2 protein-coding genes (1 of these 2 running past the window's edge) are annotated in these 57,671 nt (G+C 71.2%); both read right to left on the bottom strand.

Annotated features, from left to right (window positions below):
- A protein-coding gene (locus tag OV207_RS36330; RefSeq protein WP_267559678.1) for a non-ribosomal peptide synthase/polyketide synthase crosses the window boundary here: on the bottom strand, positions 1-28,757 show its 5' portion. Its footprint begins 3,535 nt before the window's first position; only the first 28,757 of its 32,292 coding nucleotides appear in the window; its start codon is at positions 28,755-28,757; its stop codon lies off the left edge, out of view.
- Between the two features lie 370 nt (positions 28,758-29,127).
- Positions 29,128-57,671: non-ribosomal peptide synthetase (locus OV207_RS36325; protein WP_267559677.1), on the bottom strand; the 28,544-nt coding region annotated here is incomplete at its 5' end.

The raw sequence follows: 57,671 nt of genomic DNA, 5'->3' as shown, positions 1-57,671 counted from the left end.
TCACGGAGCAGCACGCCCAGGGACCAACCATCGGACACGATGTGGTGCAGGTGCAGCACCACCTGGTGCTCCTCCGCGCCGAGCTTCAGCAGCAGGGCACGCATCAGCGGCCCTTCGCCCAGGTTGAATGGCCGGCGGGCTTCTTCCAGCCGCAGCCGCAAGGCCTCCGCTTCTCGCGCCCCGTCGTCCTGGAGGTGCGTCAGGTCCACCATCTTGAACGGCACGCGGAGGTCCGGGTGGATGACCTGGACGGGCCGGCCTTCTTCCGTGCGGAAGGTGGTGCGCAGCGCTTCGTGCCGCGCCATCAGCGCATCAAGGCTTCTGTGCAGGGCATGCACGTCCAGCGAGCCCACGAACTTCAAGGCCAGGGGGACGTTGTAGAGGCTGCTGTCCGGTTCCAACTGATCAATGAACCACAGGCGCTGCTGCGCGAATGACAGCGGCGGGGGAATCGTGCGGTCCGCTCGGATGAGGGGGGCGGCGAGCGCCTTCGAGGCCCCGTGGCCCAGCCGTGCGGCGAGGGCTGCCACCGTGGGGGCGGTGAACAGGTCGCCCAGCGGAAGCTCCACGCCCAGGGTGGTCCGGACGCGCGCTACCACCTGCGTGGCGAGCAGTGAGTGGCCGCCCAGCTCGAAGAAGTTGTCGTCGATGCCGACGCCTTCCACATGCAGCACCTCCGCCCAGATGGCGGCGAGGCTGGCCTCCAACTCGTTGCGCGGCGCTTGTGCTCGGCGCTCCGAAGAACTCGGGACCTCGGGAGTGGGTAGGGCCCCGCGGTCCACCTTGCCGTTGGCGTTGAGCGGCAGTGAGGGCAGCCGCACCCAGGCGGAGGGCACCATGTAGTCGGGGAGCTGCTTCGCGGCGAAGGTCTTCACCGCGTCCAGCTCCAGCCCGTCCCCGGTAGGCACGACGTAGCCCACGAGCCGCTTGTCACCGGGCACGTCCTCCCGTGCCAGCACCACTGCTTCTTGAATGCCCGGGGCCCGCCGCAGCACGGCTTCGACTTCACCCAGCTCGATGCGGAAGCCTCGCAGCTTCACCTGGAAGTCCACTCGGCCCAGGTACTCCACTGTGCCGTCAGGCAGCCACCGCGCCAGGTCGCCCGTGCGGTACAGGCGCGCGCCGGGCGTGGTGCTGAACGGATCCGGGATGAAGCGCTCGGCGGTCAGGTCCGGCCGGCGCCAGTAGCCCCGGCCCACCTGGACGCCCGCGAGGAACAGCTCTCCGGGCACGCCCACCGGCACGGGCTGGCCATGCCGGTCGAGCACGTGCAGCCGCGTGTTCGCCACCGGGCGACCGATGGGCACGCGGCGCAGCTCCTCCGTGCGCGGGCAGTGCCAGGACGTCACGTCCACGGCGGCCTCCGTGGGGCCGTAGAGGTTGTGCACCTCCGCGAGGGGCAGCCGCGCGTGGGCCCGGCGCACCAGGTCCGCGGGCAGGGCTTCACCGCTGCACACCACCCGGCGCAGGTGCGTCAGGCCCTCCAGGCCCGGCTCCTCCACGAAGACGCGCAGCATGGACGGCACGAAGTGCGCGGTGGTGATGCGCTGCTCCGCCATGAGCCGCGCCAGGTAGTGCGGTTCCTGATGGCCTCCGGGACGCGCCACCACCAGCCGCGCTCCCGTCATCAGTGGCCAGAAGAACTCCCAGACGGACACGTCGAAGCTGAACGGCGTCTTCTGCAACACCGCGTCTTCCGACGTCAGGCCGTACTCCTGCTGCATCCAGCGCAGGCGATTGACGACGCCCGCGTGCGCATTCATCGCGCCCTTGGGACGCCCGGTGCTGCCCGACGTGAAGATGACGTAGGCCAGCGCCTCCGCTGTCGCGAGCGGCGCGGAACGCGTCGTGGGATGGCGGGCGATTCGTTCCCAGTCGGTGTCCAGGCTCACGACGTGGGGCCGTGCATGGGCTTCGCCGTCCAGGGGCAGCTTCGCGATGAGGTGCTTCTGCACCAGCAGCACGGGGGCCGCGGTGTCCTCCAACATCCACTGGAGCCGCTCGCGCGGGTAGGCCGGATCCAAGGGCACGTAGGCCGCGCCTGCCTTGAGCACGCCCAGCAGCGCGACGACCATCTCCAGGGAGCGCTCCAGGCACACGCCCACCAGTGACTCGGGGCCTACGGCCAGCGTGCCCAGGTGGTGCGCGAGCTGGTTGGCCTTCGCATCAAGCTGCGCGTAGGTGATCTGCTGGCCCTCGAACGAGACGGCGATGGCGTCCGGGCTCCTGGCCACTTGCTGCTCGAAGAGGTCATGGATGCGCTCGCCGTGCGGGTACTCCACGCGCGTGTCGTTCCACGCCACCAGCACCTGCTGACGCTCGTCCTCCGTGAGGAGTGAGTGTTGAGCCAGCGGCGCTCCGGGTTCGGAGACCAACGCTCCGACCAACAGCTCCAGGTGGCTGACCATCCGGGCCACCGTGGCGGGCTCGAAGAGGGCCGTGCGGTAGCGCAGCGAGCCCTCGAAGCCCTCCGGGTTGCGGAACAGCGACAGCTCCACGTCGAAGCGGGCGTTGCCTGAGTCCGCGTCCAACGGCCGCAGAGAGAGCCCGGGCAGGGCCAGCTCTGGCAGCGGCGCGTTCTGCAGCGCGAAGAGGGCCTGGAAGAACGGCGTGCGTCCCAAATCTCGCGCCGGCTTCAGCTCCTCCACCAGCTTCTCGAACGGGACGTCCTGGTGCTCCTGGGCCCCCAGCGTCGTGGCGCGCACCTGGGCCAGCAGCTCCCGGAAGGTGCGTGCCTCGTCGAAGCGTGCACGAAGAACCAGCGTGTTGACGAAGAAGCCGATGAGGCCCTCCGTCTCCGCATGACGCCGGTTCGCGATGGGCGAGCCCACCAGCACGTCGTCCTGCCCCGAGTACTTGTGCAGCAGCGTCTGGAAGGCCGCCAGCCACACCATGAACGGCGTGGCTCCCTCCCGCTTCGCCAGGGCCTCCACCTGCTCACTCAGGGCCCGAGGGAAGCGCACCGGCACCGTCGCGCCCTCGGGCGTGAGGACCGGGGGACGGGGCTTGTCCGTGGGCAGTTCCAGGACGCCCGAAGCTCCAGCCAGCGAGTCCTTCCACCACGAGAGCTGCGCTTCCAGCGTCTCGCCCTGGAGCCAGTCGCGCTGCCACACCGCGTAGTCCGCGTACTGCACCGGCAGCTCAGGCAGGGTAGGGGCCTGGCCCTGGAGCAACGCCCCATAGAGGGCAGTGACCTCACGGACCAGCACACCCAGGGACCAACCGTCGGACACGATGTGGTGCAGGTGCAGCACCACCTGGTGCTCCTCTGCGCCGAGCTTCAGCAGCAGGGCGCGCATCAGCGGCCCCTCGCTCAAACTGAACGGCCGGCGCGCTTCCTCACCGCGCAACCACACGGCTTCCGCCTGCCGCGACTCCCCGTCCGGGAGGCGCGTCAGGTCCACCGTTTCAAACGGCACCTGGCGCTTCGCGTGGATGACCTGGACGGGCCGGCCTTCTTCCGTGCGGAAGGTGGTGCGCAGCGCTTCGTGTCGCGCCATCAGCGCGTCAAGGCTTCCTCTCAGCGCCCCTACGTCCAGCGCGCCCACGAACTTCAAGGCCAGGGGGACGTTGTAGAGGCTGCTGTCCGGCTCCAACTGGTCGATGAACCACAGGCGCTGCTGCGCGAACGACAGCGGCGGGGCGCTCGTGCGATCCGCTCGGGTGAGCGGCGCGGCGTGCGCCTTCGGGACGACTCCACCCAGGCGTTCGGCGAGGGCGGCCACCGTCGGGGCGGTGAACAGGTCGCCCAGCGGAAGCTCCACGCCCAGGGTGGTCCGGATGCGCGCCACCACCTGCGTGGCCAGCAGCGAGTGGCCTCCCAGGTCGAAGAAGTTGTCGTCGATGCCGACGCCTTCCACATGCAGCACCTCCGCCCAGATGGCGGCGAGGCTGGCCTCCAGCGCGTTGCGCGGCGCCTGTGCTCGGCGCTCCGAGGCACTCGGGGCCTCCGGGGTGGGCAGGGCCTTGCGATCCAGCTTGCCGTGGGTGTTGAGCGGCAGCGAGGGCAGTCGCACCCAGGCGGAGGGCACCATGTAGTCGGGGAGCTGCTTCGCGACGAAGGACTTCACCGCGTCCAGCTCCAGCCCGTCCCCGGTGGGCACGACGTAGCCCACGAGCCGCTTGTCGCCGGGCACGTCCTCCCGAGCCACGACCACCGCCTCCTGAATGCCGGGGGCCTGCCGCAGCACGGCTTCGACTTCACCCAGCTCGATGCGGAAGCCTCGCAGCTTCACTTGGAAGTCGGCCCGCCCCAGGAACTCCAGCGTGCCGGCCTCCGTCCACCGCGCCCGGTCGCCCGTGCGGTACAGGCGTGCGCCGTGCTCATGGGTGAAGGGGTGGGGGATGAAGCGCTCCGCGGTGAGGTCCGGCCGCTGGAGGTAGCCCCAGGCGAGACCGTCACCGCCCACGAACAGCTCTCCCGGCACTCCGGGCGGCAGCGGCTGGAGGGCCGCGTCCAGCACCCACGCGGTGGAGTTCCGCAGCGGACGGCCGATGGGCACCGCGCGGTCCACCCCGTCTCCCGTGCGCAGCGCGTGCGTCGCGGAGAAGGTGGTGTTCTCCGTGGGACCGTAGCCGTTGATCAGCACCGCGCCTTCCGGGATGCGCGCGAGGTGCTCACGCACCGCCGCCACGGGCAGCACGTCACCTCCCGCGAGCACGCGGCGCACGCGGGCCAGGTCCTGCCCCTGCTGGGTCACCATCTGCTCGAAGAGGGCGGCGGTGAGCCACAGCGTGTTGATGCCCTCGCGGCCCAGCACGTCTCCCAGCTCCGCCAGGGACAACGTCCCCGGAGGCGCGAGCACCAGCGTCGCGCCGTTGAGCAACGCGCCCCAGATCTCCAGGGTGGAGGCATCGAAGGCGACGGGCGCGAGCTGGAGGAACACGTCCCCGGGCCCGGCTTCGAGGAAGCCATTGTCGCGTGCGAGGCGCACGATGCCCCGGTGCGGCACGCTGACGCCCTTCGGGCGCCCGGTGCTCCCCGAGGTGAACATCACGTAGGCCAGCGCCTCCGCAGGCATCCTCACGTCCAGGGGGCTGGCGGGCTGCTTCGCGATCCGCTCCGCGTCCTCGTCCAGCAGCACGAGCAGCCCCGCCACCACCGGCAGGCTGTCCGCCAACGCGTCCTGCGTGACGAGCACGCTGACGCCGGCCTCCTGGAGGATCCAGGTGATGCGCTCGGCGGGCTCCCGGGCCTCGATGGCGACGTAGGCGGCGCCGGCCTTGAGGATGCCCAGCAATGCGGTGATGAGCTCCGGTGAACGCTCCACGCACAGCCCCACCCGATCGCCCGGCCTGACGCCGGCCCCGCGCAGATGGTGCGCGAGCCGGTTCGACGCCGCGTCCAACTCCGCGTAGGTGAGTGTCCGGGAGCCGGCCTTCAAGGCGACGGTGTCCGGCGTGCGCGCGGCCTGCTCGGTGAAGAGGGCCGGCACCGAGGCGTCGCGCAGGTACTCGCGAGCCGTGCCGCTCCAGTCGACCAGGAGGCGGCGGTGCTCCTCGGGCGTGAGCAGGGACAGGCGCGACAGGCGCGTCCCTGGTGCTCGGATGGCCTCCGCCACCAGCAGCTCCAGCCGCTGGACCATGCTGGCCACGGTGCGCGGGTTGAAGAGGGACGTGTTGTAGACCAGCGCGCCGGAATACCCCTCCGGGCCTCGGGTTAGCAGCAACTGCAGATCGAAGTGGATGACGGTGGGGGAATCCTCCAGCGGACGCAGCGACAACCCCGGCAGCCGCAGCTCCGGCATCGGGGTGTTCTGGAGGGTGAACGTCACCTGGAAGAGAGGCGTGCGGCCTGCATCCCGTTCGGGCTGCAACACCTCCACCAGCTTCTCGAACGGGACGTCCTGGTGCTCCTGGGCGCCCAGCGTCGTGGCGCGCACCTGGGCCAGCAGCTCCTGGAACGTGAGTGCCTCGTCGAAGCGCGCACGCAGCACCAGCGTGTTGACGAAGAAGCCGATGAGGCCCTCCGTCTCCGCATGACGCCGGTTCGCGATGGGCGAGCCCACCAGCACGTCATCCTGCCCCGAGTACTTGTGCAGCAACGTCTGGAAGGCCGCCAGCCACACCATGAACGGCGTGGCTCCCTCCCGCCTGGCCAGGGACTCCACCTGATCGCTCAGGCCGCGCGGCATCTGCACCGGCACTGTCGCGGCGCGCTGGGTGGGGACGGCGCTCCGGGGCTTGTCCGTGGGCAGCTCCAGGACTCCAGAGGCTCCGGCCAACGAGTTCTTCCACCAGGAGAGCTGTGCCTCCAGCGTCTCTCCCTGGAGCCAGCCGCGCTGCCACACGGCGTAGTCCGCGTACTGCACCGGCAGCTCTGGCAGGACGGGGGCATGGCCCTGGAGCGACGCTCCGTAGAGGGCGGTGACCTCGCGGACCAGGACACCCATGGACCAGCCGTCGGACACGATGTGATGCAGGTGCAGCACCAGTTGGTGCTCTTCCGCGCCGAGCTTCAGCAGCAGGGCGCGCATCAGCGGCCCTTCGCCCAGGTTGAACGGGCGGTGTGCCTCTTCCAGCCGCAGCCGCAGGGCCTCCGCCTCCGCGTCCTGCCTGCCCGTCAGATCCACCGCGTTGAACGGCACGCGGAGGTCCGCGTGGATGACCTGGACAGGCTGGCCCCCCTCCGAGTGGAAGGTGGTGCGCAGCGCTTCGTGCCGCGCCATCAGCGCATCAAGGCTTCCGCGCAGGGCTTCCACGTCCAGCGTGCCGTTGAGAAGCAGGCCGATGGGGATGTTGTAGAGGCTGCTGCCCGGCTCCAACTGGTCGATGAACCACAGCCGCTGCTGCGCGAACGACAGCGGCGGGGCGCTCGTGCGGTTCGCACGGATGAGGGGTGCGGCGCTCGCCTTCGGGACGATGGGGCCCACGCGTGCGGCGAGGGCGGCCACCGTGGGGGCGGTGAACAGCTCGCCCAACGGAAGCTCGATGCCCAGGGTGGCCCGGATGCGCGCCACCGCCTGCGTGGCCAGCAGCGAGTGGCCGCCCAGCTCGAAGAAGTTGTCGTGGCGTCCCACCTGGGGAACACGCAACAGCTCCGCCCACATCTCGGCGAGGGCCACCTCCGTGGGCGTCACGGGGGCTTCGTAGACGCTCGTCGTGGGCTGCGCGACGTCCAGCGCCAGCAGCGCCTTGCGGTCCACCTTCCCATTGGGCGTCAGCGGCAGCGCCTCACGCGGCACCAGCGCCGACGGCAGCATGTACTCCGGCAGTCGCTGTGCCAGGAAGCCGCGCAGCGCTCCCACTTCCAGCTCCGGGTTCGCGACGAACCAGGCGATGAGCCGCTTATCGCCCGGCGTCTCCTCGCGCACCAGGGCCACGGCCTCCCGCACGTCCGGGTGCGCCAGCAGCGCGGCTTCCACTTCCGCCAACTCGATGCGGTAGCCGCGCACCTTCACCTGGGCGTCCATGCGACCCAGGAACTCCATCACCCCGTCCGGCCTCCACCGCGCCACGTCTCCGGTGCGGTAGAGGCGCTCACCCGGCGTGGTGGCGAAGGGGTTCGGGACGAAGCGCTCAGCGGTGAGGTCTGGCCGTGCGAGGTAGCCGCGTGCGAGGCCGTCACCGCCGATGAACAACTCGCCGGAGACGCCCGGGGGCACCGGCTGGCCGTGCTTGTCCAGCACGTAGAGCTGCGTGGCGTTGATGGGCCGACCGATGGGGATGGAGGTGCCCACCTGCGTTCCCTCCGTCATGCGGTGCGTGGAGGCGAAGAGGGTGGTCTCCGTCGGGCCGTAGCAAGCCGTGACGGGGATGCCCAACTCCTGCACCACTCGGCGCACTTGCGGCGCTGGCACGACGTCGCCGCCCGTGAGGATCTGCCTCACGCCCTTGAGCGCTTCGGGCCTCAGGTCCACCACCTGGACGAAGAGGCCCGCGGTCAGGTGCAGCGTGGTGACGCCATGCTTCTGAAGGGTGTGCTCCAGCAGCTCCAGATCCGAGGGCGAGCTGGCCGGGAAGACGACGAGCCGACCACCAAAGAGCAGCGGGCCCCAGATCTCCAGAGTCGACGCGTCGAAGGAGACGGGCGCGATGAGCAGGAACGTCTCATCCGGGCCCAGCTTCGCGTACGGCGCATGGTGCAACAGGCGCAGCACGCCCCGGTGCTCCACGGCTACGCCCTTGGGGCGCCCGGTGCTTCCGGACGTGAAGTCCACGTAGGCCAAGTGACGCGCGTGCGTCCCCGCTTCCACGGGTGACGTGGGCTCCTCCTCCAGGCTCAGCTCCTCCATGAAGAGGCAGGGCAGGGCGTCGTCCACGGACAGCTTCGCGCGCACGTCCCGCGTGGTGAGCAGCAGCTTCGGCGGTGCGTCCTCCAGCATCGCGGCCAGTCGCTGCGCCGGGTACGTCGCGTCCAGCGGCAGGTACGCGCCACCGGCCTTCAGGATGGCCAGCAGCGAGACGATCAGCTCCACCGAGCGCTCCAGGCACACGGCCACGAGGACGTCCGGGCCCACGCCGTGCTTGCGCAGCAGGTGCGCTCCCTGGTTCGTGCGCGCGTCCAGCTCCGCGTACGTCAGCCGCGTGTCCCCGAACTCCAGTGCCACCGCGTCCGGACGGAGCGCGGCCTGTGCCATGAAGAGGTCCTGGATGCTCGCGTCGCGCGGGTACTCGCCGCCCGTCGCGTTCCACTCCACCAGCACCTGCCGGCGCTCCGTCTCCGTGAGCAGCGGGATCTGTTCCAGCGGCGCTCCGGGTTCGGAGACGAGCGCTCCGACCAACCGCTCCAGGTGGCGGGCCATCCTCGTGGCGGAGGCAGGCTCGAAGAGGGCCGTGCGGTAGTACAGCGCGCCCTCGTAGCCCTCCGGGTTGCGGAGCAGCGACAGCTCCACGTCGAAGCGGCTGGTTCCCGAGGCCACCTCCAGCGGCCGTATCGCCACGCCGGGCAGTGCCAGCTCTGGGAGCGGCGCGTTCTGGAGCGCGAAGAGGGCCTGGAAGAACGGCGTGCGTCCCAGGTCCCGTTCGGGCTGCAACGCCTCCACCAGCTTCTCGAACGGGACATCCTGGTGCTCCTGGGCGCCCAGCATCGTGGCGCGCACCTGGGCCAGCAGCTCCTGGAACGAGTGCGCCCTGTCGAAGCGTGCACGAAGGACCAGCGTGTTGACGAAGAAGCCGATGAGGCCCTCCGTCTCCGCATGACGCCGGTTCGCGATGGGCGAGCCCACCAGCACGTCATCCTGCCCCGAGTACTTGTGCAGCAACGTCTGGAAGGCCGCCAGCCACACCATGAACGGTGTGACGTTCTCCCGCTTCGCCAGGGCCTCCACCTGCTCACTCAGGGGCCGTGGGATGCGCACCGCCACCGACGCGCCCTCGGGCGTGATGACCGGGGGACGGGGCTTGTCGGTGGGCAGCTCCAGGATCCCGGAGGCTCCCGCAAGCGAGTCCTTCCACCACTTGAGCTGCGCTTCCAGCGTCTCGCCCTGGAGCCAGTCGCGCTGCCACACCGCGTAGTCCGCGTACTGCATGGGCAGCGCTGGCAGGACGGGGGCCTGGCCCTGGAGCAACGCCACGTAGAGGGCGGTGACCTCACGGACCAGGACGCCCAGGGACCAACCGTCGGACACGATGTGGTGCGTGTTCAGCACCAGCTGGTGCTCCTTCGCGCCGAGCTTCAGCAGCAGGGCGCGCATCAGCGGCCCCTCACTCAAGCTGAACGGGCGGCGTGCCTCTTCCAGCCGCAGCCGCTGGGCCTCCGCCTCCGCGTCCTGCCTGCCCGTCAGGTCCACCATCTCGAACGGCACGCGGAGGTCCGCGTGGATGACCTGGACGGGCTGGCCCTCTTCCGAGTGGAAGGTGGTGCGCAGCGCTTCGTGCCGCGCCATCAGCGCATCGAGGCTTCCGCGCAGGGCTTCCACATCCAGCGCGCCACTGAACGTCAGGCCGAGGGGGATGTTGTAGAGGCTGCTGCCCGGCTCCAACTGATCGATGAACCACAGCCGCTGCTGCGCGAACGACAGCGGCGAGGCGCTCGTGCGGTTCGCACGGATGAGGGGGGCGGCGCTCGCCTTCGGGACGATGCGGCCCAACCGGGCGGCGAGGACGGCCACCGTGGGGGCGGTGAACAGATCACCCAGCGGAAGCTCGATGCCCAGGGTGGTCCGGATGCGAGCCACCACCTGCGTGGCCAACAGCGAGTGACCGCCCAGCTCGAAGAAGTTGTCGTGGCGTCCCACCTGCGGGACGCGCAACAGCTCCGCCCAGATGCCCGCCAGCATGACCTCCGTGGGCGTCACGGGGGCTTCGTAGGTGCTCGATGCCTGCTGCGCGACCTCCATCGCCAGCAGCGCCTTGCGGTCCACCTTGCCATTGGGCGTCAGCGGCAGCGCTTCACTCGGCACCAACGCTGACGGCAGCATGTACTCCGGCAGTCGCTGCGCCAGGAAGCCGCGCAGCGCGGCCACTTCCAGCTCCGGGTTCGCGACGAACCAGGCGGTGAGCCGCTTGTCGCCGGGCGTCTCTTCTCGCACCATGACCACGGCTTCCCGCACTTCCGGGTGCGCCAGCAGCGCGGCTTCCACTTCGGCCAACTCGATGCGGTAGCCGCGCACCTTCACCTGCGCGTCTGCTCGGCCCAGGAACTCCAGCACCCCGTCCGGCTTCCACCGCGTCACGTCCCCGGTCCGATAGAGGCGTTCTCCGGGCGTGGTGGCGAAGGGGTTCGGGACGAAGCGCTCGGCCGTCAGGTTCGGGCGCGACAGATAGCCACGCGCGAGGCCGTCACCGCCGATGAACAACTCGCCGGAGACGCCCGGGGGCACCGGCTGGCCGTGCTTGTCCAGCACGTAGAGCTGCGTGGCGTTGATGGGCCGACCGATGGGGATGGAGGTGCCTACCTGGGTTCCGTCCGTCATGCGGTGCGTGGAGGCGAAGACGGTGGTCTCCGTCGGGCCGTAGCAGGCCGTGACGGGGATGCCCAACTCCTGCACCACGCGACGAACATGCGGGGCGGAGACGACGTCGCCGCCCGTGAGGACCTGCCGCACCCCCTTGAGGGCTTCGGGCCTCAGGTCCACCATCTGGGCGAAGAGGCCCGCGGTCAGGTGCAGCGTGGTGACGCCATGCTTCTGGAGCGTGTGCTCCAGCAGCTCCAGGTCCGAGGGCGAGCTGGCCGGGAAGACGACGAGACGCCCACCAAAGAGCAACGGACCCCAGATCTCCAGAGTCGACGCGTCGAAGGAGACGGGCGCGATGAGCAGGAACGTCTCGTCCGGGCCCAGCTTCGCGTACGGCGCGTGGTGCAACAGGCGCAGCACGCCCCGGTGCTCCACGGCCACGCCCTTGGGGCGGCCCGTGCTTCCGGACGTGAAGTCCACGTAGGCCAGGTGACTCGGATGCGTACCCGCTTCCACGGGTGACGTGGGCTGGTCCTCCAGTCGCAGCTCCTCCACGAAGAGGGACGGCAGGGCGTCGTCCACGGGCAGGGCCGCACGGATCGCGCGCGTGGTGAGCAGCAGCTTCGGCGGTGCGTCCTCCAGCATCGCGGCCAGCCGCTGCGCCGGGTACGCCGCGTCCAGCGGCAGGTACGCGCCACCGGCCTTCAGGATGGCCAGCAGCGAGACAACCAACTCGATGGAGCGCTCCAGGCACACGGCCACGAGGACGTCCGGGCCCACGCCGTGCTTGCGCAGCAGGTGCGCCCCCTGGTTCGTGCGCGCGTCCAGCTCCGCGTACGTCAGCCGCGTGTCCCCGAACTCCAGCGCCACGGCGCCCGGACGGAGCGCGGCCTGCGCCATGAAGAGGTCCTGGATGCTCGCGTCGCGCGGGTACTCGCCGCCCGTCGCGTTCCACTCCACCAGCAGCTGCTTCCGCTCCGCCTCACCCATCAAGGGCAGGTGCGCGAGCGGCGCTCCGGGTTTGGAGACCAGCGCCCCGAGCAGCACCTCCAGGTGGCGGATCATGCGAGCCACCGTGGCGGACTCGAAGAGGGCCGTGCGGTAGAGCAGCACGCCCTCGAAGCCTCCCGGGTTGCGGAACAGCGATAGCTCCAGATCGAAGCGGGTGCTTGCCGAGTCCGTATCCAGCACCCTCATGGTCACGCCGGACAGGGTCAGCGCCGGCAGCGGCGCGTTCTGGAGCGCGAAGAGGACCTGGAAGAACGGCGTGCGGCTCAGGTCGCGTGCCGGATGCAGCTCCTCCACCAGCTTCTCGAACGGGACGTCCTGGTGATCCTGCGCGCCCAGCGTCGTGGTGCGCACCTGGGCCAGCAGCTCCCGGAACGTGCGCACCTCGTCGAAGCGGGTGCGCAGCACCAGCGTGTTGACGAAGAAGCCGATGAGGCCCTCCGTCTCCGCGTGATGGCGGTTCGCGACGGGCGAGCCCACCAGCACGTCGTCCTGACCGGAGTACCGGTGCAGCAACGTCTGGAGGGCCGCCAGCCACACCATGAACGGCGTGACGTTCTCCCGCCTCGCGAAGGCCTCCACCTGCTCACTCAGGGCCAGGGGGATGCGCACCTGCATCGTCGCGCCCTCCGACGTGAGGACGGTGGGACGGGGCTTGTCCGTGGGCAGCTCCAGGATCCCGGAGGCTCCGGCCAGCGTGTCCTTCCACCAGGACAGCTGTGACTCCAGCCTCTGTCCCTGGAGCCAGTCGCGCTGCCACAGCGCGAAGTCCGCGTACTGCACGCGCAGCGCTGGCAGGGCAGGGGTCCGGCCGTGGTGGAAGGCCAGATAGAAGGCGTTGATTTCACGCACCAGCACGCCCAGGGACCAGCCGTCGGACACGATGTGGTGCGTGTTCAGCATCAACTGGTGCTCTTCGGCGCCAAGCTTCAGCAGGAGGGCGCGCATCAGCGGCCCTTCACTCAAGCTGAACGGGCGACGGGCTTCTTCCGTCCGCAGCCGCTGGGCCTCCGCCTGCCGCGACGTCGCATCCCGCACGTCCGTCAGGTCCACCATGTCGAACGGCACGCGGAGGTCCGCGTGGATGACCTGGATGGGCTTCCCGTCCTTCGCGTGGAACGTGGTGCGCAGCGCTTCATGCCGCGCCATCAACGCATCAAGGCTCGCGCGCAGGGCCCCTACGTCCAGCGCGCCGCTGAACGTCAGGCCGACGGGGATGTTGTAGAGGCTGCTGCCCGGCTCCAGTTGGTCGATGAACCACAGCCGCTGCTGCGCGAACGACAGCGGCAGCGCGTCGGGCCGCTTCGCTCGGACCAGTGCGTTCGGTGCCGGTGCGGCGCCATTGACGCCCCCGAGCGAGTCGATCAGCACGGCGAGCGCCGCGATCGTGGCCCTCTCGAAGAATGCGCGGAGGGGCAGCTCCACCCCGAACTGGTTCCTCAGGCGGGCCATCACCCCCATGGCCAGCAGGGACTGGCCGCCGAGGTCGAAGAAGTTGTCGTGGCGCCCCACCTGGGGGACGCGCAACAGCTCCGCCCACATCTCGGCCAGGGCCACCTCCGTGGGCGTCACGGGGGCTTCGTAGACGCTCATCGCGGGCTGCGCGACGTCCAGCGCAAGCAGCGCCTTGCGATCCACCTTGCCAATGGGGGTCAGCGGCAGCGCCTCACGCGGCACCAGCGCTGACGGCAGCATGTACTCCGGCAGTCGCTGCGCCAGGAAGCCTCGCAGCGCGCCCACTTCCAGCTCCGGGTTCGCGACGAACCAGGCGATGAGCCGCTTGTCGCCCGGAGTTTCCTCGCGGACCAGGGCCACGGCTTCCCGCACGTCCGGGTGCGCCAGCAACGCGGCTTCCACTTCCGGCAGCTCGATGCGGTAGCCGCGCACCTTCACCTGCGCGTCTGCTCGGCCTACGAACTCCAGCACTCCGTCCGGCTTCCACCGCACCACGTCTCCGGTGCGGTAGAGGCGCTCACCCTGAGTGGTGGCGAAGGGGTTCGGGACGAAGCGCTCGGCCGTCAGGTTCGGGCGCGACACGTAGCCGCGCGCGAGCCCGTCACCGCCGATGAACAGCTCGCCAGAGACGCCCGGGGGCACCGGCTGGCCGTGCCTGTCCAGCACGTAGAACTGCGTGGCGTTGATGGGCCGACCGATGGGGATGGAGGTACCCACCTGGGCCACTTCCATCATGCGGTGCGCAGAGGCGAAGACGGTGGTCTCCGTCGGGCCGTAGCAAGCCGTGACGGGGATGCCCAACTCCTGCACCACGCGACGGACATGGGAGGCGGAGACGACGTCGCCGCCCGTGAGGACCTGCCGCACGCCCTTGAGGGCTTCGAGCTTCAGGTCCACCACCTGGACGAAGAAGCCCACCGTCAGCCACAGCGTGGTGACGCCATGCCGCTGGATCGTGCTGGCCAGCAGCTCCAGGTCCGAGGGCGAGCTGGCCGGGAAGACGACCAGGCGCCCACCAAAGAGCAGCGGGCCCCAGACCTCGAACGTGGAGGCGTCGAAGGAGATGGGCGCGATGAGCAGGAACGTCTCATCCGGACCCAACTTCGCGTACGGCGCGTGGTGCAGAAGGCGCAGCACGCCCCGGTGCTCCACGGCGACGCCCTTGGGGCGCCCGGTGCTTCCGGACGTGAAGTCCACGTAGGCCAGGTGACGCGCGTGCGTCCCCGAGTGCACGGGCGTCGTGGGCTGGTCCTCCAGGCTCAGCTCCTCCACGAAGAGGCAGGGCAGGGCATCGTCCACGGCCAGCTTCGCGCGCACCTCTCGCGTGGTGAGCAGCAGCTTCGGCGGTGCGTCCTCCAGCATCGCGGCCAGCCGCTGCGCCGGATACGTCGCGTCCAATGGCAGGTACGCGCCGCCGGCCTTGAGGATGGCCAGCAGGGCGACGATCAGCTCCACCGAGCGATCCAGGCACACCGCCACGAGGACGTCCGGTCCCACGCCGTGGCTTCGCAGCAGGTGCGCTCCCTGGTTCGTGCGCGCGTCCAGCTCCGCGTACGTCAGCCGCGTGTCCCCGAACTCCAGCGCCACGGCATCAGGACGGAGCGCGGCCTGTGCCATGAAGAGGTCCTGGATGCTCGCTTCGCGCGGGTACTCGCCGCCCGTCGCGTTCCACTCCACCAACGCCTGCCTGCGCTCCGCCTCGCCCATCAGGGGCAGGCGCGCGAGCGGCGCCTCTGGATTCGCGGTGACCTGCCGCGCGAGCTCCAGGAGGTGCTCCGCCATCCGAGCCACGGTCGCCTCGTCGAAGAGGGCGGTGGCGTACTCGAAGCGGCAGGTGATGCCCGCGCGGTTCTCCCAGATCTCCAAGGCCAGGTCGAACTTGGACGTGTCCGTGGAGATGTCCACGGGGGTCAGCTCCAGCGACGGCAGCTGGGCCTTGGCCTCCGGCGTGTTGAGGACGTTGAGGACGACCTGGTACAGCGGCGTGCGGCTCAGGTCGCGCGGGAGGCTCAGCGTGTCCAGGATGCGCTCGAACGGCGCGTCCTGGCGCGCGTAGGCCTCCAGTGCCTGGGTGCGCACCCGGCCCAGCAGCTCACCGAAGGACGGCATCCCCTCCAGCCGCGTGCGGAAGGCCAGCGTGTTGACGAAGCAGCCGATCAGCCCTTCCACCTCGGGGCGCGTGCGGCCCGCGATGGGGGTGCCCACCACGAAGTCCTCCTGCCCCGCGTAGCGCGACAGCAGCGTCTGGAAGAGCGCCATCATCACCATGAACGACGTGGCGCCCTGACGGCGGCCGAGCGCCAGCAGCGGCTCCGCCACGTCGGCCGGGAGCTGGAAGCGATACAGTGCGCCCGCGAAGGACTGCATCGCCGGACGCGGCCTGTCCGTGGGCAGCTCCAGCGTGGGCGCCCCGCGCAGTTGCTGCTTCCACCACGCGACCTGCTCCTCCATGACGGCGCCTTCCAGCCACGCCCGCTGCCACACCGCGTAGTCGGCGTACTGCACCGGCAGCGGCGGCAGGGGGGACGGCAGGCCCGCGTTGAAGCTCGCGTAGAGCACCGTGAGTTCGCGCGCGAGCACCATCGTGCACCACGCGTCGGACACCGCGTGGTGGAGCACCAGCGCCAGCACATGCACCTGCGGCTCCACGCGCACGAGCCACGCGCGGAGGACGACCTTCTCCAGGTCGAAGGGGAGGGTGATGAACCCCTGGCACAGCCGCACCATCTCCGCTTCGCGGGCCTCGGGGGTGTCCCCGGTCGCCTCCACCAACGGCAGGGGCAGGCCCCGCGCCGGGTGGACGAGCTGCACCGCGCGGTCGTTGCGCAGGGCGTACGTCGTGCGCAGCACCTCGTGCCGGTCCACCAGCGTGTCCAGCGCCGCCTGGAGCGCCGCGGTGTCCAGTTCGCCCGTGAGGCGGAAGGTGGACGCGTTGTTGTACGCGCTGCTCGAAGGATCCAACTGCTGGAGATACCAGAGCCGCTGCTGCGCGAACGACAGCGGCGGCGGCGGGTTCCTGGCGGCCTTCGGGATGGGCGGCGGCCCGTTGGGAACGGCCGAGGCCACCCCGGGGCGCGCGGGCGCCTCCGTGCGCGGACGCGCCGCGGGCAGGCGCAGCGTCACCGGCTCCACCCGACCATCCGCGCGCAGCCGCGCATGGCGGCCCGTGCGGAACAGCCGCGCGGACCCTTCCAGCGGATGCGGGACCCAGCGTTGCCGCGCCTCCTCCTCGGCCCTCCACAGGCCACCGGGGAGCCCGGCCCCGGACAGGGCCAGCTCTCCCACCACGCCCACGGGGACGGGCTGGCCGGCAGCGTCCAACACCCAGGCCTGGAGGCTGGACGGGACGCGCTCGTCCGGCGAGCGGGGCAGGAGCGCTCCGTCGCCGCTGCCTCCGGACAGGAGCACCTCCACGCCCGCGGCACGGTGCAGCGCCGAGGCCAGCTCCGCCGATGCGTCCTCCAGCACCAGCGCGCCCACCGCGCCCAGCGACCCACGGGCCCCGGGCAGGTCGGCCAGCGAGCGCGCGAGCCGGGCCGAGGCGTGCATCAGCACCGCGCCGGACTGACGCGCCAGCGCGAGCAGCCCCTCCACGCCCTGTTCGCCCTCCACCAGCACCTGCTCCTGGCGGGCGGCGCCCTCCGCGTCCAGCCGTTCGCGCACCGTGGCCAGCCGGCGCAGGCCCTCCAACACCACCGGGGTCTCCAGGCCGAAGTCGAGCAGCGCCGCGACTTCGTCCACGTCCGCTTCGCGCACCTCGCGCAGACGGGCCAGCCCGCTCTCCACCGTGCCGATGAGGCCCGTCGTCTTCGCGTGGTGCTCGAACGTGTGCTCCAGCAGCGCGTTGATGTCGTCCGGGGACAGTTTGCTGATCTCTCCCTGGTAGCCCTGCGCCAGCAGCAGGGACGTGGAGATGTCCGCCGAGCTGCGGAAGTAGTCGAGCAGCGGCTGGCGCACCGTGCGCAGCACCTCCTGCTCCTCGTCACCCAGGTACGTGTGCAGCATGCAGGTGATGTGGCCCCGGCCCGGGTGGCCGTTGCGGCGCCACGCGTCGCGGTAGAGGGCCACCTTCGACTTCAGCTCCTCCAGCGAGTGCGACATCAGGCCCGTGAGCACGCCCGCGCCCAGCTCGCCCGCCAGCCGGAAGGTCTCCGGGTTCACCGTGGCGGTGAGCCACACCGGCAGCTCCTTCTGCACCGGCTTGGGCCGCAGCGACAGCTCCACCGTCGTGCCCGCGCCGGCAGGGCGGGTCACCTTCTCGCCGCGCCACAGCGCGCGCAGCGTCTTGAGGTTCTGGAGGAGGATGTCGCGCCGGTTCTCGTAGTTGGCCGGCGCGAAGGTGAAGTCGTGGACGTGCCAGCCCGTGGCCACCGACAGGCCCACGCGGCCCTGCGACACGTTGTCCACCACGGACCACTGTTCCGCGATGAGCAGCGGATCATGCAGCGGCAACACCACGCTGCCAGAGCGCAGGCGCAGGTTCTTCGTGACGGCGGCGAGCGCGGCGGAGATCACCGCCGGCTGCGGGTAGAGGCCACCGAAGGAGTGGAAGTGCCGCTCCGGCGTCCACACGGCGGAGAAGCCGTTCGCGTCCGCGAACTTCGCGCCCTCCAGCAGCAGTTCGTACTTGGGCCCGGTGATCGAGTCCTCGTCGTTGGCGAAGTAGATGAGGCTCAGGTCCATCGCCTTCGCGCGAGGACCGCCGCCGTGCAGGTTCACCAGCCGCGCCGTGACCTGCTCCGGTGGGAACACCACGCGCAGGCCTCGGGACAGCGCCCAGAGCGCCTCCAGGTCCGGCCGGTCCGGCGCGGACTCGCCCGCGGCCAGCCACGCGCTGCCCTCCGTGGGGGACAGCCGCGCATCCAGACCGACGAAGAACTCCGCCAGCTCCTGATGGGCCAGCGCCCACGCGGGCTGTCCCGCGCCCCGGGGCAGCAGCCACGCCAGCGCGCCCGCGTTCGCGGCCTCCTCGCGCGTGCTCGCGGGCTCCTCGGACGAGAGGACGTCTTCCACGTACAGCACGCGCGACGCCTCCACGCGCACGGAGGTGACGAGGTCGCGCGAGGTGACGAGCACCGGCACGCGGGCGCCTTCGGGCGCGTAGCCCGGCAGGCCGCCCAGGTCGGAGGGCCCCAGCGCCACGCCCGCGCCGCCGGCCTCCAGCACGCCCCAGAGCGCGGCCAGCTTCTCCGGTGAGGGACGCAGGCTCACGGCCACGGGCGTCCCATCCCCCACGCCGAGCGACTTCAGCCGCGAGGCCAGGGTGCCTGCCCGGGCGCCCAGTTGGGCCCAGGTCCAGTGCGCGTCGCCTCGGGAGACCGCGACGGTGTCCGCCTGACGCGCGCGCCGGTGCGCGAGGAGCGCGGGCACGGACGGGGAGCCGGACAGGGCGCGGGGGTGCGGCCACGCGCGCCGCTCCGCCTCCGTGGCCAGCGGCAGGTGGGACACCTGGGTGTCGGGGTCGGCGAGCGCGGCCGACAGCAGCACCTGGAGGTGCTCCATCAGGCGCTTCGCGGTGCCCGTGTCGAAGAGCTCCGTCGCGTACTCCAGCGCGCCGTGGAGGCGGCCGGCGGACTCGAAGAGCACCAGCGTCAGGTCCGACAGCGTGGCGCCCCACTGCACGGGCGTGTCAGGCACCTCCACCAGCGAGCCACGCAGGCCGGTGAGCTCCAGCGTCGTCGCGCCCGCGCTGGCGCCGGAGTGGAAGACGAACACGGAGTCGGCCATGCGCCCCTTGCCGATGTCCTTGCCCGGGATGAGCGCTTCGACCAGGTACTCGAAGGGGACGTCTGGCCGTTCCTGGGCGTCGTTCACCTCTTCGCGAATCTGCGCGAGCATGTCGCGGAAGGTCGGGGTGCCCACGAAGCGGGTGCGGAAGGCGGCCGAGTGCGCCACGTAGCCGATGAGCGGGAACAGCTCCGGCCGGGTGCGGTTCGCGATGGGCGTGCCGACGATGAGGTCCGACTGACCGCTGTAGCGGTGCAGCAGCGTCTGCCACGCCGCGAGCACGGTCATGTAGCCGGTGAAGCCCTCGCGTCGCGCGAAGGCGGACAGCTCCCGGGCGAGCGTCTCCGGGAAGTCCACGGCCAGCCGCGCGGAGGTGAGCGGGCTGGTCGCGGGCCGGGGGCGGTCCGTGGGCAAATCAATCTGCCGGGGCATGGCGGCCAGCCGCTGACGCCACCACTGCTCCTGTTCGGGCAGGCGCGCCTCCGCGATGCTCTGGCGCTGCCACGCGCCGAAGTCCGCGTACTGGAGGGGCAGCGGGGGCAGGGGAGACGGACGCCCCTGGAGGAAGGCGTCGTAGAGCTGGCCCAGCTCCTGGACGAAGAGCGCGATGGAGATCGTGTCGCAGACGATGTGGTGGATGCCGGCCACCAGCAGGTGGTGCCGGGCCTCCAGGCGCACGAGCGTCGCGCGCATCACGGGGCCGTGGACCAGGTCGAACGGCTTCGCCGCGTCCTCGCGGGCGAAGCGCAGGGCTTCGGCTTCGCGCGTCTCCGGTGGGCCGTGGAGCTCCACGCGCGTGAGCGGGACGCGCATCGTGGCGTGGAAGCGCTGCACGGGGCGGCCGTCCACCCCGTCGTACGTGGTGCGCAGGGCTTCGTGGCGCTGGACGATCTCCTGGATGCCGCGCTCCAGCACATCCGCGTCCACGACGCCTTCGAGCCGCAGGACGAACGGGATGGTGTACGCGGACAGCCCGGGCAGGTGCTGCTCCAGGCGCCAGACGCGCTCCTGCACGAAGGACAGGGGCAGCACCTCCGTGCGAGGCCGGCGCACCAGGGGCAGCTCGATGGAGACGGGGGCCTGGGGGGCCTGGAGCAGCAGCGGCTCCAGGCGCTGGGCGATGCCCGCGATGGTGGGGGCTTCAAAGAGCGCGGCCAGCGGCAACTGCACGCCGAACGTGTCCCGAAGCTGGTTGAGGAGCTGCGCGGCCGTCAGCGAGTTGCCGCCGATTTCGAGGAAGTTGTCGTCGCGGCCGACGAAGTCCATGCCCAGGCGCTCGCGCCACAGCGCGGCCACACGCTCTTCCAGCTCGCCGCGCGGTGCGTCCTCACGGCCCGGGGGAACGGGGGCGGGGACCACGGCGGCGGAGGCCGTGTGCGCGGTGAGGCCCGGCATCAGGGGACGCACGCCGGCCGTGGGCACCGAGGACGGTGCATCGACACCACCGGCACCCGTTGTCGCGAAGCCCGTGGGAGCAGGGGACGGTGCCTGCGATCCCCCTGCGAGGGTCGAGGCAATGCCCGTGGGCACCGAGGACGGCGCCTGCGCCGTACCCGTGCCGTTCGCGGAGACCGACCGCGCGTCCTCCACCATTCCGGCGCCCGCGGGGGTCGTCCCGGGCACCTGGGCGCTCACGCCCGGCGCCTGGACGGCACGCTGTCCCGGGGCCATGAAGTGGTTCGGCAGGGCGCGGGCGCGCGGCTCCACCCATGCGGCCTTCTCCTGGAACACGTACGTCGGCAGGCGCAAGCGCAGGCGCTGTTCGTGCGCGTAGAGCGCGGTCCAGTCCACCCGGACGCCCGCCGTCCACAGCTCGCCCATGGCCTGGAGCCAGGACTGCTGCTCCGTCGTCGTCCCGCCCCGGCGCAGCGACGCCAGCGCTCGGACGCGGTCGCCGTCCTTGGACAGGTTCGAGCGGACCAGCGGCGTCAGGTCCTGCCCGGGCCCCACCTCCAGCAGCACCGCGCAGCCCTCTTCCTGGAGCGCGCCCACCGCGTCGCTGAAGCGCACCGGCTGGCGCATCTGCTCCGCCCAGTACTCCGGCGCCGTGAGCTGTCCGGGCCGATCCACCGTGCCGGTGAGGCCGGACACGTACCGCACCGTCGGCTCCGAACGCCGCAGGGAGGCCACCACCCGCGCCAGCTCCGGCATCAGCGGCTCCACGTCCGCCGAGTGGAACGCGTGCGGCGCGGGCATGCGCACCGCCCCCGCCTTGCGCTGGCGCAGCTCCGCCTCCAGCGCCTCCACCGCGTCCACGGGACCGGACACCACGCACCGGTCCGGTGCGTTGATCGCCGCGATCGACAGCCGCTCCGACAGCAGTGGCAGCACCTGCGCCTGGGGCAGCGCCACCGCGAGCATCGCCCCCGGAGGCAGGTGGTGCATCCGCTCGCCTCGCGCGACCGCGAGGCGCAGCGCGTCCTCCACGGACAGCACGCCCGCGACACACGCCGCCGCGTACTCACCGAAGCTGTGCCCCAGCACCGCGTGCGGCGTCACCCCCAGGTCCCTCCACAGCCAGGCCAGGGACACCTGCACGCTGAACAGCGCGGGCAGCGCCACCCGCGTGTCCGCCAGGTCCGCCGCGGCCTCCGCCTCCGTGCCAGCCGGGGGCGCCAGCAGCTTCGACACCCGCTCGCGCAGCGGCGCCTCCAGCAAGGCGAGGCACGCGTCCAGGTGCGCGCGGAAGCCCGGCACCGCGCCGGCCAGCTCGCGGCCCATGGCGACCTGCTGCGCGCCCTGACCGGAGAACACGAACGCCACGCGCGGCTCGCGCGGCGGGCCCTTCACCGCCGCCACCGGCTTGCGCAGCTGCTTCGCCAGGTCCTCCACGTCCTTCGCCACCAGCGCCATGCGGAACTCGAACACCTTGCGGCCCAGCGCGTGCGTGAAGGCCAGGTCCGCCAGGGACTGGCCCTCCATCCCGGAGAGCAGGTGCGCCTCCAACCGCCGCGTCGCCGCCTCCAGCGCTTCGGGCGTGCGCGCCGACAGCAGGACCAACTGGTGGGAGCGCGACGTGGGGCCGCTCCGCCGTGGGGGTGCTTCCCCGAGGACGGCGTGGGCATTGGTGCCACCGATGCCGAACGAGCTGACCGCGGCGAAGCGGGGCTTCTCGCTCCGGGGCCACGGCCGCAGGGCGGTGTTGACGAAGAACGGGCCCGCCGCGAAGTCGATCTGCGGGTTGGGCTGCTCGAAGTGGAGGCTGGGCGGGATCTCCCCGTGGTGCAGCGACAGCGCGGCCTTCATCAGGCCCGCCAGGCCCGCGGCCGTGTCCAGGTGGCCGATGTTCGTCTTCAGCGACGCCAGCGCGATGGTGCCCTGGTGCTCCGGCCCCAGGCCATACGCGCGCGTCAGCGCCGCCACTTCAATCGGGTCCCCCAGCGGCGTCGCTGTGCCGTGGGTCTCCACGTAGCCGATGGACTCCGGTGACACGCCCGCGTTGGCCAGGGCCTGCGTCACCACGGCGGCCTGTCCCCGCACGCTGGGCGCGGTGAAGCCGGACTTGTGCAGGCCGTCGTTGTTGAGCGCCGAGCCCCGGATGACGGCGTAGATGGCGTCGCCATCCCGCACCGCGTCCTCCAGGCGCTTGAGCACCACCGCGCCCACGCCGTTGCCGGACAGCGTGCCCTTCGCCTTCGCGTCGAACGCGCGGCAGTGGCCGTCCGGGGAGAAGATGAGCCCCTCCTGGTGCACGTAGCCCGTGCGCTGCGGCACCGCGAGCCGGGTGGCGCCCGCGAGCGCCACGTCGGATTCGCCGCCCCGGAGGCTCTTGCAGGCCAGGTGCACCGCGACGAGGCCCGTGGAGCACGCGGTGTAGAGCAGCGTGCTCTCACCCGTCAGGCCCAGCTTGAAGGACGTCTTCGTCGCCAGGCTCTCGTGCGTGGCGGTGCCCTGAAGCTCCAGGAAGGACGCCGCGTCCAGCGGCATCGCCTGGCGCACGGCCTCCGCGTAGCCGGACGCGCTGGCCCCCGCGTACAGCGCGATGGCGCCGGGGAAGCGCTCCGGATCCAGGCCCGCGTCCTCCAGCGCGGTCCACGCCGTCTGGAGGAACAGGCGCTGCTGCGGATCCGTGAACTGGGCCTCCCGCAGGGACATGTTGAAGAAGGCATGGTCGAACTGCTCCACGCCCTCCAGGACGCCAGCGGCCGGGACGAACGCCGGGTGGTGCCACAGCTCCAGCCCCTCCGGCAGGCCGGGCATGTGCTCCAGCTCCTCCTGGGCGAAGTGGGTGATGGACTCCACGCCCCCACGCAGGTTCTGCCAGAAGTCCGCCACCGTCTTCGCACCGGGGAAGCGGCCCGCCATGCCGATGATGGCGATGGCCCCGGAGGAGGCATGGGCCTTCGGTGCCGTCTCACGGGGCGCGGGGACGCTGGTGGCCCCCGGGCCCTGGGACTCGCGCTCCAGCCGCTGGGCGAGCGACTCCACCGTGGGGTGCTCGAACAGCCACACCACGGGCACGTCGTGGCCCAGCTCCTCGCTCAGGCGCGCGGCGATGCGCACCACGGACAGCGACGTGCCGCCCAGGTCGTCGAAGAGGTGGTCGTGCACGCCCACCCGGTCGGTGGACAGCTCACGGGCCCACACGGGGGCGATCCGCTGCTCCAGCGGGTGGGTGGGCTCCACGAAGCGATCCTCCCGTCCGGTGGACGCGGCGTCCGGCGCGGGCAGGGCCTTCCTGTCCACCTTGCCGCTGGGGTTCAGGGGCAGGGTGGGCAGCATCACGAACACCGACGGCACCATGTACTCCGGCAGCCGCTGCCGCAGCGCCTCGCGCATCCGCGCCGGCTCCAGCGTCCGCCCCGCACGCGGCATCGCGTAGACGACGAGCCGCTTGTCGCCGGGCACGTCCTCGCGCACCACCGCCGCGGCCTCCTGCACCTCGGGCTGCTCGCGCAGCGCGGCCTCCACCTCCGCCAGCTCGATGCGGAAGCCGCGCACCTTCACCTGGTGGTCGGCGCGGCCCAGGAACTCCAGCACCCCGGTGGGCAGCCAGCGGACCAGGTCTCCCGTGCGGTACAGCCGCGCGCCGGGCAGCGCGCCATGCCCATCCGGCACGAAGCGCTCGGCGGTCAGGTCCGGCCGCGACACGTAGCCCCGGGCCACGCCCTCACCGCCGAGGAACAGCTCGCCCGGCACGCCCACCGGCACCGGCTCCCGCCGCGCGTCCAGCACGTACACCGTCGTGTTGGCGAGCGGCGCGCCGATGGGCACCGAAGCGCCGACCTGCTCCGGCCGCTCCACCGTGAAGGTGGTGGCGACCACCGAGCACTCGGTGGGGCCGTAGGCGTTGGTGAAGGGCCTGCCCAGCGACTCCACCGCCCGGCGGACGTGCGGCACGGAGACGATGTCGCCGCCCGCGTGCAGCTCCCGCAGCCGCCCCAGGAGCCGCGGCCGGTGCTCCATCAACTGCGAGAAGAGGCCGGACGGCAGGTGCGCGAAGGTGACGCCGTGGCGCTCCACCACGCGCGCGAGCGTGTCCATGTCTCCCGCCGGTGCCTGACCGGGGAAGACGACGAGCCGGCCGCCGTGAAGCAGCGGCGTCCACAGCTCCAGCACAGAGCCGTCAAAGGACACGGGCGCGAAGAGCAGGCCCGTGTCGTGCGCGCCGTAGCGCGTGTACGGCGCCGAGTGCACGAGCCGCAGCAGGCCGCGCTGCTCGATGCCCACGCCCTTGGGCCGGCCGCCGCTGCCGGAGGTGAAGATGACGTAGGCCAGGTGGCGCGGCCCCACGTCGACTTCGGGCGCGGTGTCGGGCTGGCCTTCGCACGCCAGCTCCTCCACGAAGAGGCAGGGCAGGGACGCGTCGGGCAGGTGCAGCCGTCCGCGCAGCTCGCGCGTGGTGAGCAGCAGGCGCGGCCGGGAGTCCTCCAGCATGAAGCCCAGCCGCTGCGCGGGGTAGGACGCATCCAGCGGCACGTAGGCGCCGCCCGCCTTGAGGATGGCGAGCACCGTGACGACGAAGCCCACGGAGCGCTCCAGGCACAGCGCCACCGGGACGTCCGGCCCCACGCCATGGGCGCGGAGCACGTGCGCGAGCTGGTTGGCCCGCGCGTCGAGCCCGGCGTACGTCAGCCGCTCATCCCCGTCCTCCACGGCGATGGACTCCGGGTGCCGCGCGGCCTGGAGCGCGAATTGTGCCGCGACGGTGCTGTCGGCGGGGAAGGGGCGGGTGGTGTCGTTCCACGCGACGAGCACCTGCTCGCGCTCGTCGGACGTGAGCCAGGGCAGCCGGAAGACGGGGGCGTCGGGCGCCTCGACCGCGGCGGCCAGCAGCACGCGCAGGTGCCCGGCCAGCCGGGTCGCGGTGCCCGCGTCGAACAGGTCGGTGGCGTACTCCAGCCAGCCCTCGAAGCCCCGAGCGGATTCGGCCAGCGACAGCGTCAGGTCGAACATGGCCGTGCCGGTGTGCACGTCCAGCAGTCGCGACTGGAGGCCCGGCAGCGACGGCGGGTCCACCTGCGCGCCCTGGAGGTTGAACATCACCTGGAACAGCGGCGTGTGTCCGCGATCGCGCGGAGGCTTGAGGGCCTCGACGACCTTCTCGAAGGGCACGTCCTGGTGCGCGTACGCGCCCAGCGCCGTCTCCCGCACCCGTCCCAGCAGCTCCCGGAAGGTGGGCTCGCCGGACAGCCGGGTGCGCATCACCAGCGCGTTGACGAAGAAGCCCACCAGGCCCTGGAGTTCCGCGCGGCTCCGGCCCGCGGTGGCCGTGCCCACGCTGACGTCGTCCTGCCCCGCGCGGCGCGCGAGCATCGTCTGGAAGGCCGCGAGCAGCACCATGAAGGGCGTCACGCCCTCACGCACCGCCAGCGCCCGCACCGAGTCCGCGAGTCCGGCCTCCAGCACCACGGGCACCCGCGCGCCCGCCGTTCCCCGAGCCGCGGGGCGCGGCCGATCCGTGGCCAGCTCCAACAGCCGGGGCGCACCGGCGAGCTGCTGGCGCCAGTAGTCCAGATGGGATTCCAGCCGGGCCCCGTCCATCCATTCGCGCTGCCAGTCGGAATAGTCGGCGTAGCCCAGCGGCGGCGCGGGCAGGGGCGACGGTCGGCCTTCGAGCCGCGCCGCGTAGAGCGCGGGCAGCTCGCGCACCAGCACCGCCATGGAGGTGGCGTCGGACACGGTGTGGTGCATGACCAGCACCAGGACGTGCGTGCGTGCATCCAGCGTGAGGAGCGTGGCGCGCACCAGCGGGCCCCGCGCCAGCTCGAACGGGCGGCGGGCCTCTTCGTGGGCCAGACGGGAGGCTTCGGCCTCGCGTTCTTCGGCCGGCAGGGACTCCAGCGACACGCGCGCGAGCGTCAGCGCCAGGTCCGGAGCGATGACCTGTGACGGCCTTCCATGCACCTGCCGGAAGGAGGTCCTCAGCGCTTCATGGCGGGCCGCCAGCGCCGCGAGGCTGCCCTCCAGCGCGGCCACGTCCAGCGCGCCCTCCAGCCGCACCGCCGCGGGCAGGTTGTAGGTCGCGTCTCCCGGAGCGTAACGGTCCAGGAACCACAGGCCGGCCTGGGCGAAGGACACCTCCCGCGCGCCCTCCACGCTCCGACGGCGCGGAGCGCCAGGCCCCGGGGCCGCTTCCTCCCGGAGGGCCACCAGCCGCTGCGCCAGGGACGTGATGCTGGGGCCCTGGAGGAGCCACTCCATGGGGACGCTCAGCCCCGTGCCCGTGGACACCGCGTGCGCCAGCTCCACCGCGCCCAGTGAGTCCAACCCGAAGCGCGTCACCGGCGCCGAGACGTCGACCTCCTCACGGCGCATGCGCACGTGTCGGGCCACCAGGTCGCGCAGCCACGTCACCAGGTCCTGCTCGGAGCCTGGCGCCGCAGCGTCGCTCCCGAGCGCCTTCGCTTGTGTCGCGGCGTCAGCGCCGGGCAACGGACCCGTCGCCTGCTTCACGGCAGGGACCGTCGCGTCCCGCCCTGACGCGTGAGACGCCTCGGGACTGGCCGCAACGGAGGAGGGCTCCGACGAGGCCTCCTGCCACTTCCTCACCTCCTGCAGGGTTCCGGTGAGGAAGCCCGTCCGGCACGCGTACCGCTGCACCTTGCCGCTGGACGTCTTGGGCAGGCTGCCCGGCTCGATGAGCACCACCGCGTGCGCCTGCACCTCGTGCAGCTCCGCCAGCCGCTGCCGGATGGAGCCGATGGCCGCGTCCACCGCCTCGAACTGCTGGCGCAGGCTCTCCAGGCGGCGCACGTCGATCTCCTGTACGACGACCGCGCGCTCCTCACCGCCCACGTCCACCGCGAACACCGCGCTGCCTCCCGGGCGCAGCGTCGGGTGGGCCGCCTCCACCGTCAGCTCCAGATCCTGGGGATAGTGGTTGCGGCCTCGCAGGATGATGAGGTCCTTGCGCCGTCCGGTGACGTACAGCTCACCCTCCGGCCGCAGGAAGCCCAGGTCGCCCGTGCGGAGGAACGGCCCCGAGTCCTCATGCGCGATGCGCGCCTGGAACGTCTCGCGCGTCACGTCCTCGCGCCCCCAGTAGCCCCGCGCCACGCTCGGGCCGGACACCCACACCTCGCCCACCTCACCGGGCGCGCGCCGCTCCAGCGTGTCCGGATCCACGATGGCGATCCGCTGCTCCAGCAGCGTCCGGCCGCAGCCCACCAGCGTCCGCGCCCCCGGCGTGCCCGCGCCTGCTTCCTCCGCGCGGTGCCGCTCCAGCGCGCTCCCGGAGATCGTCACCGACACCGGCGGGGCCGACTTCTCGCCTCCGGAGACGATGAGCGTCCCCTCCGCCAGCCCGTAGCAGGGATAGAACGCCTCGCGCCGGAAGCCGCTCGGCCCGAAGGCCTCCACGAAGCGATCCAGCGTCTCCGGACGGATGGGCTCCGCGCCGCAGAACGCCACCTCCCAGCGGCTCAAATCCAACGCCCGTCGCTGTTCGGGCGTGCTCTTCCTCACGCACAGGTCGAACGCGAAGTTGGGGCCGCCGCTGATGGTGCCCCCGAAGCGGCTCACCGCCTCCAGCCACGCCATGGGCCGCTTGAGGAAGGCCATGGGCGACATCAGCGTCACCGGGAAGCCTCCGTGCAGCGGCTCCAGGATGCCGCCGATGAGGCCCATGTCATGGTACGGCGGCAGCCAGATGACGCCCACGCTGTCCGCCCGCGCCTGGAACGCGTGGTGGATGAGCCCCAGGTTGTGCAGCAGGTTCGCGTGCGTGAGCATCACGCCCTTGGGCGTGCCGGTGCTCCCGGACGTGTACTGGAGGAACGCCAGCGACTCGGCGCCCACGTCCTGTGGCGTGCGCCAGTCCCGCTCGCCGCCCCCCGCCAGCGCGTCCGTCGCCATCCAGCGCAGCGCTCGGAAGTCCGGCGCCTGCTCGAAGACGAAGTCCGACAGCTCCAGGATGCCCGACGTCGTGAGCACCACCGACGCCTGCGCGTCCTGGATGATGGCCCGCAGCCGGGGCAGGGTGCGCTCCAGCCGCATCGGATCCGGCGGATAGGCCGGCACCGCCACCGCGCCCGCGTACAGGCACCCGAAGAAGCCCGCCACGTAGTCCAGCCCCGGCGGGTACAGCAGCAACACGCGTTCGCCCACCGCGCCCCGCGCCTGCAACGCCGCCGCGATGCGCCGCGCTCGCGCGTCCAGTTCGAACGCGCTGAGCACCGTCTCCTCGCCTGGCTCCTCCCCCAGGAAGGTGTACAGCGGCGCGTGGGCGGAAGGCCCCACCGCGAGGTTCAACAGGACGCCAGGAAGGGTTCGCGAGAAGTCAGGCACGGTGAGCCATCCAAAGTGTCAGAAACGGAGACACTTCTTATCAGCCCTTGCGCATGAGCCTCAGGCACTCACGGTGCCACCGCGGATTGATACGTACCTGTTGTCAGCAGGCCCCCAGGCCCAATCCCCAGACGGCGCGAAGACAGCGGACCCGGCTCCGCCGAAGGATCATTTCAGCCAGATCAGGAAGTTCCATTGCTTCGACAAACCTTGCATCCGGAACCCACACCGGTGCGGGGTGATACAGGCTGGAGCGTGTCACGCAGGGTGAAGGGGTTGCTCGACGGCCCCACGGTCCACGCGACGCCCGCTCCCCCTGCCGAGGGAGCGGGCTCGTTGCTCCTGGAGTCCTACGGCGCACCCACCTCCGTCAGCGCTCGTCCGGATCGCGGAGGGCCTTCTTCAGCAGGTCCGCCACGGTCCGCACGGTGGGCTCGCGCAACAGCGTGTAGTGGTTGCCAGGCAGGCGGTGCGACTCCAACCGCTCACCCACGAGCGCGGACCAGCCGCCGTCGCCCGGCCCCGTGTCCGCGAGCTCCTCCGCCTGGACGCGCAGCACCCGCTGCTCCATCGCGGGCGGGTGGTAGCGCCGGGCGGCTTCGAGGTTGGCCTCGAAGACGCGGAAGAGGGCGACCGGGTTCGCGCTGTCCACGCCGGGCGGGAGCGCTCCGGCTTGGACCGCGGACTCCAGCACCCGGGTGAGCGCCGCTTCGGGCTCCAGGGTCGCCAGCTCCGCCGTGTCCAGCGCCAGGTCGGCCAGGGACACGCCCATCAGGTCCTGGGCGAACAGGCCCACGGCCAGGGTGCGATCCAGGGGCGGCTCGGAGGCCGCCACCGTCTCCGGGACGTACGAGTCGATGAGCGCGAGCAGCGCCACCTCCTCGCCCGCCGCACGGAGCTGGTGCGCCATCTCGTAGGCGATGACGCCGCCCAGCGACCAGCCGCCCAGGTGGTAGGGCCCGGCGGGCTGCACCAGGCGCAGCTCCCGCACGTAGTGGGTGGCCATCTCCTCCACGGTGCCCGACGGGTCACTCGTGCCGTCCAGGCCGCGGGACTGGAGGCCGTAGAAGGGCTGATCCGGGCCCAGTTGACGCGCCAGCTCCGCGTAGGCCAGCACGTTGCCGCCCACCGGGTGGACGCAGAAGAAGGGCGGGGCGGTGCCCGCGCCTTGCTTCGCGAAGGGCACCAGCGACGAGAAGGGCCGCGTGTCCTCCGCCTCGTTCATCAGCCGCGCGAACTGCTCCACGCTGGGGGCCTGGAAGAGCGCCGACAGCGGGAGCCGGCGACCCGTCTCGCGGTTCACCGCCGCGATCAGGCGCACCGCGAGGAGCGAGTGGCCGCCCAGCTCGAAGAGGCTGGTGCGCACGTCCACGGCGGACAGCCCCAGGGTCTGCGCCCAGAGCCGCGCGAGCAGGGCCTCGGTCGCGTCGCGCGGGCCCACCAGCGGGCCCGACGCCGTGACGTCCGCGTTGGGGACGGGCAGCGCCTTGCGGTCCACCTTGCCGTTGGAGTTCAGCGGCAGGGCCGGCAGCGAGACGAACGCGGACGGCACCATGTAGTCCGGCAGGGTGCGCAGCAGGTGGCCACGCAAGGGCGCGGTGTCCACGGCGGGGGCCACGTAGGCCACGAGGCGAGGCAGGCCGGGCACGTCCTCGCGCACCAGCGCCACCGCGTCCCGGAGGCCCGGGTGCGTGCGCAGGGCGGCTTCGATCTCACCCAGCTCGATGCGGTAGCCGCGCAGCTTCACCTGGAAGTCCAGGCGGCCCATGAAGTCCAGCGTGCCGTCCTGCCGCCAGCGGACCCGGTCGCCCGTGCGGTACAGGCGCGCGCCGGGCTCCGTGCTGAACGGGTGGGGGATGAAGCGCTCCGCGGTGAGGTCCGCGCGGGCGCGGTAGCCGCGCGCGAGCCCCTCGCCGGAGATGAACAGCTCCCCGGGCACGCCCACGGACACCGGGTTCAGGTTCGCGTCGAGCACGAACACGCCCATGTTGACGAGCGGCCGACCGATGACGGGCACCGGCTGCGTCGCGTCCTGGATGCACCACCACGTGGCGTACACCGTGCCCTCGGTGGGGCCGTACAGGTTGAAGGCGCGCGTGCGCTTCGTCGCGGCCAGGGTGCGCCACGTGGCTTCATCCACCGCCTCACCGCAGATGAGGAGCGTCTCCGGCACGTGGGCGCGCTCCAGCAGGCCCGCCTCCAGCAGGGACTTGAGCTGCGAGGGCGTGCAGTCCAGCACGTCGATGCGGTGCTGCTCCATCCACGCCAGCATCCGCTCCGGCTCCTGGCGCACGTCCTCCTGGATGAGGCACAGGCCGTGGCCATCCAGCAGCAGCGACAACTGGCCCACGGAGATGTCGAAGTTGAGCGGCGCGTTGAGGCTCGCCCGCAGGACGCGCGGCACCGCGGACAGGGGCACGTCGGCCATGGCGCGGTGCAGGTGGACGATGGAGCGGTGCTGCACCATCACGCCCTTGGGCATGCCGGTGGAGCCGGACGTGTAGAGCACGTAAGCCACGTGTTCGGGCCGCACGTCCACGCGCGGGTTGCCCGGGGACAGCGCGTCGATGCGCCGTGCCTCCGTGTCGAGCCGCACCAGGTGACGCACCGCCGGCTGCCACGCTCCGGCCAGGGCCTGGGTGGTGAGGAGCACGGTGGCCCCGCTGTTCTCCAGGATGAAGTCCTTGCGCGCGGCGGGGGCCGACGGATCCAGCGGCACGTAGGCCCCGCCCGCCTTGAGGATGGCCAGCAGCGTGACGATGGCCTCCGGCGAGCGCTCCAGGCTGAACGCCACCGGCACCTCGGGGCCCACCCCCAACGTGCGCAGGTAGTGGGCCAGCTGGTTGGCGCGCACGTTGAGCTGGTGGAAGGACACCGTCGAGTCCCCCATCACCAGGGCCGGGGCCTTGGGCGTGCGCGTCACCTGCTGCTCGAAGCGCGTGTGGAAGGGCAGGTCGGCGGGGAAGTCGGCCGTCTCGCCGCTCCACTCCTCCAGCACCCACTGGCGCTCGTCCGCCGACAGCAGGGTCAGCGTCTCCACGGCGGCGTCCGGCTGCGCGACGGCGCCTTCCAGCAACTGGACCAGGTGCTCCGTCAGCCTCCGGGCGGTGGCCGCCTCGAAGAGGTCCGTGCTGTAGAAGAGGGCACCCTCGAAGCCCCGGTCCGTGCGACCCATGCTCAGGTCCAGGTCGAACTTCGTCGAGTTCGCCTCCACCCCCACCGGGCGCAGCGTGAGCTCCGGCAGGCGCGCTCCGGACTCCGGCGTGTTCTGGAGCACGAAGAGGGCCTGGATGAGCGGCGTGCGCGACAGGTCGCGCGCGGGCTGGAGCGCTTCCACCAGCCGCTCGAACGGGATGTCCTGGTGCTCGTACGCGCCCAGCGTGTTGGCGCGCACCTGCGCCAGCACCTGACGGAATGAGGGCCGGTCGTCGAAGCGGGCGCGCAGCACCAGCGTGTTGACGAAGAAGCCGATGAGGCCCTCCGTCTCCGCGTGACGCCGGCCCGCGATGGACGTGCCCACCAGCAGGTCGTCCTGACCGGAGTAGCGGTACAGCAGCGTCTGGAAGGCCGACAGCAGCACCATGAAGGGCGTGGCGCCTTCCTTCTGCGCCAGGGCCTCCACCGCCTCGCTCAAGGCCGGGGGGATGCGCACCGGGAGCATGGCGCCCCGCGAGGAGCGGCGCGGGGGACGGGGCTTGTCGGTGGGCAGGGCCAGCGCTTGCGGCGCGCCGGCGAGCTGCCGCTTCCACCACCCCAACTGCGTCTCCAGCGCGTCGCCCTGGAGCCAGTCGCGCTGCCACACCGCGTAGTCCGCGTACTGCACCGGCAGCGGAGGCAGCGGGGACGGCAGCCCCTGACGGAAGGCCTCGTAGAGGGCGATGACCTCACGTACCAGCACGCCGATGGACCAACCATCGCTGATGGCGTGGTGGAGGCACAGGAGCAGCACGTGCTCGTTCACGTCGACCTTCACCAACGTGATCCGCACCAGCGGTCCCGAGGCCAGGTCGAAGGGACGCAGGGCGTCCTCGCTCGCGAGCCGGAGCACTTCGGCCTCGCGCGCGTCGTGGGGCAGCGAGGTGAGGTCCACCACGAACAGGCTCTGCGCCGGAGCGGGGTGGATGCGCTGGAGGGGCTCGCCGTCGTGGGTCTCGAACGTGGTGCGCAGCGATTCATGCCGCTGGACCAGGGCGTCGAAGGTCTGCTGGAGGCGCGGCACGTCCACGGTGCCCGACAGGCGCAGCGCGGTGGGCATGTTGTAGAGCGGGCTGCCCGGGTCCAGTTGATCGATGAACCACAACCGCTGCTGCGCGAAGGACAGCGGATGCGGTCCAGGCGTCGCGGCCGGGACGAGCGGGGGCAGCACGGTGGCGGTCGGGGCGTCCGGCAGCCTCAGGGCCAGGGTCGCCACGGTGGGCGACTCGAACAGGGCCCGGACCGGCAGCTCCACACCGAAGCGGGCTCGCACCCGGGCCACCACCTGCGTGGCCAGCAGCGAGTGGCCGCCCAGCTCGAAGAAGTTGTCGTGACGGCCCACGGTGGGGACGCGCAACACTTCACTCCACAGCGCGGCCAGGGCCACCTCGGTGGGCGTCCCGGGCGCGTCCGTGATGCGCGGGGACTGCCGCGAGGCCTCCGGCGCGGGCAGGGCCTTGCGGTCCACCTTGCCGTTGGGCGTCAGCGGCAGTGCGGGCAGGGCCATGAAGGCGACCGGGACCATGTACTCGGGCAGGTGCTTGCGCAGGTGTTCGCGCAGGGGCGCGGTGTCCACCTCCGGCACGACCCAGGTGACGAGCCGCGCATCCCCGGGCACGTCCTCGCGGACGAGCGCCACCGCATCCCGGATGCCCGGGTACGAGCGCAGGGTGGCTTCGACTTCGCCCAGCTCGATGCGGTAGCCGCGCAGCTTCACCTGGAAGTCCAGGCGGCCCAGGAGGTCCAGCGTCCCGTCCTCGCGCCACCGGGCCTTGTCACCCGTGCGGTACAGGCGTGCACCGAGCTCCGTGCTGAACGGATCCGGAACGAAGCGCTCCGCGGTGAGGGCCGGGCGGCCCAGGTAGCCGCGCGTGACGCCCTCGCCGGAGATGCACAGCTCCCCCGGTAGACCGAAGGGCACCAGGCGCTGGTGCTCGTCGAGCACGTAGGCGCGCAGGTTGTCCAGCGGCCGGCCGATGACGGGCCGGGGCAGGGCGGTGCCCTGGATGTCGAACGTCGTGACGGAGACGGTGGTCTCGGTGGGGCCGTAGCCGTTGAAGGCGCGCGTGCGGTCCGTCGTGGCGAGCAGCTGCCACGTCACCTCGTCCAGGGCTTCGCCGCCCAGCATGAGCTGCGACGGCACCCAGGTCCGCTCCATCATCCCCGCGTCGAGCAGGATCTTGAGCTGCGCGGGAGTCCCCACCAGCACGTCGACGCGGTGCTGCTCCAGCCACGAGAGCATCCGCGCCGGCTCCAGGCGCGTCTCCTCCGGGATGACGCAGAGGCAGTGACCGTCGAGCAGCTTGGTGAACGGCTCGATGACGGCGTCGAAGTACAGCGGCACGCTCAAGCTGACGCGCAGCCGGCGCGACGCCGTGTAGACGTTGCGCGCCAGCGTGTGGTGCAGGTGGGCGACGGAGCGGTGCTGCACCATCACGCCCTTGGGCATGCCCGTGGAGCCGGACGTGTAGATGACGTACGCCAAGTTGTCCGGGCCCGCCGAGGGAGGCAGGGGCTCCTCGGAGAGCGTCGCCAGGTGCGCCGCTTCGGCGTCCAGCTTCACCACGTGGGCGGCGTCGGGCCGCCACGCTTCGGTCAGGGCCTGCGTGGTGATCAGCACGGACGCGCGGCTGTCCTCCAGGACGTAGGCCTTGCGCGCGGCGGGGGCCGCCGGGTCGAACGGCACGAACGCGCCGCCCGCCTTGAGCACCGCGAGGAACGCGACGAGGGCGTCCGCGGAGCGCTCCAGGCACAGGCCCACGGTGACCTCCGGACCCACGCCCAATGAGCGCAGGTGCCGGGCGAGCTGATTGGCCCGGGCATCGAGCTGACGGAAGGACAGCGTCGTCTCCTCGAACACCACGGCGTCCGCGTCCGGCGTGCGGGCCACCTGCGCCTCGAAGAGGCCGTGCACCGTGGACCCCAGGTCGAAGTCCACGACGTCGCCGTGTCCCAGCTTCACGAGCCGCGTCTGCGCCTCAAGGGTGTCGAGGGCCAGGTCGGCCAGCGGGGCGTCGGGCCGCGCGACCACGGACTCCAGCAGCACCCGCAGGTGCGTGGCGATCCGCTCCGCGGTGGCGGGCTCGAACAGGTCCGTCGCGTATTCGAGCCGGCCCGCGAAGCCGTCCTCGGAGCGGCGCAGGTCCAGGCTCAGCTCGAACAGGGTGGTCGTCCGGCTGCCGAACTCGGCGGGCCGCAAGGCGAGGCCGGGCAGGGTCGCCGCGGACAGCGGCGCGTTCTGGAGCGCGAACAGCGCCTGGAAGAGCGGCGTGCGCGACAGGTCGCGCGTCGTCTGGAGCTCCTCCACCAGTCGTTCGAACGGCAGGTCCTGGTGCTCATACGCGCCCAGCGTCGTGGCGCGCACCTGCGCGAGGAGCTGCCGGAAGGTGGGCCGTGCACCGAAGCTGCCGCGCAGCACCAGCGTGTTGACGAAGAAGCCAATGAGGCCCTCCGTCTCCGCATGGCCACGGTTCGCGATGGGCGAGCCCACCAGCACGTCGTCCTGACCGGAGTGGCGGTGCAGCACGGACTGGAAGGCCGCCAGCAGCACCATGAAGGGCGTGGCGCCTTCACGCTGCGCCAGCGCTTCCACCTGTTCGGAGAGGGCCTGCGGCAGTTGCACGGACACCGCGGCGCCGCGCTGCGAGACGACGGCCGGACGGGGCTTGTCGATGGGCAGCTCCAGCACGTGGGATGCACCCGCCAGCTGCTGCTTCCACCAGCCGAGCTGTGACTTCAGCACGTCGCCCTGGAGCCAGTTGCGCTGCCACACCGCGTAGTCCGCGTACTGCACCGGCAGCTCCGGCAGGGCGGGCGTCTGCCCCTGGCGGAACGCCTCATAGAAGGCGGTGACTTCGCGCACCATCACACCCAGCGACCAGCCGTCGGACACGATGTGGTGCACGTGCACCACGAGGATGTGGTCCTCCGCGTCCAGCTTCAGCAGCAGGGCGCGAATCACCGGGCCCTGCTCCAGGTTGAACGGGCGGCGGGACTCCGCGATGCCTCGCCGCTTCGCCTCGGCCTGGCGCTCCGTGTCGTCCGCGATGGCCGTGAGGTCCACGGACTCGAAGGGCACGCTGGCCTCCGAGTGGATGTGCTGCACGGGCTGGCCTGCCTCCACGCGGAACGTGGTGCGCAGCGCTTCATGCCGCGCCATCAGCGCATCCAGGCTCTTGCGCAACGCGCCTTCGTCCAGCGCGCCGCTCAGCCGCAGCGGCAGCGGCATGTTGTACAGGCTGGTGCCCGGCTCCAACTGGTCGATGAACCACAGCCGCTGCTGCGCGAACGACAGCGGCGGCGCGGTGGTGCGTTCGGTGCGCACCAGCGGCGGGGCCTGCGTGCGACGGGCGCTGCCCAGCTTCTCGGCCAGGGTGGCCACCGTGGGCGCACCGAAGAGGTCTCCCAGCGGTAGCTCCACGCCCAGGGTGGAGCGGATGCGTGAGACCACCTGCGTGGCCAGCAGCGAGTGGCCGCCCAGTTCGAAGAAGTCATCGTGGATGCTGATGGCTTCCAGGTGCAGCACCTCCGCCCAGATGGCGGCGAGCGCCGTCTCCATCGCGTTCCGGGGCGCGGCTCCCTTCGCAGTGGAGACGCGCGGCGCCTCCGGTGCGGGCAGGGCCTTGCGGTCCACCTTGCCGTTGGCCGACAGCGGCAGGGCCGGCAGCGCGACGAACGCGGACGGCACCATGTAGTCAGGCAGCAGCTTCTGGGCGAAGGCCTTGAGCTGCTCCACATCGCCCGCGTCAGCAGCGGCCACGATGTACGCGACGAGGCGCTTGTCTCCGGGCACGTCCTCGCGCACCAGGACCACCGCCTCGCGCACCTGTGAGGACTGGCGCAGCACCGCTTCGACCTCGCCGGTCTCGATGCGGAAGCCGCGGATCTTCACCTGGAAGTCCGTGCGGCCCAGGAACTCCAACGTGCCGTCCCCCTGCCAGCGCACGCGGTCGCCCGTGCTGTACAGCCGCGCTCCCGGCTCGGTGGCGAAGGGGTGGGGGATGAAGCGCTCCGCGGTCAGGTCCGGACGCTTCAGGTAGCCCCACGCCAGGCCATCGCCTCCGACGTACAGCGCACCCGGCACGCCCACCGGCACGGGCTGGAGGGCCGCATCCAGCACCCACACGGTGGACTGCGCCAGCGGCCGACCGATGGGCACGGAGAGGCCCACGCTGTCACCAGCGCCCAGTGCATACGTGGCGGAGAACGTGGTGTTCTCCGTGGGGCCGTAGCCGTTGACGAGCACGGCACGCGAAGGCATCCGCGCCAGGTGCTCACGCACGCGCTCCACGGGAAGCACGTCGCCGCCCGCCAGCACCTGCCGCACGCCCGCCAGCGCTTCACCCTGGTGGATGACCATCTGCTCGAAGAGCGCGGCCGTCAGCCACAGGGTGGTGATGCCCTCGGTGATGAGCAGCGCCCCCGTCTCCTCGAAGGACAGCGCCTTCGCCGGGGCCAGCACCAGCTTCGCGCCGTTGAGCAGCGCTCCCCACACTTCCAGCGTGGACGCGTCGAACGCGACTGGCGCCAGTTGCAGGAAGACCTCCTCCGGTCCGAAGTGGATGAAGTCGTTGCCTCGCACCAGCCGCACGATGCCGCGCTGGGGCACGCTGACGCCCTTCGGGCGCCCCGTGCTTCCCGACGTGAACATCACGTACGCCAGCGCTTCGGCCGGCACCTCCAGTTCCAGCGGCGTCTCCGGCTGCTTCGCGAGCACTGCCGCGTCCGCGTCCAGGAGCACCTGGAGGTCCGTCACCGCCGGCAGCTCATCCGCCAGCGACTCCTGCGTCACCAGCACGCTGACGCCCGCCTCCTGGAGCATCCACGCGATGCGGTCCGCCGGGTACTTCGCCTCCACCGGCACGTACGCCGCACCGGCCTTGAGGATGCCCAGCATGCCGACGATGAGCTCGAACGAGCGCTCCAGGCACAGGCCCACCCGGTCCCCGGGCCTCACGCCCGAGCGGCGCAGGTGGTGCGCCAGTTGGTTCGAGGCGCGCTCCAGGGCCGCGTAGCTCAGCGTCTTCTCACCGGACTTCAGCGCGACCGCATCCGGCGTGCGCGCGGCCTGGGCGGAGAAGAGCCCCGCCACGGAGGCGTCTCGCGGGTACTCACGGGACGTGCGATTCCACTCGACGAGGACCTGGCGGCGCTCCTCCGGCATGAGCAGCGGGAGCCGCGCCAGGGGGACATCGGGCGAAGCCACGGCGACGTCCAGCAGGACCTGGAAGCGATGGGCCATGCGGGCCATCGTCTCGGGCGAGAACAACGCGGTGTTGTAGAGCAGCGTTCCGCCGAAGCCGTCGGGGCCACGGCGCATCAACAACTGGAGATCGAAGAGGCTGAAGCGCAGCTCGCTGCCCATCATTGGCCGGAGCGTCAGCTCCGGGAGCACCAGCTCCGGCATCGGCGCGTTCTGCAGGGTGAACGTCACCTGGAAGAACGGCGCGCGGCTCAGGTCGCGCTCGGGCTTCAGGTCCTCCACCAGCTTCTCGAACGGGAGGTCCTGGTGTTCGTAGGCGCCCAGCGTGGTGGCGCGCACCCTTGTCAGCAGCTCGCGGAAGGTGAGCGAGGGCTCCACCTGCGTGCGGATGACGACGGTGTTGGCGAAGTAGCCGATGAGGGCTTCGGACTCCGCGTGACGCCGGCCCGCGATGGGCGAACCGATGAGCACGTCCTCCTGGCCCGAGTACCGGTGCAGCAGCAGCTTGAAGGCCGCCAGCAGCAGCATGTACGGCGTCGCGGACGCCTGCTTCGCCAGCGTCTCCAACGCTTCGCTCAGCGCGAGCGGCAGGGACACGAGCTGGTCGGCGCCCTGGAAGGACTGCTGCGCCGGACGCGGGTGGTCCGTGGGCAGGTCCAGGTACGGCGCCGCGCCATCGAGCTGATCGCGCCAGAAACCAAGCTGCCGCTCCAGCACCTCTCCCTGGAGCCAGCCGCGCTGCCAGAGCGAGTGGTCGGCGTACTGCACCGCCAGCTCCACCAGGGGCGACGGCAGGCCCTGGGAGAAGGCCGTGTAGAGCGCGCCGATCTCCCGCACCAGGACGCCCGTGGACCAACCGTCGGAGATGATGTGGTGCTGGGTCAGCACCAGCCCGTGCTCCGCGGGGCCCAACTTCAACACGAGCACCCGGACCAGCGGTCCCTGTTCCAGGCTGAACGGGATGCGGGCCTCGTCGCCAGCGACCCGCAGGGCCTCCGCCTGACGCGCCTCGGGCGCTTCGATGGACGAGAGGTCCACGAAGCGCATGGGCATCGGGAAGGGCGGGTGGATGACCTGCGACGGTGTCCCTTCGTGCGGGCGGAAGGTGGTGCGCAGCGCTTCGTGACGGCGCACCAGCTCATCGAACGCGCGCTGGAGCACGGTCATGTCCAGCGTGCCTTCGATCTTCAGCCCGACCGGGATGCTGTAGGCGGTGCCCACCGTGCCGAGCTGCTCGATGAACCACAGCCGCTGCTGGGCGAACGAGAGGGGAATCACCTCCGGACGCTCCGCCCGGACCAGCGGAGGCAGGGACGCTTCCGTGCCGTCCGGGCCCTGGAACGAGTCGATCAGCGCGGCCAGTTCGGCCACGGTGGGCCGTTCGAAGAACGCGCGCAGGGGCAGCTCCACCCTGAAGTGGGCACGCACGCGGGTGACCAACTGGGTGGCCAGCAGTGAGTGGCCGCCCAGCTCGAAGAAGTTGTCGTGCCGTCCCACGGTGGGGACGCGCAGCACTTCACTCCAGAGCGCGGCCAGGGCGACTTCCGTCGGCGTCTCCGGCGCCACGTAGGTGCTCGCGGCGACCTGCGAGGCTTCCGGCGCGGGCAGGGCCTTGCGGTCCACCTTGTCGTTGGGCGTCAGCGGCAGGGCGGGCAGGGCCATGATGGCGGCCGGGATCATGTACTCGGGCAGGTGCTTGCGCAGGTGTTCGCGCAGGGAAGAGGTGTCCACCTCCGGCGCCACGTAGGCGACGAGCCGCGCATCACCCGGCACGTCCTCACGCACCAGCGCAACCGCGTCCCGGATGCCCGGGTGGCTGCGCAGGGTGGCTTCGACTTCGCCCAGCTCGATGCGGTAGCCGCGCAGCTTCACCTGGAAGTCCAGGCGGCCCATGAAGTCCAACGTCCCGTCCTCGCGCCACCGGGCCTTGTCACCCGTGCGGTACAGGCGGGCTCCGGGCTCCGTGCTGAACGGATCCGGAACGAAGCGCTCCGCGGTGAGGTCCGGGCGTCCCAGGTAGCCGCGCGTGATGCCCGCGCCGGAGAAGCACAGCTCCCCCGGCAGACCGAAGGACACCAGGCGCTGGTGCTCGTCGAGCACGTAGGCGCGCAGGTTGTCCAGCGGCCGGCCGATGACCGGCCGGGGCAGGGCGGTGCCCTGGATGTTGAACGTCGTCACGGCCACGGTGCCCTCGGTGGGGCCGTAGGCGTTGATGGCCCGCGTGCGGGTCGTCCCCGCCAGGAGGCGCCAGAGGGCTTCGTCCATGGACTCGCCGCCCACCAGGAACTGGGACGGCACCCAGGCGCGCTCCAGCAGCCCTGCTTCCAGCAGGAGCTTGAGCTGCGACGGGGTGCTGAGCTGCACGTCGATGCGCCGTGCCTCCATCCACGTGAGCATCCGCTCCGGATCGCGCCGCGTGTCCTCGGGGATGACGCAGAGGCAGTGACCATCGAGCAGCTTGATGAACGCCTCGATGACGGCGTCGAAGTACAGCGGCGAGTTCAAGCTGACGCGCAGCGGACCCTGCTGTGCGTAGACGTTGCGGGTCAGCGTGCGATGCAGGTGGACGACGGAGCGGTGCTGCACCATCACGCCCTTGGGCGTGCCCGTGGAGCCGGACGTGTAGATGACGTACGCCAGGTTGTCCGGGCCCGCCGAGGGAGGCAGGGGCTCCTCGGAGAGCGCCGCCAGCCAGGTCTGCTCGACATCCAGCTTCACCACGTGGGCGACGTCGGGCTGCCACGCTTCGGCAAGGGCCCGGGTGGTGAGCAGCACGGAGGCGCCGCAGTCGCGCAGGAGGAAGTCCTTGCGCGCGGCGGGGGCCGACGGGTCGAACGGCACGAACGCGCCGCCCGCCTTGAGCACCGCGAGGAACGCGACGAGGGCGTCCGCGGAGCGCTCCAGGCACAGGCCCACGGTGACTTCCGGACCCACGCCCAGCGAGCGCAGGTGCCGGGCGAGCTGATTGGCCCGGGCGTCGAACTGACGGAAGGACAGCGTCGTCTCCTCGAACACCACTGCGTCCGCGTCCGGCGTGCGGAGCGCCTGCTGTTCGATGAGGCCGTGCAGCGTGGACTCCACGTCGAAGTCCACGACGTCGCCGTGTCCCAGCTTCACGAGCCGCGCCTGCGCCTCGGGGGTGTCGAGGGACAGGTCGGCCAGCGGGGCGTCGGGCCGCGCGACCACGGACTCCAGCAGCACCCGCAGGTGCGTGGCGATCCGCTCCGCGGTGGCGACCTCGAACAGGTCCGTCGCGTAGTCGAGCTGGCCCACGAAGCCGTCCGCGCTCCGATTCAGGGTCAGGATCAGCTCGAACAGGGACAGGTTCCTGCCGCCGAAGTGCGCCCCCGTCACGGACAAGCCGGGCAGCGCCAGCTCCGGGACTGGGGCGTTCTGGAGCGCGAACATCACCTGGAAGAGCGGCGTGCGCGACAGGTCGCGCGTCGTCTGGAGCTCCTCCACCAGCCGTTCAAACGGGAGGTCCTGGTGCTCATACGCGCCCAGCGTCGTGGCGCGCACCTGCGCGAGGAGCTGCCGGAACGAAGGCCGCGTCCCGAAGCTGCCGCGCAGCACCAACGTGTTGACGAAGAAGCCGATGAGGCCCTCCGTCTCCGCATGGCCACGGTTCGCGATGGGCGAGCCCACCAGCACGTCGTCCTGACCGGAGTGGCGGTGCAGCACGGACTGGAAGGCCGCCAGCAGCACCATGAAGGGCGTGGCGCCTTCACGCTGCGCCAGGGCCTCCACCTGTTCGGAGAGGGCCTGCGGCAGCCGCACGGACACCCCGGCGCCGCGCTGCGAGACGACGGCCGGACGGGGCTTGTCGATGGGCAGGTCCAGCACGTGGGATGCACCCGCCAGCTGCTGCTTCCACCAGCCGAGCTGTGCCTTCAGCACGTCACCCTGGAGCCAGTTGCGCTGCCACACCGCGTAGTCTGCATACTGCACCGGCAGCTCCGGCAGGGCAGGGGCCTGGCCGTGACGGAACGCCTCGTAGAGCGCCGTCATCTCCCGTACCAGCACGCCCAGCGACCAGCCGTCGGACACGATGTGGTGCAGGTGCACCACGAGGATGTGGTCCTCCGCGCCCAGCTTCATCAGCAGGGCGCGAATCACCGGGCCCTGCTCCAGGTTGAACGGGCGGCGGGACTCCGCGAAGCCGCGCCGCGTGGCTTCCGCCTGCCTTTCCGTGTCGTCCGCGATGGCCGTGAGGTCCACGGACTCGAAGGGCACGCTGGCCTCCGAGTGGATGTGCTGCACGGGCTGGCCCGCCTCCACCCGGAACGTGGTGCGCAACGCTTCATGCCGCGCCATCAGCGCATCCAGGCTCTTGTGCAACGCGCCTTCGTCCAGCGCGCCGCTCAGCCGCAGCGGCAGCGGCATGTTGTACAGGCTGGTGCCCGGCTCCAACTGGTCGATGAACCACAACCGCTGCTGCGCGAACGACAGCGGCGGCGCGGTGGTGCGTTCGGTGCGCACCAGCGGCGGGGCCTGCGTGCGACGGGCGCTGCCCAGCTTCTCGGCCAGGGTGGCCACGGTGGGAGCGCCGAAGAGGTCTCCCAGCGGCAGCTCCACGCCCAGGGTGGAGCGGATGCGTGAGACCACCTGCGTGGCCAGCAGCGAGTGGCCGCCCAGTTCGAAGAAGTCATCGTGGATGCCGATGGCTTCCAGGTGCAGCACCTCCGCCCAGATGGCGGCGAGCGCGGTCTCCATTGCGTTGCGCGGCGCGACCACCTCCGCATCGGAGGCGCGCGGCGCCTCCGGCACGGGCAGGGCCTTGCGGTCCACCTTGCCGTTGGCGTTGAGCGGCAGGGCGGACAGCTCCACCCAGGCCGTGGGGACCATGTATTCGGGCAACTGCTTCTGGGTGAGCGCCTTGAGCGCGCCAGGATCGAAACCCTCTCCCGTGGCCACGACGTAGGCCACGAGTCGCTTGTCTCCGGGCACGTCCTCGCGCACCAGGACCACCGCCTCGCGCACCTGCGAGGACTGGCGCAGCACCGCCTCGACTTCGCCCGGCTCGATGCGGAAGCCGCGGATCTTCACCTGGAAGTCCGTGCGGCCCAGGAACTCCAACGTCCCGTCCGCCTGCCAGCGCACCCGGTCGCCCGTGCTGTACAGCCGCGCTCCCGGCTCGGTGGCGAAGGGGTGGGGGATGAAGCGCTCCGCCGTCAGGTCCGGACGCTTCAGGTAGCCCCACGCCAGGCCGTCGCCTCCGACGTACAGCGCACCCGGCACGCCAACCGGCACGGGCTGGAGGGCCGCATCCAGCACCCACGCGGTGGACTGCGCCAGCGGCCGACCGATGGGCACGGAGAGGCCCACGCTGTCACCAGCGCCCAGTGCATACGTGGCGGAGAACGTGGTGTTCTCCGTGGGGCCGTAGCCGTTGACGAGCACGGCGCCCGAAGGCATCCGCGCCAGGTGCTCACGCACGCGCTCCACGGGCAGCACGTCGCCACCCGCCAGCACCTGCCGCACGCCCGCCAGCGCTTCGCCCTGGTGGATGACCATCTGCTCGAAGAGCGCGGCCGTCAGCCACAGCGTGGTGATGCCCTCGGTGATGAGCAGCGCCCCCGTCTCCTCGAAGGACAGCGCCTTCGCCGGGGCCAGCACCAGCTTCGCGCCGTTGAGCAGCGCTCCCCACACTTCCAGCGTGGACGCGTCGAACGCGACCGGCGCCAGTTGCAGGAAGACCTCCTCCGGCCCGAAGTGGATGAAGTCGTTGCCACGCACCAGCCGCACGATGCCGCGCTGGGGCACGCTGACGCCCTTCGGGCGCCCCGTGCTTCCCGACGTGAACATCACGTACGCCAGCGCTTCGGCCGGCACCTCCAGTTCCAGCGGCGTCTCCGGCTGCTTCGCGAGCACCGCCGCGTCCGCGTCCAGGAGCACCTGGAGGTCCGTCACCGCCGGCAGCTCATCCGCCAGCGACTCCTGCGTCACCAGCACGCTGACGCCCGCCTCCTGGAGCATCCACGCGATGCGGTCCGCCGGGTACTTCGCCTCCACCGGCACGTACGCCGCACCGGCCTTGAGGATGCCCAGCATGCCGACGATGAGCTCGAACGAGCGCTCCAGGCACAGGCCCACCCGGTCTCCGGGCCTCACGCCCGAGCGGCGCAGGTGGTGCGCCACTTGATTGGAGGCGCGGTCCAGGGCCGCGTAGCTCAGCGTCTTCTCACCGGACTTCAGCGCGACCGCATCCGGCGTGCGCGCGGCCTGGGCGGAGAAGAGCCCCGCCACGGAGGCGTCTCGCGGGTACTCACGGGACGTGCGGTTCCACTCGACGAGGACCTGACGGCGATCCTCGGGGGTGAGCAGGGACAGCCCGGACAGCCGCGTGTCCGGTGCGCGGACGGCGGACTCCAGCAGCAGCCGCAGGCGCTGGACCATGCCAGCCGCCGTCTCGGGGGCAAACAGACTCGTGTTGTAGAGCAGCGTTCCGTCGAAGCCGTCGGGCCCCCGGACCATGATGAGTTGCAGGTCGAAGAGGATGCTGCCCGCGTCCATGTCCAATCCCCGGAGCGTCAACTCCGGGAGCATCAACGCCGGCATCGGCGCGTTCTGCAGGGTGAACGTCACCTGGAAGAATGGCGTGCGGCGCAGGTCGCGCTCGGGCTTCAGGTCCTCCACCAGCTTCTCGAACGGGAGGTCCTGGTGCTCGTAGGCGCCCAGGGTGGTGGCGCGCACCCTCGTCAGCAGCTCGCGGAAGGTGAGCGAGGGCTCCACCTGCGTGCGGATGACGACGGTGTTGGCGAAGTAGCCGATGAGGGCTTCGGATTCCGCGTGACGCCGGCCCGCGATGGGCGAACCGATGAGCACGTCCTCCTGGCCCGAGTACCGGTGCAGCAGCAGCTTGAAGGCCGCCAGCAGCAGCATGTACGGCGTCGCGGACGCCTGCTTCGCCAGCGTCTCCAGCGCTTCACTCAGCTCGCGCGAAAGCACCACATCTTGTTTCGCCGCCTGGAAGGACTGCTTCGCCGGACGCGGATGGTCCGTGGGCAGGTCCAGGTACGGCGCGGAACCGCCGAGCTGCCCGCGCCAGTAACCAAGCTGCTGCTCCAGCACCTCTCCCTGGAGCCAGCCGCGCTGCCAGAGCGAGTGGTCGGCGTACTGCACCGCCAGCTCCGGCAGGGGCGACGGCAGCCCCTGGGAGAAGGCCGTGTAGAGCGCGCCCATCTCCCGCACCAGGACGCCCGTGGACCAACCGTCGGAGATGATGTGGTGCTTGGTCAGCACCAGCACATGCTCCGTGGGGGCCAGCTTCAACAGGAGCACGCGGAGCAGCGGGCCCTGCTCCAGATCGAACGGAGTCCGAGCCTCCTCGAGTGCGAGCCGATGGGCCTCGGCTTCACGCGCCTCCCTCTGCGCCACGACCGTGAGATCCACGTGCCGCAGGGGCATGGGGAAGGGCGGATGGATGACCTGCGAAGGCGCGCCCTCATCCGAATGGAAGGTGGTGCGCAGGACTTCGTGACGGCGCACCAGTTCGTCGAACGCCGCCAGGAGCACGACGGTGTCCAGCGAGCCTTCGAGCTTCAACGACACCGGCACGCTGTACGCGGTGCCCGCCGTGCCGAGCTGCTCGATGAACCACAGCCGCTGCTGGGCGAACGAGAGGGGAATCACCTCCGGACGCTCCGCCCGGACCAGCGGAGGCAGGGACGCTCCCGTGCCATCCGGGCCCTGGAACGAGTCGATCAGCGCGGCCAGCTCGGCCACGGTGGGCCGCTCGAAGAACGCGCGAAGGGGCAGCTCCACCTGGAAGTGGGCACGCACGCGGGTGACCAACTGGGTGGCCAACAGTGAGTGACCGCCCAGCTCGAAGAAGTTGTCGTGCCGTCCCACCCTGGGGACGCGCAGCACTTCGCTCCAGAGCGCGGCCAGGGCGATTTCCGTCGGCGTCTCCGGCGCCACGTAGGTGCTCGTGGCGACCTGTGAGGCTTCCGGTGCGGGCAGGGCCTTGCGGTCCACCTTGCCGTTGGGCGTCAGCGGCAGGGCGGGCAGGGCCATGAAGACGGCAGGCACCATGTACTCGGGCAGGTGCTTGCGCAGGTGTTCACGCAGCGGCGCGGTGTCCACCTCCGGAGCCACGTAGGCGACGAGCCGCGCATCGCCCGGTACGTCCTCGCGCACCAGCGTCACCGCGTCCCGGATGCCCGGGTGGCTGCGCAGGGAGGCTTCGATTTCACCCAGCTCGATGCGGTAGCCGCGCAGCTTCACCTGGAAGTCCAGGCGGCCCATGAAGTCCAGCGTCCCATCCTCGCGCCACCGGGCCTTGTCGCCCGTGCGGTACAGCCGCGCACCGGGCTCCGTGCTGAAGGGGTGGGGGATGAAGCGCTCCGCGGTGAGGTCCGGCCGGCCCAGGTAGCCGCGCGCGACGCCTTCACCGGCAAGGCACAGCTCGCCCTGCATGCCGAAGGGCACCAGGCGCTGCTGCTCGTCGAGGATGTACGCGCGCACGTTGTCCAGCGGCCGCCCGATGACGGGCAGCACCTGGGACGCGTCCTGGAGGGCCCAGGCCGTCGCATTGACGGTGGTCTCGGTCGGTCCGTACACGTTGAAGGCGCGCGTACGCTTCGTCGTGGCCAGCCGCCGCCACGTCACTTCATCCAGCGCCTCACCACCGATGAGGATCAGCGCCGGCACATGCTGACGCTCCAGCAACCCGGCGTTCAGCAGCAGCTTGAGCAGCGAGGGCGTGCAGTCCAGCGCGTCGATGCGCTGGGCCTCCAGCCAACTCAGCATCGCCTCCGGGTCCTTGCGCACTTCGCCGGGGACGATGCACAGGCAGTACCCGTGGAGGAGCTGGATGACCTGCTTGATGGAGCCGTCGAAGAAGAGCGGCGCGTTCACGCTGACGCGCAGGCCGCGCTGCGGCTGCACGTAGACATCGCGTGACAAGGCCTGGTGCAGGTGGAGCACGGAGCGGTTCTGCACCGCCACGCCCTTGGGCATGCCGGTGGAGCCCGACGTGTAGAGCACGTAGGCCAGATTCTCCGGACCCGCCTCGGAAGCCAGCGAGTCCGTCGGCAGCTCCGTCCAAGGCTGCTGCTCGGCGTCGAGGCACACGACGGTGCCCACCTCCGGCGTCCACGCCACCGCCAGGGCCTGGGTGGTCAGCAGCACGGACGCGCGGCTGTCCTCCAGGATGAAGGAGCGACGCGCGGCGGGAGCCGACGGGTCGAGCGGCACGAAGGCGCCGCCGGCCTTGAGCACGGCGAGCAACGCGACGATGGATTCAACCGAGCGCTCCAGGCACAGGCCCACGGTGACTTCCGGGCCTACGCCCAGCGAGCGCAGGTATCGGGCCAACTGGTTGGCTCGGGCATCCAGCTGACGGAAGGACAGCGTCGTCCCTTCGAACGCCACGGCGTCCGCGTCCGGCGTGCGGGCCACCTGCGCTTCGATGCGGCCATGCAGCGTGGCCTCACGGTCGAAGTCCGCGGCGGTGCCGCTCAGGTCGCCGAGCAGCCGCTGACGCTCCTCCGCGCCCATGAAGGACAGATCCGCGAGCGGCGCGTCGGGCCGCTCCAGCGCGGCCTCCAGCAGCACCCTCAGGTGCTGGATGAGGCGCTCGACGGTGGAGCGCTCGAACAGGTCCGTCGCGTAGCTGATGAATCCGACGAAGCCGTCCGCCGCACGGTCGAGGCTCAGGCTCAGCTCGAACCGCGCCGAGCCACGGGCCCCGATGTCGGCGCTCTTCACCGACAGGCCGGGCAGCGCCAGCTCCGGCAGCGGCGCGTTCTGCAGCACGAACAGCACCTGGAAGAGCGGCGTGCGGGACAGGTCACGCGTGGCTTGCAGTGACTCCACCAGCCGTTCAAACGGGAGGTCCTGGTGTTCGTACGCGCCCAGCGTCGTGGTGCGCACCTGCGCCACGAGCTGCCGGAACGAAGGCCGAGCACCGAAGCTGCCGCGCAGCACCAGCGTGTTGACGAAGAAGCCGATGAGGCCCTCCGTCTCCGCGTGATGGCGGTTCGCGATGGGCGAACCCACCAGCACGTCGTCCTGACCGGAGTGGCGGTGCAGCACGGACTGGAAGGCCGCCAGCAGCACCATGAAGGGCGTGGCGCCTTCACGCTGCGCCAGGGCCTCCACCTGTTCGGAGAGATCGCGCGGCAGGTGCACGGGCACCGCGTCGCCGCGCCGGGAGGCGACGGCCGGACGGGGCTTGTCGGTGGGCAGGTCCAGCACGTGGGATGCACCCGCCAACTGCTGCTTCCACCAGCCGAGCTGCGCCTCCAGCGCGTCACCCTGGAGCCAGTTGCGCTGCCACACCGCGTAGTCCGCGTACTGCACCGGCAGCTCCGGCAGGGCAGGGGCCTGGCCGTGACGGAAGGCCTCGTAGAGCGCCGTCATCTCGCGCACGAGCACGCCCAACGACCAACCGTCGGACACGATGTGATGCAGGTGCAGCACCAGCACGTGCTCCTCCGCGCCCAGCTTCATCAGCAGGGCGCGAATCACCGGCCCCTGCTCCAGGTTGAACGGACGGCGGGACTCCGCGACGCCGCGTCGCTTCGCCTCGGCTTCCCGCTCCGTCATGTCCGCGATGTCCGTGAGGTCCACGGACTCGAAGGGCACAGTGGCCTCCGAGTGGATGTGCTGCACGGGCTGGCCCGCTTCCACGCGGAACGTGGTGCGCAGCGCTTCGTGCCGCGCCATCAGCGCGTCCAGGCTCTTGCGCAACGCGCCTTCGTCCACCGCGCCGGTGAACCGCAGCGGCAGCGGCATGTTGTAGAGCGTGGTGCCCGGCTCCAACTGGTCGATGAACCACAGGCGCTGCTGCGCGAACGACAGCGGCGGCGCCGACGTCCGGTCCGCACGAATGAGCGGCGGAGTCTTGGAGCGAGAGGCGTGGGCCAGCCGCGCGGCCAATCCCGCCACGGTGGGCGCACGGAAGAGGTCTCCCAGCGGCAGCTCCACCCCCAGGGTGGAGCGGATGCGCGACACCACCTGGGTGGCCAGCAGCGAGTGCCCCCCCAGCTCGAAGAAGTTGTCGTGACGACCTACGGCGGGGATGCGGAGCACTTCACTCCACAGCGCGGCCAGGGCGACTTCCGTCGGCGTCTCCGGCGCCACGTAGGTGCTCGCGCCAACCTGCGAGGCTTCCGGTACGGGCAGGGCCTTGCGGTCCACCTTGCCGTTGGGCGTCAGGGGCAGGGCGGGCAGGGCCATGATGGCGGCAGGCACCATGTACTCGGGCAGGTGCTTGCGCAGGTGCTCACGAAGGGACGTGGTGTCCACCTCCGGCGCCACGTAGGCGACGAGCCGCGCATCGCCCGGCACGTCCTCACGCAGCATCACCACCGCGTCGCGGATGCCCGGGTGACTGCGCAGGGAGGCTTCGATTTCACCCAGCTCGATGCGGTAGCCACGCAGCTTCACCTGGAAGTCCAGGCGGCCCATGAACTCCAGCGTCCCGTCCTCGCGCCAGCGCGCCTTGTCGCCCGTGCGGTACAGGCGAGCACCGGGCTCCGTGCTGAAGGGGTGGGGGACGAAGCGCTCCGCGGTGAGGCCCGGCCGGCCCAGGTAGCCGCGCGCGACGCCTTCACCCGCGAGGCACAGCTCGCCCTGCATGCCGAAGGGCACCAGGCGCTGCTGCTCGTCGAGGATGTACGCGCGCACGTTGTCCAGCGGTCGACCGATGACGGGCAGCACCTGGGGCGCGTCCTGGAGGGCCCAGGTCGTCGCGTTGACGGTGGTCTCGGTCGGTCCGTACACGTTGAAGGCGCGCGTGCGCTTCGTCGTGGCCAGCCGCCGCCACGTCACTTCATCCAGCGCCTCACCACCAATGAGGATCAGCGCCGGAACGTGCGTGCGCTCCAGCATCCCGGCGTCCAGCAGCAGCTTCAGTTGCGAGGGCGTGCAGTCCAGCGCGTCGATGCGCTGGGCCTCCAGCCACGCGAGCAGCGCCTCCGGGTCCTTGCGCGTGTCGCCCGGGACAAGGCACAGGCAGTACCCGTCGATGAGCTGGATGACCTGCTCCATGGACGCATCGAAGAACAGCGGCGCGTTCACGCTGACGCGCAGGCCACGCTGCGGCTGCACGTAGATGTCCCGCGCCATCGCCTGGTGCAGGTGGAGCACGGAGCGGTGCTGCACCGCCACGCCCTTGGGCATGCCCGTGGAGCCCGACGTGTAGAGCACGTACGCCAGGTTCTCCGGCCCCGCCTCGGACGCCAATGCTTCGGGTGACAGCTCCGTCCAGGGCTGCTGCTCGCCATCGAGGCACACGAGGGTGCCCACGTCCGGCGTCCACGCCTCCGCCAGGGCCCGCGTGGTCAGCAGCACCGACGCGCGGCTGTCCTCCAGGATGAAGGAGCGACGCGCGGCGGGAGCCGACGGGTCCAGCGGCACGAACGCGCCGCCGGCCTTGAGGACGGCGAGCAACGCGACGATGGATTCCGCCGAGCGCTCCAGGCACAGGCCCACCGTCACTTCCGGGCCCACGCCCAGCGAGCGCAGGTGTCGGGCGAGCTGGTTGGCGCGGGTGTCCAACTGACGGAAGGACAGCGTCATGTCCCCGAACGCCACGGCATCCGCGTCCGGCGTCCGGGCCACCTGCGCTTCAATGCGACCGTGCAGCGTGGACTCACGGTCGAAGTCCACGACGGTGCCGGACAGCTCGCCCAGGAGCCGCGCACGCTCCTCAATGCCCACGAAGGACAGGTCCGCGAGCGGCGCGTCAGGCCGTTCCAGCGCGGCCTCCAGCAGCACCCGCAGGTGCTGGGTGAGGCGTTCAACGGTGGAGTGCTCGAACAGGTCCGTCGCGTAGTCGATGCGACCGACGAAGCCATCCGTCGCACGGTCGAGGCTCAGGCTCAGCTCGAACTGCGACGAGCCGCGACCATCGATGTCGGCGCCCTTCACCGACAGGCCGGGCAGCGCCAGCTCCGGCAGCGGCGCGTTCTGCAGCACGAACAGCACCTGGAAGAGCGGCGTGCGGGACAGGTCACGCGTGGCTTGCAGTGACTCCACCAGCCGCTCGAACGGGAGGTCCTGGTGTTCGTACGCGCCCAGCGTCGTGGTGCGCACCTGCGTGACGAGCTGCCGGAACGAAGGCCGAGCACCGAAGCTGCCGCGCAGCACCAGCGTGTTGACGAAGAAGCCGATGAGGCCCTCCGTCTCCGCGTGATGGCGGTTCGCGATGGGCGAACCCACCAGCACGTCGCCCTGACCGGAGTGGCGGTGCAGCACGGACTGGAAGGCCGCCAGCAGCACCATGAAGGGCGTGGCACCTTCACGCTGGGCCAGGGCCTCCACCTTCTCCGCGAGGACGCGTGGCAGGTGCACCGGCACCGTGTCTCCGCGCCGGGAGGCGACGGCCGGACGCGGCTTGTCGGTGGGCAGGTCCAGCACGTGGGGCGCCCCCTCAAGCTGCTGCCTCCACCAGCCGAGCTGCGCCTCCAACTCGTCACCCTGGAGCCAGTTGCGCTGCCACACCGCGTAGTCCGCGTACTGCACCGGCAGCTCCGGCAGGGCAGGGGCCTGGCCGTGGCGGAACGCCTCGTAGAGCGCTGTCATCTCGCGCACGAGCACACCCAACGACCAACCGTCGGACACGATGTGGTGCAGGTGCAGTACCAGCACGTGCTCCTCCGCGCCCAGCTTCATCAGCAGGGCGCGGATGACCGGCCCCTGCTCCAGGTTGAACGGGCGGCGGGATTCCACGCTGCCGCGTCGCGTGGCTTCCGCCTGACGCTCCTCCGGGTCCGCGATGTCCGTGAGGTCCACGGACTCGAAGGGCACGGTGGCCTCGGCGTGGATGTTCTGCACGGGCTGGCCCGCTTCCACGCGGAACGTGGTGCGCAGCGCTTCGTGCCGCGCCATCAGCGCGTCCAGGCTCTTGCGCAACGCGCCTTCGTCCACCGCTCCGGTGAACCGCAGCGGCAGCGGCATGTTGTACAGACTGGTGCCCGGTTCCAACTGATCGATGAACCACAGGCGCTGCTGAGCGAACGACAGCGGCGGCGCCGACGTCCGGTCCGCGCGAACCAGGGGCGGCGACTTGGAGCGGGAGGCGTGGGCCAGCCGCGCGGCCAGCTCCGCCACGGTAGGGGCGCGGAAGAGGTCGCCCAGCGGCAACTCCACGCCCAGCGAGGACCGGATGCGTGAGACCACCTGCGTGGCCAGCAGCGAGTGGCCACCCAGCTCGAAGAAGTTGTCGTGCCGGCCCACGGTGGGGACACGCAGCACTTCACTCCAGAGCGTGGCCAGGGCGATCTCCGTCGGCGTCTCCGGCGCCACGTAGGTGCTCGCGCCGAGCTGCGAGGCTTCCGGTGCGGGCAGGGCCTTGCGGTCCACCTTGCCATTGGGCGTCAGCGGCAGGACGGGCAGGGCCATGATGGCGGCCGGGACCATGTACTCAGGCAGGTGCTTGCGCAGGTGCTCGCGCAGGGACGTGGTGTCCACCTCCGGCGCCACGTAGGCGACGAGCCGCGCATCGCCCGGCACGTCCTCACGCACCAGCGTCACCGCGTCCCGGATGCCCGGATGCGAGCGCAGGGTGGCTTCGATTTCACCCAGCTCGATGCGGTAGCCACGCAGCTTCACCTGGAAGTCCAGGCGGCCCATGAAGTCCAGCGTCCCATCCTCGCGCCACCGGGCCTTGTCGCCCGTGCGGTAGAGGCGAGCGCCGGGCTCCGTGCTGAAGGGGTTGGGGATGAAGCGCTCCGCGGTGAGGTCCGGGCGGCCCAGGTAGCCGCGTGCCACGCCCTCACCGGCAAGGCACAGCTCGCCCTGCATGCCGAAGGGCACCAGGTGCTGCTGCTCGTCGAGGATGTACGCGCGCACGTTGTCCAGCGGCCGGCCGATGACGGGCAGCACCTGGGGCGCGTCCTGGATGGCCCAGGCCGTCGCGTTGACGGTGGTCTCAGTAGGGCCGTACACGTTGAAGGCGCGCGTGCGCTTCGTCGTGGCCAGCCGCCGCCACGTCACTTCATCCAGCGCCTCACCACCGATGAGGATCAGCGCCGGCACATGCTGACGCTCCAGCAACCCCGCGTTCAGCAGCAGCTTGAGCAGCGAGGGCGTGCAGTCCAGCGAGTCGATGCGCTGCGCTTCCAGCCACGCGAGCATCGCCTCCGGGTCCTTGCGCACTTCGCCGGGGACGATGCACAGGCAGTACCCGTGGAGGAGCTGGATGACCTGCTTGATGGAGCCGTCGAAGAAGAGCGGCGCGTTCACGCTGACGCGCAGGCCACGCTGCGGCTGCACGTAGACGTCGCGTGACAAGGCCTGGTGCAGGTGGAGCACCGAGCGGTGCTGCACCGCCACGCCCTTGGGCATGCCGGTGGAGCCCGACGTGTAGAGCACGTAGGCCAGATTCTCCGGCCCCGCCTCGGAAGCCAGTGCTTCGGGTGACAGCTCCGCCCAGGGCTGCTGTTCGGCGTCGAGGCACACGAGGGTGCCCACCTCCGGCGTCCAAGCCTCCGCCAGGGCCCGGGTGGTCAGCAGCACGGACGCGCGGCTGTCACCCAGGATGAAGGAGCGACGCGCGGCGGGGGCTGACGGGTCCAGCGGCACGAAGGCGCCGCCGGCCTTGAGCACGGCGAGCAGCGCGACGATGGATTCCGCCGAGCGCTCCAGGCACAGGCCCACCGTCACTTCCGGGCCCACGCCCAGCGAGCGCAGGTGTCGGGCGAGCTGGTTGGCGCGGGCATCGAGCTGACGGAAGGACAGCGTCGTGTCCCCGAACGCCACGGCGTCCGCGCCCGGCGTGCGGGCCACCTGCGCTTCGATGCGGCCGTGCAGCGTGGACTCACGATCAAAGTCCGCAACGGTGCCGGACAGTTCACCCAGCAGTCGCTGACGCTCCTCCGTGCCCACGAAGGACAGGTCCGCGAGCGGCGCGTCGGGCCACTCCAGTGCGGCCTCCAGCAGCACCCTCAGGTGCGTCATCAGGCGCTCGACGGTGGAGCGCTCGAACAGATCCGTCGCGTAGTTGATGACTCCGAGGAAGCCGTCCGCCGCACGGTCGAGGCTCAGGCTCAGCTCGAACTGCGACGTACCACGGCCTCCGACGTCAGCGGCCTTCACCGACAGGCCGGGCAGCGCCAGCTCCGGCAGCGGCGCGTTCTGCAACGCGAACATCACCTGGAAGAGCGGCGTGCGGGACAGGTCACGTGTCGTCTGAAGCGATTCCACCAGCCGCTCGAACGGGAGGTCCTGGTGTTCGTACGCGCCCAGCGTCGTGGTGCGCACCTGCGCCACGAGCTGCCGGAACGAAGGCCGAGCACCGAAGCTGCCGCGCAGCACCAGCGTGTTGACGAAGAAGCCGATGAGGCCCTCCGTCTCCGCATGACGGCGGTTCGCGATGGGCGAGCCCACCAGTACGTCGTCCTGACCGGAGTGGCGGTGCAGCACGGACTGGAAGGCCGCCAGCAGCACCATGAAGGGCGTGGCACCTTCACGCTGGGCTAGGGCCTCCACCTTCTCCGCGAGGACGCGTGACAGGTGCACCGGCACCGCGTCGCCACGCCGGGAGGCAACGGCCGGACGCGGCTTGTCGGTGGGCAGGTCCAGCACGTGGGATGCACCCGCGAGCTGCTGCTTCCACCAGCCGAGCTGCCCCTCCAGCACATCACCCTGGAGCCAGTTGCGCTGCCACACCGCGTAGTCCGCATACTGCACCGGCAGCTCCGGCAGGGCAGGGGCCTGGCCGTGGCGGAAGGCCTCGTAGAGCGCTGTCATCTCGCGCACGAGCACGCCCAACGACCAACCGTCGGACACGATGTGGTGCAGGTGGAGCACGAGCACGTGCTCCTGGGCGTCCAGCTTCATCAGCAGGGCGCGGATGACCGGCCCCTGCTCCAGGTTGAACGGACGGCGGGACTCCGCGACGCCGCGTCGCTTCGCCTCGGCTTCCCGCTCCGTCATGTCCGCGATGTCCGTGAGGTCCACGGACTCGAAGGGCACGGTGGCCTCGGCGTGGATGTTCTGCACGGGCTGGCCCGCTTCCACGCGGAACGTGGTGCGCAGCGCTTCGTGCCGCGCCATCAGCGCGTCCAGGCTCTTGCGCAACGCGCCTTCGTCCACCGCTCCGGTGAACCGCAGCGGCAGCGGCATGTTGTAGAGCGTGGTGCCCGGCTCCAACTGGTCGATGAACCACAGGCGCTGCTGCGCGAACGACAGCGGCGGCGCCGACGTCCGGTCCGCGCGAACCAGGGGCGGCGACTTGGCGCGAGCCGCATGGGTCAGCCGCGCGGCCAGCTCCGCCACGGTGGGGGCGCTGAACAGATCTCCCAGCGGCAGTTCCACCCCCAGGGTGGAGCGGATGCGTGAGACCACCTGCGTGGCCAGCAGCGAGTGGCCACCCAGCTCGAAGAAGTTGTCGTGACGGCCCACGGCGGGCACGCGCAGCACTTCACTCCACAGCGCTGCCAGCGCGACCTCGGTGGGCGTCTCCGGCGCCACGTAGGTGCTCGCGCCGAGCTGCGACGCTTCCGGCGCGGGCAGCGCCTTGCGGTCCACCTTGCCATTGGGCGTCAGCGGCAGGACGGGCAGGGCCATGATGGCGGCCGGCACCATGTACTCGGGCAGGTGCTTGCGCAGGTGTTCACGCAGCGGCGCGGTGTCCACCTCCGGCGCCACGTAGGCGACGAGCCGCGCATCGCCGGGCACGTCCTCGCGCACCAGCGCCACCGCGTCCCGGATGCCCGGGTGGCTGCGCAGGGTGGCTTCGATTTCGCCCAGCTCGATGCGGTAGCCGCGCAGCTTCACCTGAAAGTCCAGGCGGCCCATGAACTCCAGCGTCCCATCCTCGCGCCACCGGGCCTTGTCGCCCGTGCGGTACAGCCGCGCGCCGGGCTCGGGGCTGAACGGATCCGGCAGGAAGCGCTCCGCGGTGAGGGCCGGGCGGCCCAGGTAGCCGCGCGCGACGCCTTCGCCTGAGAAGCACAGCTCGCCCGACATGCCGAAGGGCACCAGGCGCTGACGCTCGTCGAGCACATAGGCGCGCAGGTTGTGGACGGGCCGACCGATGACGGGAACCGTCTGGGTGGCGCCTTGAAGGGGGGATGTCGTGGCGTCGACGGTGCACTCGGTGGGGCCGTAGCCGTTGAAGGCGCGCGTGCGCTTCGTCGTGGCCAGCTTCCGCCACGTCACCTCGTCCAGCGCCTCACCGCCGATGGACAACAGGGACGGTACCCAGGCGCGCTCCAGCAGGCCGGCGGCCAGCAGCAGCTTGAGCTGCGAGGGCGTACAGTCCAGCGCGTCGATGCGCCGCTGCTCCAACCACGGGAGCATCCGCTCCGGATCCAGGCGCACGTCCTCGGGGACGATGCACAGGCAGTGGCCGTCCAGCAGTTGGATGACCTGCTCGATGGAGGCGTCGAAATACAGCGGCGCGTTGAGGGTGATGCGCTGGCCTCGCGGCAAGCCCGCGTAGATGGTCCGCGTCAGCGACCGGTGCAGGTTGAGCACGGAGCGGTGCCGCACCATCACGCCCTTGGGCGTGCCGGTGGAGCCTGACGTGTAGATGACGTAGGCAAGGCCCTCTGGACGGGCCGACGGCGGCAGCGCGTCCGAGGAGAGCGATGCCAGGTGCGCCTGTTCCTGCTCGGAGTCCAGCCGCACCACGTGCGCCACGTCGGGCCGCCACGTCTCCGCCTGCGCCCGCGAGGTGAGCAGCACGGAGGCGCCGCAGTCCCCCAGCAGGAACGACTTGCGCGCTGCGGGCGCCATCGGATCCAGGGGGACGAAGGCGCCCCCGGCCTTGAGGACGGCCAGCAGCGCGACGATGGCTTCCGCCGAGCGCTCCAGGCACAAGCCCACCGTCACCTCCGGGCCCACGCCCAGCGAGCGCAGGTGTCGGGCGAGCTGGTTGGCTCGGGCATCGAGCTGCCGGAAGGACAGCGTCATGCCCTCGAACGCCACGGCGTCCGCGTCCGGCGTGCGGGCCACCTGCGCTTCGAAGATCCCGTGCAGCGTGGCGTCACGCTCGAAGTCCAGGACCTCGCCGCTCAGAGCGCCCAGGAGCCGCGCACGCTCGTCGGACGCGAGGAGCGACACGTCGGACAGGCGGGCTCCCGCATGGGCCAACGACTCCAGCGCCTGCCGCCAGTGGCCCAGCACGCGCTTCACCGCTTCCAGCGAGAAGCGAAGCGTGTCGTAGCCCAGGTGGAGCTGGAGCTGGCTGCCGGGCATCACCGACGCGGTGAGCGGGTAGTGGGTGCTCTCCCCAGCCCGCAGGCCGCGGATGTCGAGCTCCGTGGAGCGCTTCAACAGCGATTCATCGACGGGATAGTTCTCGAAGACCAGCAGGGTGTTGAAGAGTGCCGTGCCGCGAGGCATGTCGCTATAGCCCGCTGCGGTGACCAGCGGCGTGTGCTGGTGCTGCTGGAGCGCCAGTTGCTGGGCCTGGACCGACTGGAGCCAGGGCAACAGGGGTGCGTGCTCGTCGGGGAGCTGGATGCGGACCGGCAGCGTGGTGATGAGCATGCCCAGCATCGCCTCCGCGCCCGGAAGCTCCGGGGGACGGCCCGCCAGCGTGGTGCCGAAGAGGACGT

This window comes from Corallococcus sp. BB11-1 (assembly GCF_026626625.1).
In the GTDB taxonomy this organism is placed as follows: Bacteria; Myxococcota; Myxococcia; order Myxococcales; family Myxococcaceae; genus Corallococcus; species Corallococcus soli.
This window is presented reverse-complemented; position numbering and strand designations above follow the sequence as displayed.